Origin of the sequence: Streptomyces sp. NBC_00775 (assembly GCF_036347135.1) — a bacterium.
Lineage (GTDB): Bacteria > Actinomycetota > Actinomycetes > Streptomycetales > Streptomycetaceae > Streptomyces > Streptomyces lutosisoli.
The window spans coordinates 7,799,404-7,856,390 of sequence record NZ_CP108938.1 but is presented as its reverse complement, the minus strand read 5'-3'; the positions used below and the strand labels follow the sequence as shown (position 1 = coordinate 7,856,390).

Annotated in this window: 52 protein-coding genes (2 of these 52 only partly in view); 36 read left to right on the top strand and 16 right to left on the bottom strand. The window is 70.2% G+C overall.

Features of this window, described 5'->3' with window-relative positions; translation table 11 throughout:
* From aceE to OIC96_RS34895, 3 genes are all read left to right on the top strand, one after another.
* Positions 1-329: the final stretch of a pyruvate dehydrogenase (acetyl-transferring), homodimeric type gene (gene aceE / locus OIC96_RS34905; RefSeq protein ID WP_330304020.1), read on the top strand. It extends 2,377 nt beyond the left edge of the window; 329 of the gene's 2,706 nt are visible here — the last part of the coding sequence; its start codon lies beyond the left edge, outside the window; its stop codon occupies positions 327-329.
* 140 nt (positions 330-469) lie between these two features.
* Complete coding sequence (locus tag OIC96_RS34900) at positions 470-1,471, top strand: helix-turn-helix transcriptional regulator (protein ID WP_330304021.1); 1,002 nt, start codon at positions 470-472, stop codon at positions 1,469-1,471.
* Positions 1,472-1,639: 168 nt separating this feature from the next.
* Positions 1,640-2,158: a DUF4240 domain-containing protein gene (locus OIC96_RS34895; RefSeq protein WP_330310062.1), complete on the top strand. Its 519-nt coding sequence runs from the start codon at positions 1,640-1,642 to the stop codon at positions 2,156-2,158.
* 3 nt (positions 2,159-2,161) lie between these two features.
* Here the strand turns inward: OIC96_RS34895 and OIC96_RS34890 are convergent, their stop codons facing one another.
* Complete coding sequence (locus tag OIC96_RS34890; RefSeq protein ID WP_330304022.1) at positions 2,162-2,377, bottom strand: hypothetical protein; 216 nt, start codon at positions 2,375-2,377, stop codon at positions 2,162-2,164.
* A 261-nt stretch (positions 2,378-2,638) separates the two neighbouring features.
* Complete coding sequence (locus OIC96_RS34885; RefSeq protein ID WP_330310063.1) at positions 2,639-3,349, bottom strand: peptidoglycan recognition protein family protein; 711 nt, start codon at positions 3,347-3,349, stop codon at positions 2,639-2,641.
* Between the two features lie 367 nt (positions 3,350-3,716).
* On the opposite strand from OIC96_RS34885, the gene OIC96_RS34880 reads away from it, so the two are divergent.
* A complete protein-coding gene (locus OIC96_RS34880) occupies positions 3,717-4,901 on the top strand; it encodes a MarP family serine protease (RefSeq protein WP_330304023.1) in 1,185 nt (394 codons plus the stop codon).
* Between the two features lie 26 nt (positions 4,902-4,927).
* Here the strand turns inward: OIC96_RS34880 and OIC96_RS34875 are convergent, their stop codons facing one another.
* The gene (locus OIC96_RS34875; RefSeq protein ID WP_330304024.1) at positions 4,928-5,713 is read right to left on the bottom strand and encodes an SDR family NAD(P)-dependent oxidoreductase; all 786 of its coding nucleotides are present in this window, start codon (positions 5,711-5,713) and stop codon (positions 4,928-4,930) included.
* Between the two features lie 167 nt (positions 5,714-5,880).
* On the opposite strand from OIC96_RS34875, the gene OIC96_RS34870 reads away from it, so the two are divergent.
* Positions 5,881-6,546, top strand: a complete 666-nt coding sequence (locus tag OIC96_RS34870; RefSeq protein WP_330304025.1) for a TetR/AcrR family transcriptional regulator — start codon at positions 5,881-5,883, stop codon at positions 6,544-6,546.
* Between the two features lie 39 nt (positions 6,547-6,585).
* On the opposite strand, the gene OIC96_RS34865 is transcribed toward OIC96_RS34870, so the two are convergent.
* Positions 6,586-7,074 carry a GNAT family N-acetyltransferase gene (locus tag OIC96_RS34865; protein ID WP_330304026.1) on the bottom strand — a complete coding sequence of 163 codons (489 nt, stop codon included), beginning with the start codon at positions 7,072-7,074 and terminating at the stop codon, positions 6,586-6,588.
* A gap of 254 nt (positions 7,075-7,328) precedes the next feature.
* Between OIC96_RS34865 and OIC96_RS34860 the strand changes: the two genes are divergently transcribed.
* Both OIC96_RS34860 and OIC96_RS34855 read left to right on the top strand, forming a co-directional pair.
* Complete coding sequence (locus OIC96_RS34860) at positions 7,329-8,246, top strand: TIGR01777 family oxidoreductase (protein WP_330304027.1); 918 nt, start codon at positions 7,329-7,331, stop codon at positions 8,244-8,246.
* 458 nt (positions 8,247-8,704) lie between these two features.
* On the top strand, positions 8,705-10,093 hold the full coding sequence (locus OIC96_RS34855) for an NAD(P)/FAD-dependent oxidoreductase (RefSeq protein WP_330304028.1): 1,389 nt from the start codon (positions 8,705-8,707) through the stop codon (positions 10,091-10,093).
* Between the two features lie 25 nt (positions 10,094-10,118).
* Here the strand turns inward: OIC96_RS34855 and OIC96_RS34850 are convergent, their stop codons facing one another.
* Complete coding sequence (locus tag OIC96_RS34850; RefSeq protein WP_330304029.1) at positions 10,119-11,558, bottom strand: regulator; 1,440 nt, start codon at positions 11,556-11,558, stop codon at positions 10,119-10,121.
* 249 nt (positions 11,559-11,807) lie between these two features.
* Between OIC96_RS34850 and lipB the strand changes: the two genes are divergently transcribed.
* The 4 genes from lipB (at position 11,808) to OIC96_RS34830 (ending at position 15,105) form a co-directional block, all read left to right on the top strand.
* Entirely contained in the window at positions 11,808-12,605 is a 798-nt protein-coding gene (lipB, locus tag OIC96_RS34845; RefSeq protein WP_330304030.1) for a lipoyl(octanoyl) transferase LipB, read from the top strand.
* A gap of 237 nt (positions 12,606-12,842) precedes the next feature.
* Entirely contained in the window at positions 12,843-13,808 is a 966-nt protein-coding gene (lipA, locus tag OIC96_RS34840; protein WP_330304031.1) for a lipoyl synthase, read from the top strand.
* Between the two features lie 292 nt (positions 13,809-14,100).
* The gene (locus OIC96_RS34835) at positions 14,101-14,298 is read left to right on the top strand and encodes an SCO2195 family GlnR-regulated protein (RefSeq protein WP_330304032.1); all 198 of its coding nucleotides are present in this window, start codon (positions 14,101-14,103) and stop codon (positions 14,296-14,298) included.
* A gap of 102 nt (positions 14,299-14,400) precedes the next feature.
* Positions 14,401-15,105 carry a DUF4191 domain-containing protein gene (locus OIC96_RS34830; protein ID WP_327428154.1) on the top strand — a complete coding sequence of 235 codons (705 nt, stop codon included), beginning with the start codon at positions 14,401-14,403 and terminating at the stop codon, positions 15,103-15,105.
* Positions 15,106-15,197: 92 nt separating this feature from the next.
* Here the strand turns inward: OIC96_RS34830 and OIC96_RS34825 are convergent, their stop codons facing one another.
* Positions 15,198-15,665 carry an RDD family protein gene (locus OIC96_RS34825; protein WP_330304033.1) on the bottom strand — a complete coding sequence of 156 codons (468 nt, stop codon included), beginning with the start codon at positions 15,663-15,665 and terminating at the stop codon, positions 15,198-15,200.
* Positions 15,666-15,864: 199 nt separating this feature from the next.
* Here OIC96_RS34825 and glnA point away from each other — a divergent pair, with 199 nt between their 5' ends.
* The 4 genes from glnA (at position 15,865) to pspAB (ending at position 19,554) form a co-directional block, all read left to right on the top strand.
* A complete protein-coding gene (glnA, locus tag OIC96_RS34820; protein ID WP_330304034.1) occupies positions 15,865-17,274 on the top strand; it encodes a type I glutamate--ammonia ligase in 1,410 nt (469 codons plus the stop codon).
* A gap of 138 nt (positions 17,275-17,412) precedes the next feature.
* Positions 17,413-17,901: a hypothetical protein gene (locus OIC96_RS34815; RefSeq protein ID WP_330304035.1), complete on the top strand. Its 489-nt coding sequence runs from the start codon at positions 17,413-17,415 to the stop codon at positions 17,899-17,901.
* 107 nt (positions 17,902-18,008) lie between these two features.
* Positions 18,009-18,932 carry a zinc metalloprotease HtpX gene (htpX, locus tag OIC96_RS34810; RefSeq protein WP_330310064.1) on the top strand — a complete coding sequence of 308 codons (924 nt, stop codon included), beginning with the start codon at positions 18,009-18,011 and terminating at the stop codon, positions 18,930-18,932.
* Positions 18,933-18,954: 22 nt separating this feature from the next.
* Entirely contained in the window at positions 18,955-19,554 is a 600-nt protein-coding gene (gene pspAB, locus OIC96_RS34805) for a PspA-associated protein PspAB (RefSeq protein WP_330304036.1), read from the top strand.
* 49 nt (positions 19,555-19,603) lie between these two features.
* Here the strand turns inward: pspAB and OIC96_RS34800 are convergent, their stop codons facing one another.
* A complete protein-coding gene (locus tag OIC96_RS34800; RefSeq protein WP_330304037.1) occupies positions 19,604-19,921 on the bottom strand; it encodes a hypothetical protein in 318 nt (105 codons plus the stop codon).
* 331 nt (positions 19,922-20,252) lie between these two features.
* On the opposite strand from OIC96_RS34800, the gene OIC96_RS34795 reads away from it, so the two are divergent.
* A complete protein-coding gene (locus OIC96_RS34795) occupies positions 20,253-21,893 on the top strand; it encodes an alpha/beta fold hydrolase (RefSeq protein ID WP_330304038.1) in 1,641 nt (546 codons plus the stop codon).
* Between the two features lie 41 nt (positions 21,894-21,934).
* On the opposite strand, the gene OIC96_RS34790 is transcribed toward OIC96_RS34795, so the two are convergent.
* Positions 21,935-23,293, bottom strand: coding sequence for a DUF2252 domain-containing protein (locus OIC96_RS34790; RefSeq protein WP_330304039.1), 1,359 nt, complete (start codon positions 23,291-23,293; stop codon positions 21,935-21,937).
* A gap of 5 nt (positions 23,294-23,298) precedes the next feature.
* Positions 23,299-23,793: an FxLYD domain-containing protein gene (locus OIC96_RS34785; RefSeq protein WP_443058413.1), complete on the bottom strand. Its 495-nt coding sequence runs from the start codon at positions 23,791-23,793 to the stop codon at positions 23,299-23,301.
* A 181-nt stretch (positions 23,794-23,974) separates the two neighbouring features.
* Between OIC96_RS34785 and OIC96_RS34780 the strand changes: the two genes are divergently transcribed.
* Positions 23,975-25,171 carry a winged helix DNA-binding domain-containing protein gene (locus tag OIC96_RS34780; protein ID WP_330304041.1) on the top strand — a complete coding sequence of 399 codons (1,197 nt, stop codon included), beginning with the start codon at positions 23,975-23,977 and terminating at the stop codon, positions 25,169-25,171.
* Positions 25,172-25,361: 190 nt separating this feature from the next.
* Here the strand turns inward: OIC96_RS34780 and OIC96_RS34775 are convergent, their stop codons facing one another.
* A complete protein-coding gene (locus OIC96_RS34775) occupies positions 25,362-25,670 on the bottom strand; it encodes a hypothetical protein (RefSeq protein WP_330304042.1) in 309 nt (102 codons plus the stop codon).
* Positions 25,671-25,834: 164 nt separating this feature from the next.
* Here OIC96_RS34775 and OIC96_RS34770 point away from each other — a divergent pair, with 164 nt between their 5' ends.
* The 9 genes from OIC96_RS34770 (at position 25,835) to OIC96_RS34730 (ending at position 35,652) form a co-directional block, all read left to right on the top strand.
* Positions 25,835-26,194, top strand: a complete 360-nt coding sequence (locus tag OIC96_RS34770) for an arsenate reductase family protein (RefSeq protein ID WP_330304043.1) — start codon at positions 25,835-25,837, stop codon at positions 26,192-26,194.
* A gap of 162 nt (positions 26,195-26,356) precedes the next feature.
* Positions 26,357-27,025 (top strand): hypothetical protein, encoded by a 669-nt coding sequence (locus tag OIC96_RS34765; protein ID WP_330304044.1) that lies wholly within the window; start codon positions 26,357-26,359, stop codon positions 27,023-27,025.
* 474 nt (positions 27,026-27,499) lie between these two features.
* Positions 27,500-28,528 (top strand): glutamine synthetase, encoded by a 1,029-nt coding sequence (glnII, locus tag OIC96_RS34760; RefSeq protein WP_330304045.1) that lies wholly within the window; start codon positions 27,500-27,502, stop codon positions 28,526-28,528.
* Between the two features lie 202 nt (positions 28,529-28,730).
* Entirely contained in the window at positions 28,731-29,654 is a 924-nt protein-coding gene (locus tag OIC96_RS34755; protein WP_330304046.1) for a DUF6891 domain-containing protein, read from the top strand.
* Between the two features lie 330 nt (positions 29,655-29,984).
* Entirely contained in the window at positions 29,985-30,566 is a 582-nt protein-coding gene (locus tag OIC96_RS34750; RefSeq protein WP_330304047.1) for a winged helix-turn-helix domain-containing protein, read from the top strand.
* A 121-nt stretch (positions 30,567-30,687) separates the two neighbouring features.
* Positions 30,688-31,668, top strand: a complete 981-nt coding sequence (locus tag OIC96_RS34745) for an NAD-dependent epimerase/dehydratase family protein (RefSeq protein ID WP_330310065.1) — start codon at positions 30,688-30,690, stop codon at positions 31,666-31,668.
* Positions 31,669-31,971: 303 nt separating this feature from the next.
* Entirely contained in the window at positions 31,972-33,246 is a 1,275-nt protein-coding gene (locus tag OIC96_RS34740) for a sensor histidine kinase (protein ID WP_330304048.1), read from the top strand.
* On the top strand, positions 33,231-33,887 hold the full coding sequence (locus OIC96_RS34735) for a response regulator transcription factor (protein ID WP_330304049.1): 657 nt from the start codon (positions 33,231-33,233) through the stop codon (positions 33,885-33,887). Before OIC96_RS34740 ends, OIC96_RS34735 begins: the two co-directional genes overlap by 16 nt.
* A gap of 211 nt (positions 33,888-34,098) precedes the next feature.
* Positions 34,099-35,652, top strand: coding sequence for a DUF1996 domain-containing protein (locus OIC96_RS34730; RefSeq protein WP_330304050.1), 1,554 nt, complete (start codon positions 34,099-34,101; stop codon positions 35,650-35,652).
* 95 nt (positions 35,653-35,747) lie between these two features.
* Here the strand turns inward: OIC96_RS34730 and OIC96_RS34725 are convergent, their stop codons facing one another.
* Positions 35,748-36,212, bottom strand: a complete 465-nt coding sequence (locus tag OIC96_RS34725) for a hypothetical protein (RefSeq protein ID WP_330304051.1) — start codon at positions 36,210-36,212, stop codon at positions 35,748-35,750.
* 259 nt (positions 36,213-36,471) lie between these two features.
* Here OIC96_RS34725 and OIC96_RS34720 point away from each other — a divergent pair, with 259 nt between their 5' ends.
* Complete coding sequence (locus OIC96_RS34720; RefSeq protein ID WP_330304052.1) at positions 36,472-38,406, top strand: hypothetical protein; 1,935 nt, start codon at positions 36,472-36,474, stop codon at positions 38,404-38,406.
* Between the two features lie 68 nt (positions 38,407-38,474).
* Here OIC96_RS34720 and OIC96_RS34715 read toward each other — a convergent pair whose 3' ends face one another.
* On the bottom strand, positions 38,475-39,986 hold the full coding sequence (locus OIC96_RS34715; RefSeq protein ID WP_330304053.1) for an FG-GAP-like repeat-containing protein: 1,512 nt from the start codon (positions 39,984-39,986) through the stop codon (positions 38,475-38,477).
* Positions 39,987-40,172: 186 nt separating this feature from the next.
* Here OIC96_RS34715 and OIC96_RS34710 point away from each other — a divergent pair, with 186 nt between their 5' ends.
* The 3 genes from OIC96_RS34710 to OIC96_RS34700 are packed head-to-tail and all read left to right on the top strand — an operon-like array spanning position 40,173 to position 42,894.
* On the top strand, positions 40,173-41,087 hold the full coding sequence (locus tag OIC96_RS34710; RefSeq protein WP_330304054.1) for a metal-dependent hydrolase: 915 nt from the start codon (positions 40,173-40,175) through the stop codon (positions 41,085-41,087).
* Positions 41,087-42,136: a PDR/VanB family oxidoreductase gene (locus OIC96_RS34705; RefSeq protein ID WP_330304055.1), complete on the top strand. Its 1,050-nt coding sequence runs from the start codon at positions 41,087-41,089 to the stop codon at positions 42,134-42,136. The genes OIC96_RS34710 and OIC96_RS34705 overlap by 1 nt, the downstream gene beginning before the upstream one ends.
* Positions 42,137-42,192: 56 nt before the next feature.
* Positions 42,193-42,894, top strand: coding sequence for a TetR/AcrR family transcriptional regulator (locus OIC96_RS34700; protein ID WP_330304056.1), 702 nt, complete (start codon positions 42,193-42,195; stop codon positions 42,892-42,894).
* Between the two features lie 60 nt (positions 42,895-42,954).
* On the opposite strand, the gene OIC96_RS34695 is transcribed toward OIC96_RS34700, so the two are convergent.
* Both OIC96_RS34695 and pulA read right to left on the bottom strand, forming a co-directional pair.
* Entirely contained in the window at positions 42,955-43,314 is a 360-nt protein-coding gene (locus OIC96_RS34695) for a 5-carboxymethyl-2-hydroxymuconate Delta-isomerase (protein ID WP_330304057.1), read from the bottom strand.
* A gap of 106 nt (positions 43,315-43,420) precedes the next feature.
* Entirely contained in the window at positions 43,421-48,832 is a 5,412-nt protein-coding gene (pulA, locus tag OIC96_RS34690; RefSeq protein WP_330304058.1) for a pullulanase-type alpha-1,6-glucosidase, read from the bottom strand.
* Positions 48,833-49,057: 225 nt separating this feature from the next.
* Here pulA and OIC96_RS34685 point away from each other — a divergent pair, with 225 nt between their 5' ends.
* Positions 49,058-51,139: a carbohydrate-binding module family 20 domain-containing protein gene (locus tag OIC96_RS34685; protein WP_330304059.1), complete on the top strand. Its 2,082-nt coding sequence runs from the start codon at positions 49,058-49,060 to the stop codon at positions 51,137-51,139.
* A 16-nt stretch (positions 51,140-51,155) separates the two neighbouring features.
* Here the strand turns inward: OIC96_RS34685 and OIC96_RS34680 are convergent, their stop codons facing one another.
* A complete protein-coding gene (locus tag OIC96_RS34680) occupies positions 51,156-52,538 on the bottom strand; it encodes an alpha-amylase (RefSeq protein WP_330304060.1) in 1,383 nt (460 codons plus the stop codon).
* Between the two features lie 218 nt (positions 52,539-52,756).
* Between OIC96_RS34680 and OIC96_RS34675 the strand changes: the two genes are divergently transcribed.
* A complete protein-coding gene (locus OIC96_RS34675) occupies positions 52,757-53,509 on the top strand; it encodes an AfsR/SARP family transcriptional regulator (RefSeq protein ID WP_330304061.1) in 753 nt (250 codons plus the stop codon).
* Between the two features lie 61 nt (positions 53,510-53,570).
* Here OIC96_RS34675 and OIC96_RS34670 read toward each other — a convergent pair whose 3' ends face one another.
* Positions 53,571-53,777: a hypothetical protein gene (locus OIC96_RS34670; RefSeq protein ID WP_330304062.1), complete on the bottom strand. Its 207-nt coding sequence runs from the start codon at positions 53,775-53,777 to the stop codon at positions 53,571-53,573.
* A 166-nt stretch (positions 53,778-53,943) separates the two neighbouring features.
* Between OIC96_RS34670 and OIC96_RS34665 the strand changes: the two genes are divergently transcribed.
* The 4 genes from OIC96_RS34665 to OIC96_RS34650 all read left to right on the top strand — a co-directional run.
* Complete coding sequence (locus tag OIC96_RS34665) at positions 53,944-54,462, top strand: MauE/DoxX family redox-associated membrane protein (RefSeq protein WP_330304063.1); 519 nt, start codon at positions 53,944-53,946, stop codon at positions 54,460-54,462.
* 10 nt (positions 54,463-54,472) lie between these two features.
* Positions 54,473-55,009, top strand: coding sequence for a hypothetical protein (locus tag OIC96_RS34660; RefSeq protein WP_330304064.1), 537 nt, complete (start codon positions 54,473-54,475; stop codon positions 55,007-55,009).
* An 80-nt stretch (positions 55,010-55,089) separates the two neighbouring features.
* Positions 55,090-56,853: an ABC transporter ATP-binding protein gene (locus tag OIC96_RS34655; RefSeq protein WP_330304065.1), complete on the top strand. Its 1,764-nt coding sequence runs from the start codon at positions 55,090-55,092 to the stop codon at positions 56,851-56,853.
* A protein-coding gene (locus tag OIC96_RS34650) for a S26 family signal peptidase (RefSeq protein ID WP_330304066.1) crosses the window boundary here: on the top strand, positions 56,850-56,987 show its 5' end (the start). 321 nt of this gene lie beyond the right edge of the window; 138 of the gene's 459 nt are visible here — the first part of the coding sequence; the start codon lies at positions 56,850-56,852; its stop codon lies beyond the right edge, outside the window. The genes OIC96_RS34655 and OIC96_RS34650 overlap by 4 nt, the downstream gene beginning before the upstream one ends.

The following is a 56,987-nucleotide window of genomic DNA, read 5'->3' as shown; positions in this document are numbered from 1 at the left end:
GCGACGCGCTGGAGGCCGACGCGGCCCTGCTGCGCGGCGAGGAGCGGGTGCCGTTCGTCCGCCAGGCGCTGCAGGGCGCCGAGGGCCCGGTCCTCGCGGTCTCCGACTACATGCGCCAGGTCCCGGACCAGATCGCGCAGTGGGTCGAGCAGGACTACTCCTCGCTGGGCGCGGACGGCTTCGGCCTCTCCGACACCCGTGAGGCGGCCCGCCGCCACTTCGGCGTGGACGCCCAGTCGATCGTCGTCGCGGCGCTGGCGCAGCTCGCCCGCCGCGGTGAGGTCAAGGCGTCGGCGGTGAAGGAAGCGCGGGAGCGCTACGGCCTGTAGGACTTGAGGTCCGTTCGGTTCGTTCCGGTTCGGTTCGGATCGATCCGGTTCGTTCGGCGAAGGGGTACGGCAACTGCCGTGCCCCTTCGGCGTCTGCCACGGTTCTCCGCGCTGTCAGTGGTGCCCCGCATCATGAACGTATGCGTGCTGCCCGCCTGATCAAGATGGTGCTGCTGCTCCAGTCGAGGCCGTCGATGACCGCCGCCGAGCTGGCGCGGGAGCTGGAGGTGTCCGAGCGGACCATCACGCGGGACGCGCAGGCGCTGTCGGAGGCGGGGGTTCCGGTGTACGCGGACCGGGGGCGGGCCGGCGGATACCGGCTGGTCGGCGGATACCGGACGCGGCTGACGGGACTGGCCCGCGGCGAGGCGGAGGCGCTGTTCCTGAGCGGGGTGCCGGGGGCGCTGCGCGAGATGGGCCTGGAGGACACCGCCTCGGCGGCCCGCCTGAAGGTGTCCGCGGCCCTCCTCCCCTCCCTGCGGGACGCTTCCCGTACGGCGGCGCAGCGGTTCCATCTCGACGCGCCCGCCTGGTTCAGCGAACCCGAGACGCCCGAGCTGCTGCCCTCGGTCGCGGACGCGGTGTGGGACGACCGGCGGATCACGGCGCGCTACCGTCGCGGGGAGGCCGAGGTCGAGCGGGTGCTCGAACCGTACGGGCTCGTGCTGAAGGCGGGTGTCTGGTACCTGTGCGCGCGGGTGGCCGAGGTCGCCCAGCCGGGTTCCTCGCCCGGGCCCTTCCGGGGGTACCGGGTGTACCGGATCGACCGGTTCACGGCCGTCGCGCCGGGCGAGGAGCGCTTCGGCCGGGACGAGACGTTCGATCTGCCCGGGTTCTGGGAGGAGCGGGCCGAGGAGTTCGCACGCTCCATCCTGCGGGCGGAGGTCGTCGTACGGCTGTCTCCGGAGGGCGTGCGGAGACTGTCGTACGCCGTTGATCCCGCGTCGGCCAGACAGGCGCTGTCCGCCTGCGGCGCGCCGGACGGCATGGGCTGGGTGACCGTCACCCTGCCCGTCGAGTCCGAGGAGGTGGCCCATGCGCAGCTGACGGGGCTCGGACCGGAGGTGGAGGTGCTGTCCCCGGCGTGGCTGCGTGACCGTTTCGCGGGGGACGCGGCTCGGCTGGCGGCGCTCTACGAGTGAGGGCACCGTGGAAGTGCGCACGAGAGAAATACGCACGAGGGAACCACCGAAACGCACAAGAATGAAATGCGTACGAACGCGGTGGTTTTACCTTCGGCATGTGCACTCATAACAATCTGCGCCACTCCACGTGCGTCCCTCCCGTCCAGGCCCGATGCTTGACCCGTGATGGACGAGACGGAGTTCTGGGAGCTGGTGGACACGACCCGCGAGGCCGCCGAGGGCGACCCCGAGGAACAGGCCGACCTGCTCGTCGAGCGACTCGTCCAGTTGGACCCGGACATGGTCCTCGACTTCGCCCGGCACTTCGAGGCCCGCTACAACCGCGCGTATCGCTGGGATCTGTGGGGCGCTGCCTGGGTGCTGCTCGACGGCGCCAGCGACGACGCGTTCGACTTCTTCCGGTGCTGGCTGATCGGCCAGGGCCGGGAGGTCTTCGAGGGCGCGGTGCACGACCCCGACTCGCTCTCCGACCTCCTGGAGGACTTCGACGAGGAGATCGACGGCGACGGCGAGGAGCTGGGCTACTCGGCGGACGAGGCGTACGAACAGCTCACCGGCGTCGTCGCCCCCGACCTGGGCATCCCGCCCGCCGCCGCGGAGCCCGAGGGCACGCCGGTCGACTTCGAGAACGAGGGCGCGCTCGCGGAGCGCTATCCCAAGCTCTGGGAACGGTTCAGGGGCTGAGCCTCAGGCCGCCAGCGTCCTGCGGCGGCCCGTGTCCGACGGGATGTACGCCTGCGTCTGGTCGGCCTTCACCGCGTGGTGCATCGGCGCCGCGTTGGCCTGGTCGAGCGCGGACGCGGTGACCGCGGCCGGACCGAGCACGACCGTCGCGACCGCACAGACCACCGCCCAGGGTCCGCGCGCGGACTTGTTCGTGTTCTGGGTACGACTGCTACTCATGATCCCCACCCTCCAGTCAGTGCGTGTCCACGACACTATGACGCCTGCCTCGGGGTGATCGGTGAGCCGCTTAGGGGAACCCTGTGAGCCCGCCTCGGGTGCTGTCGTCTTTTGTCTTTTAGGGGCGCGGGGAACTGCGCGCCCAGCCCCCACCGGGCCTGCAGACGCATTCAGGGGCGCGAGGAACGGCGCAATCTTGAGGGGGGTCTGGGGGCGCAGCCCCCAGGAACGGGATGGGACGGGTAGGGGCGGCGGGGGCGATCAACGCCCCTGCAACCGGGCGGCCAGCTCACGGATCTCCGGAAGGCGGGCCGTCAACGCGGCACCGGGGCAGCTGGTCATGAACCCGTCGTTGTGCCCCGCCACGGTCGGCAGCATGGCAGCGGTCCCCGCATGGAACCGGCTGAGACTGTTGCTGGACACCAACCGCACCGCGGCCCGCGGATCAACCCCGGACAGCCCCAGCTTCCACGCGGCCAGCGCCGCGATCGCCTTGGTCATCGCCCGCGGCACCTCCGTACCCGCCGTGAACGTACCGATGGCCGCGACCCCGGCGGTCCGATGGTTGAACCCCTGGGCGTGCGCCCCGGTGACGGGCCGGTCCACCCCGCCCGCACGCCCCTCGTAAATGGTCCCGCAGCGGTCGACGAGGAAGTTGTAGCCGATGTCGTCCCAGTTCCGGGCGCCGGTCTGGCCGGCGTAGAGGTAGCGGATGATGCGGGGCGCGTCGGCGCAGGCGTACCCGTTCGGCGAGTCGGTGTGGTGGACGAAGATCGCGACGACCCGGTCGTCGTACCGGGGTGCCGGCTGGGGGTGCGCGCGTGCGGTCGCCGCGTCCAGCCAGCGCGACCGCGGCACGATGGCCGGCCGGGCAGCCGGATGCACGGCCACGGCGGGCCGGGCGGCGACCGGCGGCCGGGCGGGGTGGGCCCCCGTACGGTCCACCCCGGCCGCGCACATCACCAGCGCCATCACGGCGACGAACCCGGGCACGCACCCGAGCGCCACCAGGACCGCCCGCGGCAGCCGCACACGCCACGGGAACCACGCCGGCCGCGAACTCCACAGCCGCCGCACGGCACGAGGCACTCGCCCCGCACCGCCCGGTCGTGCCCCCCGCGTCTTCCGGAAGACACGCATGGACTCACCCTGGCCCCGATCCGCCACATCCGCGATGTGTGGTGTGCCACCTGGTGGAACCATCGTCCCGGTCCGGGACGTTTTTACAGTTCCACGCACGTGTGGAGCTCTCCGGTCGGCCGCCGGCCGGACACGCGCGCGTGCTTGATCACTGGGCCCGCCCCACGCGTACTAAGGGGCCCGAGAGAAAGGCGGCTCCGTGGACGTGCTCGACCTCCTGCTGATGCTGGTGATCCTGGTCTACGCGGCGTCCGGCTACCGCCGCGGCCTGGTCGCCGGCTGTGTCTCGCTGGCCGGTTTCGTGGGCGGCGCCGTCATCGGCGTATGGGTGCTGCCCTGGATGATGGACCTGGTCACGGCGGGGACGCCGGGGGCGACGGTGACGGCCGTACTGACGGTGCTCGTGCCCGCCGTGGTGGGCCACGAACTGATGGGGCGGCTGGCGCTGAAGCTGCGCCGCGAGCTGGACCGGGGTCCGCTGCGGGTGGCCGACGGAATCGGCGGGGCCGCGGCGAACACGCTGGCCGTGCTGCTGGTGGCCTGGGTGGCCGCGAGCGTCCTGGGCGCGTCCTCGTCGACCGTGGTGACGCAGTCGATCCGCAACTCGGCGCTGCTGGGCGCGGTCCAGAACGCGATGCCGGAGACCACGCCCACCTGGTTCTCGCGGGCGACCTCGGCGCTCACGGAGGCGGGCTTCCCTCAGGTCTTCAACCCGTTCGAGAACGAGCCGGCGACGAGCGTCGCGAAGCCCTCCGGGGACAGCGTCACGGCGTCCGCGACGAACGCCGCCAAGCTGAGCACCGTGAAGGTCGAGGGCGTCGCGGGCAACCAGGGGCGGGAGGGCAGCGGCTTCGTCTATACGTCCGAGCATGTGATGACCAACGCCCATGTGGTGGCGGGCATCGACCGGCCGACCGTACGGGTGGGCGGGGTCGGACGTCCGTACGAGGCGCGGGTGGTGCTCTTCGACTCGCAGAAGGATGTCGCGGTGCTGTACGTGCCGGGCCTGCGGGCACCCGTCCTCGGCTTCGACGACAGCGCCGCGCGTGGTGACTCGGCGGTGGTGGCGGGCTATCCGCAGGACGGCGGCCTCGACCTCCAGGCGGCCACCGTCGCGAACCGCATCAACGCGACGGGCCAGAACATCTACAACACGGACACCGTCACCCGCGAGATCTACTCGATCCGCTCCACCGTCCGTCCCGGCAACTCGGGCGGCCCGCTCCTCACCACCGACGGCAAGGTGTACGGCGTGGTCTTCGCCCGCTCGACCTCGGACAACGAGACGGGTTACGTCCTGACGGCGAACGAGGTCGCGGGCGACGCCCGGAAGGCCGCGAACGCCACCGCACCGGTCGACACGGGCGACCTCGTCACGGACTGACGGTCACCTCAGACGCCTCAGACACCTCAGAAGTGGGTGCCGCCGTCGATGCGGACCTCGGTGCCGGTGATGAACCGGCCGTCCTCGGAGGCGAGCATCGCGACCACGCCGGCCACGGTCTCCGGTCCGGCGAAGCCCTGGCCGAGCGCCGGGGAGAGCTTGGCGAACAGGCTCCAGTCGGTGTCCTCGGGCAGACCGGGGCCGACGCTCTGCCCGCTGGCACCTGAGCCGTCGGTCATGCCGGACGAGATGGAACCGGGCTGTACGGCGGTGAAGCGGATGCCCTGCTTGCCGTACTCGCTCGCGAGGGCGTGCGTCATGGACTGGATGCCGCCCTTGGAGGCCGCGTACGCCGCCATGTACGGGTGCGCGAACGTCGCCGAGGTGGAGCTGAAGTTCACGACGGCGGGGCTCTGACCGTCCAGCAGGTGCGGTATCGCCTCGCGGATCATGAGGAAGGTGCCGGTCAGGTTGACGGCGATGACCGTGTTGAAGTCGGCGAGCGTCGTCTCGTGGGTGTGACCTGAGCGCAGGATGCCGGCCGCGTTGACGAGCACGTCGAGACCGCCGAGGGCGCCTACGGCCCGGGCGATCCCGTCCCGTACGGACGCCTCGTCCGCGATGTTCACGACGACGGTGGTCAGCCGCCCGGCGCCGGCGCCCGCCTTGGCGACGGTGTCCGTGAGCCCAGCCTCGCTGACGTCGGCGGCGACGACCTGGCCGCCCTCCGCCAGTATCCGCAGCACGGTGGCCTGGCCGATGCCGGAGCCGCCGCCGGTGACGAGCGCGCGGCGTCCTTCGTAGCGATTCATGGCGTGTCTCCCTGTGGGTCGCTCGACGTCTCTCCGAGCGGGGGTCTCCTGACCGGTCTCTCGACGTCGACATACTCAATGCTGCATGCACGGTACGCCTACATGGCACGTTTTGCCATAACGTCGAAACGTGCCCCTCCCTCCTGGCCGGGCGTACGCTTTCTCCCGTGAACAGCCAGCCGTCCCCCGCACCCGAGCCCCCCGCCCTCTCCCTGACCGAGCGGCGCAAGGCGGCGACCCAGCTCGACATCGCGCGCGCGGCCTCGGAGCTGTTCACGGAGTACGGCCCGGACGGCACCACGGCGGAGGACATCGCCCGCCGCGCCGGGGTCGCGCTGCGCACCTTCTACCGCTACTTCCGCAACAAGCAGGACGCCGTGGGCCCCCTGCTCGCGGCCGGCGGCGACCGCTGGCGCGCCCTGCTCGCGGCTACGGAGCCGGGCACGGCGTTGCCCGAGGCGCTGGAGAAGGCGATCGAGGAGTCGCTGTCCGCCCCGGACGAGCACGCGGCGGAGGGCTTCCAGCAGACCCGGGCACTGCTGCGGGCGGCCGTGGACGATCCGGCGCTGCGGGCCGTCTGGTACCGCGTGAACCAGGAGTCGGAGGAACGGCTGATCCCGGTGGTGGCCCGGCTGGCCGGCCCCGACGCGGACCCCCTGGAGGCGCGCCTCGCCGCCGCGGCGGCCACCGCCGCGATCCGGGTCGCCCTGGAGACCTGGGCGGAGACGGACGCGACGGCCGGGGGCCCGGGCTCACCCGCCGAGCTGGCGGTCCGCTGCCTGCGTCAACTCATGGGCGGAATGCGCCCGTTGCTCGCCGAGGGCGAAGCCTGACCAGAGCACTCCGGCAAGGCGCGGGGCGGTGGGGGCCGGTCAGAGAGAACGCCCCATCAGTACGTCATCCACGTACTCGCCGTCGAGCAGGAACTCCTCGGGCATGATCCCCTCCACCACGAACCCCTCGGACTCGTACAGCTTGCGCGCCGGGGTGTTGTGCCCGAGGACACGCAGCGTGATGCGCCGGGCGCCCTGCCGACGGGCCTCCTCCAGCACACCCCGCAGCAGCGCACGCCCGACCCCGGCGCCGCGCGTCTCGTCGGCGACGACGAGTCCCTGGATCTGGCGCACATGGGAGTTGGAGGCGAGAGGCGTCGGAAATCCCAACCGGATGTAGCCGACCACCGCGCCGTCGATCTCGGCGACGAGATGGTCCCGGGGGCCGAACCGGTCGCCGTAGAAGGGGTCGTACGGCGGTTCGGGGCGCGGCATGACGGCGTGCAGCGGGGACCAGGTGTCGCGGTCGAGCCGACCGAGCGCGTCCTCGTCGTCGAGGGTGGCGGTACGTATGTACGGAGCTGGCATGTGGATCACTGTACGGCGGCGGTATGGGACCTCTCAGGGAATTTGCCCGGCGGATGTAGGAGGCCGGTACGGGTGCCGGTACGGGCGCCGGTCCCGGGGCCGGACTCCCAAACACTTCCCCGCTCCCCGCTCCCCGCTCCCCCGCTTCCCCGCTTCCCCGCTTCCCCGCTTCCCCACTTCCCTCGCGACTTTCCCCCACGGCCGTACGGGGACCCGTCCCGAAATATCCCCGGTCGTCCGGGCAGGATGGACCCATGACCGACTCGACTCTTCCCCCCGGTTCCCGCATCGCGATCGCCGGTGCGTCCGGCTTGATCGGCTCGGCGCTGACGCGCTCCCTGACCTCGGACGGGCACGAGGTGGTTCGCCTGGTGCGCCGTGCGCCCCGCGCGCAGAACGAGGTCCAGTGGGATCCGGACGCGCAGCGGATCGACGCGGCGGGGCTCGTCGGCTGTGCGGCGGTCGTCAATCTCGCGGGGGCGGGGGTCGCTTCGCGGCGCTGGACGGAGGCGTACAAGCGGAAGATCCGGGACAGCCGGGTGCTGGGAACGGCGACGCTCGCGGAGGCGGTGGCGTCATTGGAGGAGCCGCCGGGGGTCTTCGTCAGCGGGAGTGCGATCGGCTTCTACGGCGATACGGGCGGGCGGGCGGTGGACGAGTCGGCGCCGCCCGGGGACGGTTTTCTCCCGGCCCTGTGTGTGGAGTGGGAGGAAGCGGCGGGGGCGGCCCAGGAGGCGGGGATCCGCACGGTCTTCCCCCGGACCGGGCTGGTGGTGGCCGGCAAGGGTGGGGCCTGGGGGAAGCTGTTCCCGCTGTTCAAGGCGGGGCTCGGTGGGCGGATGGGGGACGGTCGCCAGTACTGGAGTTTCATCTCCCTTCACGACGAAGTGGCCGCGATCCGCCACCTCATGGAAACGGAGTCCCTGTCGGGCCCGGTGAACCTGACGGCTCCCGATCCCCTCACCAACCGCGAGATCACCGAGGCCATGGGGCGCGTCCTCCACCGCCCGACCCTCTTCACCACTCCGGCCCCCCTTCTCCGCCTCGCCCTCGGAGAAATGTCCAGCGACATCCTCGGCAGCCAACGCGTCCTCCCCACCCGCCTCCTCGAATCAGGCTTCACCTTCGCCTTCCCCTCAATCGAGTCAGCCCTCCGAGCGGCCTTGACCTGAGGGGGCTTCTTTCGCCCCCGCCGCCCCTACCCGTCCCATCCCGTTCCTGGGGGCTGCGCCCCCAGACCCCCCCTAAAAGATTGCGCAGTTCCCCGCGCCCCTTAAGAGACAGTCGTCTGCGGGTGGGTGGGGGTTGCTCGCGCAGTTCCCCGCGCCCCTAAAAGGGGCGCGGGGAACTGCGCAATCTTTTGCACCAGCCCCCACCCACCCGCACCCGACACACAACCCAACGGGGGCGAAGGGGCAGAGCCCCTGGGGATGGGACGGGTAGGGGCGGCGGGGGCGAGAAAAACCACGCCCCGGGATCCGCATATGCACCCCCATGCGCCCGTGCACGCCCACCACGCGACTTCCCCCCAGCCGTCGACACCCCACACCCTCAACCCGAACTCGGGTATCCCAGACGCCTGTTGGGGGCATGACGTCCCCACCGGCCGCGCAACCTCGAGGAGGGGCACGTGCTAGAGCCCGCACGCCAAGCCGCGACCATCACGGCGATAGCGGAAGACGTGGACGTCGTCATCGTGGGAGCCGGCATAGCCGGCCTCGCGGCCGCCCGACATCTGACCAGGGCGGGTCTGACGACCACCGTCCTGGAGGCCGCCCCAACCGTCGGCGGCCGCATGTCCACGGAGAAAGTCGACGGCTTCCGGCTGGACCGAGTGGGCCGGCTCCTGTCCACCTCGTATCCCGAACTGCGCCGCACCCCGGGCCTGGAGGCCCTGACCCTGCGCACGTTCTCCCCCGGCGTCCTGCTCCACAGCGACGGCCACCACCACCGCGCCGCCGCCCCCACCGCGCCCCGGAGCGCAAGGGGCGCACTCACCACCGCGCGCGCCCTCGCGAGCGCCCCTCGCCTCCCCCTGCCCCGCCCCCAGCGCGCAACCACACGCCCCGGCCCCCTCGGCGGCCCGCTCGACCAGTCCCGTCTCGCCGCCGCGCTCGCCCGCCTCGCCGCCACCGCACCGGACCGCGTCCTCGCCCGCCCGGACCTGACCGCCGCGGAGGCGTTGACCACCCGGGGGCTCCCGGCCCGTACCGTCGACGGATTTCTGCGCCCCCTTCTCGCGGCCCTCCTCTGCGACCCGGCGCTGCGGACGTCCAGCCGCTGCGCGGATCTCGCCCTGCACTCCTTCGCGACGGGCCGCCTGTGTCTGCCGGAGGGCGGCGCGGACACGCTCCCGGAGCTCCTCGCGGCCACCCTCCCGCCGGGCACGGTCCACACGGGCGTCCAGGTCACCGCGGTCTCCACGACCACCGTGACGACCAGGGACCACGGCGAACTCACCTGTCGCGCCATCCTGCTGGCGACCGGGGCCCGCGCCGCCGCCGAGCTGCTGCCGGGGCTGCACGTCCCCGACTTCCACCCGGTGACGGTCCTGCACCACACCACGGACGAGCCCCCGCTCACCGACCCGGCCCTGCTCCTGGACGCCGACCGGAGCGGCCCGGTGGCGCACACCGCGGTCATCAGCCAGGTCGACCCCACGCGGGCCCCCGCGGGCCGCGCCCTCGTCTCCTCGACCGTGCTGGGCACACCACCGGCCGCGGCCCATCTGGACGCGACGGTCCGCGCCCAACTGGCCCGCCTCTACGGGACGTCGACCAACCGCTGGGAACTCCTCGCGGTCCATCACGACCCCGAGGCGGTCCCTGCGATGCCCCCGCCGCACGATCTGCGCCGCCCTGTACGGCTCCTGGCGGGCCTGTACGTGTGCGGCGACCACCGGGACACCAGCACGGTCCAGGGGGCGCTCCACTCGGCCCGCCGGGCCGCCCACGCCCTGCTCGCGGACCTGGGCGCCCAACCGACCCCCTTAGCCGAACCCTTGGAGACCGCCGCCTGAGCCGCCCCGTTCCGGGGCCGCCCTCTCAGCCCAGCGCCGCCACCTTGTCCCGGTAGCCGCGTACGGGCGCCGCGTCCTTGTACGGTTCCAGCCGCTTCTCGAAGTCCCGTACGTACTCGATGGCCCGTACCGACCTCATCTCCACGGCCTGTCCGGCGGCTTCCGCCCCCAACTGGCAGGCCTGGTCGAGCTCGCCGAGCCCGAGCCGTGCCGAGGCGAGCACCACGCGGCAGAACAGCCGGCTGCGCGCATAGCCGGGCGCCCGCAGTTGCAGCGAGCGCTCGGCGTGCTGCGCCGCGGCCCGGAACTGCTGAAGGTCGCGGTGGCAGTGCCCGAACTCGTCGGCGAGCTGTGCCTCGTCGAAGAACCGTGCCCAGTACGGGACTTCGTCGCCGGCCCGGGACGCCTCCAGCGCGCGCTCGGCGCGGACGAGGGACGCCGTGCAGGCGCGTACCTCGCCCAGCACCCCGTGCCCGCGCGCCTCGACGGCGTGCAGCAGCGCCTGCACCACGGACGGCGCCGCCGATCCGACGCCCTGCTGGGCGACCCGCGCAAGCTGCACGGCCTCCCGCCCATGGCCGAGGTAGACGGCCTGGCGGCTCATCGTCACCAGCACGTAGGAGCCGTACGCCCGGTCCCCGGCCGCCTGGGAGAGCCGCAGCGCCTGGACGAAGTACCGCTGCGCGAGTCCGTGCGCGGCGATGTCGTACGAGGTCCAGCCGGCGAGCCGGGTGAGGTCGGCGGCGGCGGAGAACAGCCGCCGCCCGGTCTGCTCGCCGTACGCGCCGCGCAGCATCGGCTCGGCCTCGTGCTCCAGATAGCGGACCAGGGCCTGGCGGGCGTGGCCGCCGCCGTACGCGTTGTCGAGGGCGCGGAAGAGCTCGCCCACCGAGCGCAGTGCGGCGATGTCGCCGCCGGTGACCTTCTGGCCGGGACCGCGCTCGGTCTGGCTGCGCTGCCGGGGTACGGCGGGGCGTCCCTGGGCGGGGACGCGTGCGGGCCCCGGGTCGCCGCGGCCGACCTTGTCGTCGGCGCGCCCGATCAGCCAGTCCCGGCTGGGGACGACGAGTCCCGCGGGGGTGAAGGCGATCTTGCGCAGCTCGGCGTGGCTGCCGGAGTCCTTGCGCCACAGCCCGCTGACGATGTCGACGGCCTCCGAGGGGGTCGCCGCGAACTCCAGCCCCGCGTACACCGGGGCGCACGCGTCGAGCCCGAGGTCCTGGGCGGTGAGCCTGCGGCCGAGACGGCGGGTGAACACCTCGGCGATGAGTGCGGGCGTGGTCCCCCGGGGCTGCTGCCCGCGCAGCCACCGGGTCACCGATGTCTTGTCATATCTCAGATCGAGTCCGTGTTCGAGGCCGAGCTGGTCAACGCGACGGGCGAGACCTGCGTTGGAGAACCCCGCTTCTGCGATGAGCGCGGCGAGCTGTCGGTTGGGGGTGCGCTGCGCGGGTCGTTCCGTCATCTGCGGTGCGGTCTCCTGCCTTCCGGGTCTCTGCGACTTGCCCGGATTGCCTGTGAGCAGCCCTTATGGCCTCGTGAACGGCGCGAATGTAGCGGAGCGTAAGCACCTCATCGCATTCTTCGGCGTTCATTCATCCGATCGTGTGAGGATTGGCCGCCGGGCTGACGGGCATCGGCCGGACGTACAGTGGCGTGGGCGCGTTACGTGCCTTACGAGGGTTTCTGAAGGGCTTCTAGGGAGGCGCTTGCCGTGAGTGAGTTGCGGTTCGTCCGCATGGGATTCGGTGCCGAGGCCGTCGAGTACCAGGAGGCGTGGGACGAGCAGCGCCGGGTACACGCCGCCCGTTTCCTGGACGAGGTCCCCGACACCTGTCTGCTCCTGGAGCACCCGCCGGTCTACACGGCGGGCCGGCGCACGGCGGACAACGAACGGCCCCTCGACGGCACGCCCGTCATCGACGTGGACCGCGGCGGCAAGATCACCTGGCATGGTCCGGGCCAGCTGGTGGGCTATCCGATCCAGAAACTGCCCCGGCCGGTGGACGTCGTAGCACATGTACGCCGTCTGGAAGAGGCACTTATCCGTACGTGTGCGGAGTTCGGCGTGGAGACCAGCCGTGTCGAGGGCCGCAGCGGTGTCTGGGTGCTCGGTGATCCGGTCGAGCAGCGCCCCTCGCTCGGGGGGCTCTCCCTCGACTTCGACCCGCGCCTTCAGGACGAGGAGTTCGACCCTCGCCTCAACGGCCCGGAGTACGCCCCCTCCAACGCCGGCCAGCGGCGCGAGGACCGCAAGATCGCCGCGATCGGCATCCGCGTCGCCAAGGGCGTCACCATGCACGGCTTCGCCCTCAACGTGAACCCCGACAACGCCTGGTTCGACCGCATCATCCCCTGCGGTATCCGCGACGCGGGCGTCACCTCCCTCGCGAACGAGCTGACCCGCGACGTGACCATCGGCGACGTCCTCCCGATCGCCGAGAAACACCTCCGCGACGTCCTGGAGAACGCCCAGCTACTCCCGAGGGTCGTGGAACGGGCCTCGGCGTAGCGCCCCTTAAGGGGCGCGGGGAACTGCGCGAACGGCCCCCACCGGCCCGCAGCCGACACACAGCCGAACGGGGTCGAAGGGGCAGAGCCCCTGGGGATGGGACGGGTAGGGGCGGCGGGGGCGAAGAAACCCTTCGGGAATGCACCCCCGTTCCCGAAGGTTGCCCACCGCGGGGAGTGAGAACCGCACGGGCGTACGCTGGTGTACGCCGAAGAATCGAAGCTACAGGGAGCCGATGTGTCCGCAGTCGCACCCGACGGACGCAAGATGCTGCGCCTGGAGGTCCGGAACGCCCAGACCCCCATCGAGCGCAAGCCCGAGTGGATCAAGACCCGGGCGAAAATGGGTCCCGAGTACACGAAGATGCAGAGCCTCGTGAAGAGCGAGGGCCTGCACACGGTCTGCCAGGAGGCGGGCTGCCCCAACATCTACGAATGCTGGGAAGACCGCGAGGCGACCTTCCTGATCGGCGGTGACCAGTGCACGAGGCGCTGCGACTTCTGCCAGATCGACACGGGCAAGCCCGAGGCCCTCGACCGTGACGAGCCCCGCCGCGTGGGCGAGTCCGTCGTGACGATGGACCTGAACTACGCGACCATCACCGGCGTCGCCCGCGACGACCTGGAGGACGGCGGCGCCTGGCTGTACGCCGAGACGGTCCGCCAGATCCACGCGCAGACGGCGGCCCGCGAGGCCGGCCGCACCAAGGTCGAGCTGCTCGCCCCCGACTTCAACGCCGAACCCGACCAGCTCGCCGAGGTCTTCTCCTCGCGCCCCGAGGTCTTCGCGCACAACGTCGAGACGGTCCCGCGGATCTTCAAGCGCATCCGCCCCGGCTTCCGCTACGAGCGCTCGCTCAAGGTCATCACCGAGGCCCGAGACTACGGTCTGGTCACGAAGTCGAACCTGATCCTCGGCATGGGCGAGACCCGCGAGGAGGTCAGCGAGGCGCTCCAGCAGCTGCACGACGCGGGCTGCGAGCTCATCACGATCACGCAGTACCTGCGCCCCTCCGTGCGCCACCACCCCGTGGAGCGCTGGGTCAAGCCGCAGGAGTTCGTGGAGCTGAAGGAGGAGGCCGAGGAGATCGGCTTCTCCGGTGTCATGTCGGGCCCGCTGGTCCGATCCTCGTACCGCGCCGGCCGCCTGTACCAGATGGCCGTCGAGAAGCGAGGCGCGTACATCGCCTCGCAGGCGGTCTGACACGCCGCAGGACACGAGTCGAACACAGAAGCGGTGGCACTGAGTGCCACCGCTTCTGTGTGAATCCGCGCACAAGCAACTCCCCCTTCGCAACGGCCCCTTCGACGCCGTTCGGACCGTCCCCGCAGCTGGGGACACCATCAGGACCGCGTCAGCGTGCGAACCGGCCGCATCAAGGTTTCATTGGTGTTTGACCGGTCGGTCACGCCCTGGTAACACCAATCAGTGACCCTGGTCTTACGCCACGTACAGCCCCAACCAGAGCCGCCGATCCCGAGGGGGGACCTCCATCATGCAGGCCGCGCCCGTACGCGCCACCGCCATCCCGTCGTTCACCGATGCACTCCGTGCCGTCGAGTCGATCCTCATGAGCAGCGGCCAGCGCACCGCCCGCCGCAATGCCTGGACCTCCGTCCTGGAGGACCGCCGCCGTGCCAAGGACAGGGTCGAGGCGCAGCGCGTGCTGGAAGCCGTCGCGACGCGTTCGTAACGGCGATGCCCCCGGCGCTCCCCCGGTACCGCGGCCCGCTGCCCCGGCGCTCCCCCGGTACTGCCGTCGTCGGCGCCTCCCGGGCCACGTAGACTTCGTGGCATGGCGAGGAAGGAAACCGCAGCGGACGCCGCTGCTGAACCCGGGCGACTCAAGCAGATCGCCCTGACGTACAAGATGACCCGCAAGGCCGACTCCAAGATCGGTCTTGTACTCGCGGCTGTCGGAATTCTCACCCTCGGTGTCTTCCTCGCGATCGGCTTCTTGATCGGCCACCCGGTCTATCTCGGCATTCTCGGCCTTCTGCTCGCCTTCCTCGCGACGGCGATCGTCTTCGGGCGCAGGGCCGAGCGAGCCGCCTTCGGTCAGATGGAGGGACAGCCGGGCGCAGCCGCGGCCGTTCTCGACAACATCGGCCGAGGCTGGACCACGACCCCGGCGGTGGCGATGAACCGCAGCCAGGACGTGGTGCACCGCGCGGTCGGCAAGGCCGGCATCGTGCTGGTCGCCGAGGGCAACCCGAACCGGGTGAAGAGCCTGCTGGCCGCCGAGAAGAAGAAGATGGCGCGGATCGTCTCGGACGTTCCGGTGAACGACATTCTCGTGGGCACCGGCGAGGGCCAGGTGGAGCTCAAGAAGCTCCGCACGACCATGCTGAAGCTGCCGCGCGTGCTCACCGGCCCGCAGGTCACCACGACCAACGACCGGCTGCGCGCGATGGGCGACCTGATGAGCAACATGCCGCTTCCCAAGGGTCCGATGCCGAAGGGCATGCGGATGCCGCGCGGCGGATCGAAGGGCCGCTGACACCCCTCCTACGAGTCGTACGACGAAGGGGGCGCCCGGAGATCTCCGGGCGCCCCCTTCGTCGTACGACTTCCGTATCCGCCGGACAGGTCCTAGATCCGTACTTCGACGGTGCGGGCGACGCGGTCGTGCAGGCCGCGGCCGTCGCGGTCCCAGATGAGGGGCGGCAGGGCGAGGAACAGCAGGACCGTGCGCAGCAGGGCGCGCAGCGGGTTGACGCGGCCGGTGTCCAGCGCGACCACCCGCAGGCCGAAGAGCCGCTTGCCGGGGGTGAAGCCGACCGTGGCGAGGGTGAAGCCGATCAGCACGAAGAGGATGAGCGGCGCCCAGGTGCCGGCCGCCTTGTTATAGCTGTGCGTGATCAGGCCGTATGCGACCAGGAGGCACAGGCCCCAGTCGACGGCGATAGCGCCGAGACGGCGGCCCGGGCGGGCGATGGAGCCGGGCCCGTTCTCCGGCAGACCGAGCTGTTCGCCGCGGTATCCGAAGTCGACACCGGCTTCCTCCGCGGCCGCGCGGGGTCCGGAGAGCCACGATCCGATTGCTTGCCTGTTGTCCACCCGTCAACGGTACTGCGCCCGTTTTGGCATGCGGACACGAGGGGCCCGGGCGCCCCGGGTCGGTTAACTTGGGCGAAACAAATGGGTCACGCTTGAGAAATCACCCGTCCCTAAGGTCGGCCTCAGCGTGTGCCACCGCACTGGCCGCACGAACGAACTACCACCCCGGTCCACTGTGGGCGGGAGTAGGAGGAGCTGGATGTTCCAGAACGCCGACGAGGCCAAGAAGTACATCGCGGACGAGGACGTCAAGTTCGTCGACGTCCGCTTCTGCGACCTGCCGGGTGTGATGCAGCACTTCACGATCCCGGCGGAGGCCTTCGACCCGACCGAGGAACTGGCCTTCGACGGCTCCTCCATCCGCGGCTTCCAGGCCATCCACGAGTCGGACATGGCGCTCCGCGCCGACCTGTCCACCGCGCGCGTCGACCCCTTCCGCCGCGACAAGACGGTCAACATCAACTTCTTCATCCACGACCCGATCACGGGCGAGCAGTACTCCCGTGACCCGCGCAACGTGGCGAAGAAGGCCGAGGCGTACCTCGCGTCGACCGGTATCGCCGACACCGCGTACTTCGGCCCCGAGGCCGAGTTCTACGTCTTCGACAGCGTGCGCTTCGACACCAAGTCGAACGAGGCCTTCTACCACATCGACTCCGAGGCCGGCGCCTGGAACACCGGTGCGATCGAGGACAACCGCGGTTACAAGGTCCGCTACAAGGGCGGCTACTTCCCGACCCCGCCGGTCGACCACTTCGCCGACCTGCGTGCCGAGATCTCCCTGGAGCTGGCCAAGTCCGGCCTCCAGGTCGAGCGCCAGCACCACGAGGTGGGCACCGCCGGCCAGGCCGAGATCAACTACAAGTTCAACACGCTGCTCGCCGCGGCCGACGACCTCCAGCTCTTCAAGTACATCGTGAAGAACGTCGCCTGGCGCAACGGCAAGACCGCGACCTTCATGCCGAAGCCGATCTTCGGTGACAACGGCTCGGGCATGCACGTCCACCAGTCGCTGTGGGCCAACGGCGACCCGCTGTTCTACGACGAGGCGGGCTACGCGGGCCTCTCGGACACCGCCCGCTTCTACATCGGCGGCATCCTCAAGCACGCCCCCTCGCTGCTCGCCTTCACCAACCCGACGGTGAACTCGTACCACCGTCTGGTCCCCGGCTTCGAGGCCCCGGTCAACCTGGTGTACTCGCAGCGCAACCGCTCCGCGGCCATGCGTATCCCGATCACCGGGTCGAACCCGAAGGCCAAGCGCGTCGAGTTCCGCGCGCCCGACTCCTCCGGCAACCCGTACCTCGCCTTCTCGGCCCTCCTTCTCGCGGGCCTCGACGGCATCAAGAACAAGATCGAGCCGGCCGAGCCGATCGACAAGGACCTGTACGAGCTGGCCCCCGAGGAGCACGCGGGCGTCGCGCAGGTCCCGACCTCCCTCCCGGCCGTCCTCGACCGCCTTGAGGCCGACCACGAGTTCCTGCTCGCGGGCGACGTCTTCACGTCCGACCTGATCGAGACGTGGATCGACTACAAGCGCACCAACGAGATCGCGCCGCTCCAGCTGCGTCCGCACCCGCACGAGTTCGAGCTGTACTACGACGTGTAAGCCCGTCGCACCAGCCGTACGACAACGGCCGTGTCCTTCCTTCGGGAGGGGCGCGGCCGTTGTGTTGTCCGGGTCACGCGTGACGCCCGCGACGATCGGGAAGGACTATGGCCTCGGGGGCGTCATGGGGGGCAGCCGGTGAATTCGGACACGGTCACGGCCATAGCGGCGACAGCCATAGCGCTGGGCTCACTCTGGACCAGTTACGCGCAGACCAGAGCCACCCGGGTGCACAATCGCCAGTCCGTCAGACCCCTGCTGCAGCTACGCCACACCAAGAAGTACGAGGACCACAAGGCGGGCCTCCGGGTCGTCAACGCGGGCCTCGGGCCGGCCATAGTGACGAACACGGTGGTGCGGCTGGACGGAGAAGTGATCGGGCAGTGGGACATCCAGACCATTGACCGCATCTCCGCATCACTGCCGGAGCGGCCGAAGACGTACACCTTGCGCCCCGGTGCCGTCGTCCTCGCGGGGCAGTCCACCTTCCTGTTCTACCTGCAGCACTTCAGCGAGGGCGAGCACGACTGGTTCTGGGACCTCGTGGCCCGGCGACTGGTGGTCGAGGTCACCTACGAGTCCCTGTACGGCGGCGAGAACTTCAGGGCGGTGCCGCCCCAGTCCTGAGGCCGCTCGTTCTTTGCCGTCCATGGAGGCTTTCGGACCCTGTTCATGGGGAGCCCCAGGCGCACAATGGAAAGCGGGACGAGTGCCTGAGTGCGGGGTGATGCATGATGCAGAGCCGGTTCCGGAGCGATCGGCGGCTGACCGTGCGGATGACGGTCACGCTGTTTCTGCTCGGATTGCTGTACGTGGCCTTCGTCGCCGCGTTGATCGTGCTGCTGAAGTCCTGGGTGCTGGTCGTGGTGATCGCGGCCGGGCTGCTCGGCGCGCAGTACTGGTTCTCGGACCGGATCGCGCTGTACGCGATGCACGGGCGGATCGTGGAGCGGGAGGAGTATCCCCAGCTACACGGGGTGGTCGACCGGTTGTGTGCCGTGGCGGACATGCCGAAGCCGCTGGTCGCCGTGTCCGACATCGAGATGCCGAACGCGTTCGCCACCGGGCGGAACGCCGATCATGCGGTGCTCTGTGTGACCACCGGGTTGCTGCGGCGACTGGAGGCCGACGAGCTTGAGGGTGTGCTGGCACACGAGCTGTCGCATGTGGCGCACAAGGATGTCGCCGTGATCACCGTGGCGTCGTTCCTCGGCGTGCTCGCTGGGCTGATCGTGCGGTTCGCGTTCTACTCGCAGCTCTTCGGCGGACGGGGGCGCAAGGACCAGAACACGGTGGCGATCTTCATGACCGTGATGGCGGTCTCCGCGGCCGTGTACGCGATCAGCTTCCTGCTCATCCGGGCGCTGTCCCGGTATCGCGAGCTGGCCGCCGACCGCGCGGCGGCGCTGCTCACCGGGCGGCCCTCGGCGCTGGCGTCGGCGCTGACCAAGGTCACCGGGGACATCGGGCGGATTCCGACCAAGGACCTGCGGACGGCGCAGGCGTTCAACGCCTTCTACTTCACGCCCGCTCTCGGTTCCGAGCCCGGCTTCGCCAAGATCTTCTCCACCCACCCGAGCCTTGAACAGCGACTCGAACAACTGGCCCGTATCTCCGCCGAGTTGGGCGAGCCCGCGGCTCCCGGAACGGCCGGCTGAATCTCCCGGAAAGGCCATCTGCATGGGGTTCCTGGATATCCTGCTCGGCCGCACCAAAGCCGTCGCGCCCGACCTCGATCAGCTCTTCGGGCTGCCGTCGGCGGCCCTGACCCTGCAGGCGGCCGCCGGGTTCACCCCGACCGGGACGGGTGCCGTGTGCTTCGCGAGCGTCGAGGGCGCGGCCTTCGCCGACGCGCACCAGGAGGTGCAGGCGCTGCTCGACGCGGACGCCGGGCGGAGCCGGGAGCCCGGAGGAGGGCCGCCGGTGGAGCGGGTCCGGGACGAGTACGGGTACTCGTGGCTGGTCTCCCGCCGGGAGCCCGATGATCTGCCCGCGCTGGTGAGTGATCTGCACGCGGTCAACAGCGCGCTGGAAGGCAGTGGCTTCGGGCCGCAACTGCTCTGCTCCGTGGTGGGTTTCCAGGATTCCGGGCAGCGGCGGCTCGGGCTCGTCTATCTCTACAAGCGCGGGACCTTCTATCCCTTCGCGCCGCTGGCCGGTGCGGACCAGCGGCGCGACAACGCGCTGGAGCTGCAGATCAAGGCGGCGCTCGCCGATGATCTGCGGGTGGAGCACGACCTGAGCCGCTGGTTCCCGATCTGGGGCGCCCCAGGCCTGTGACGGCCGTGAGCCGAGTCAGTCCGGGCCTGCTGGTTCTGGCGCGGTCCTGCTACTTCTGGCGCTCCTGGCGGCGCGCCTCCAACGGGCGCTCCCGACGGTAGCGACGCTCCCACTTGGCCTGACGGTCACGGCGTTCGCGGTACGCGCGGTAGCTGGCGTCCGTGCGGCCCGGGGTGCCGGACGAGCCCCCTGAGGGGGAGCCCGAGGTGCCCGAGGTACCCGAGGGGGACGCCGTGGACGCGCTTCCCCCGGTGCGGCCGTAACGGACGTACAGGAAGAGCAGGGCGACCGCCGCGAGCCAGAGGACGTGGTTCGAGAAGCCCATGACGACCAGGATCAGGGTCGCCGAGATGATCAAGGTGCCCATGACGGGACTCCTTGTGTGCGTGGATGGCTGGTCTTGATGTGTGGGTGGATGAGTCGACGGGGCGCTGGGGGTGGGCGGCCGTCCGTCGGTGCGTAGAGAGTAGCCCTGAGTCCGCCGGGTGATGCCTGTCCTGCGGAAAGCGGTGTTCAGCAGCTCCGGAACGCATGTCCAGAGTAGGGACGGGGCCCGAACCCGCGCATCCGATTTTCCCCGGACTGCACACTTTCGTGTATCGCCATAAAGTAAAGCAAAGTTGACATACGGCGTGAAGGGATTCCCCCTGGACCTGAGCGCCATGAGTCGCCGTCAGTCGCCATGAGTAAATGAGGGGATGCTCTTCTCCTTCCTTCACGACCACGACGGTGAACGACTGAGCTGCGTCAGCGGCGGAGTTGACGGACGCGACGGCGGTGGCGACACGGCCACCGCCGTCCTGCTGCACGGCGCCGGAAACGGGAGCAAGGAGCGACTGCTCCCGCTCCTTGAGGAGTTCGTCGCGCGCGGCTGCCGGGGCCTTGCCCTCGACTTCTCCGGGCACGGCGAAAGCACTGGCGCGCTACGGGAGTTGAGCCTTCAGAAGCGCTTCGAGCAGGCCGTTTCCGTCATCGACGCGACGGTCCCGGCGAACGGTCCGCTGATCCTCGTCGGGTTCAGCATGAGCGGCCAGACGGTGGCCGATCTCGCGGAGCACTACGGGCGGCGCGTGGCGGCCCTCGGGCTGTGCGCGCCCGCGGTGTACGGCGCGGAGGCGTGGCCGGTTCCGTTCGGGGACGGCGACGGCCGCTTCAGCGAGATCATCCGTACGCCGGACAACTGGCGGGCGGCTCCGGCGCTCGGCGTGCTGCGGGCGTACGAGGGGCGGGCGGTGCTCGCCGTGCCCGGCACGGACAGCGTGATCCCGCCCGCCGTGACCGAGGCCGTGACGGACGCACTCGCCGCCCACGCCCAGTTCACCCGGCTCGAACTACCGGACGCGGAGCACATGTTGGGCCTCTGGTTCCGCGACCACGCCGAGGACCGGCAGCGGTTCGTGGACCTCGTCCTCACCGGGCTCGGCGACCGGGGATGGACGGCGACCCGGGCCTGGGTGGCCAAGCAGCTTCCGGAGGGCAGGAGCGTACGGAACTCCACGCCCCTGCACGGCGGCTGGAGTTCCCAGATGCGCCGACTCACCCTCGACGACGGCACCGGCCTGGTCCAGCGGACCTTCGTCAAGCCCTTCTTCCGGCGGCACGCACCGGGGCTGCTGACCCGCGAGGCGTCCGTCCTCACGCTGCTGGCCGCGCACGACGACGTGCCCGCGCCCGAGCTGTACGCGGTCGACGCCACCGCCGAACACTGCGACCACCCCACCTTGTTGATGTCCTCGCTGGCGGGCGCGGTCCGTCTCGACGAGGAGGACCTGGAGCGGCGCCTCGACCTGCTGGCGCGGCAACTCGTCCGTATTCACGGGGTGGTTGCGGACGAGCAGCCGCGCCCGTATCAGCCGTGGACGTCACCCGAACGCGTCCGTACGCCCGCCGGTGCCCTGTGGGACCGGGCCGTGGACGTGATCCGGCGCGAACCGCCCGCGCACGAAGGGTGTTTCCTGCACCGGGACTTCCACCCCGGGAACGTGCTGTTCACGGGCGCGGGCGACACCCTGCGGATCAGCGGGGTCGTCGACTGGGTCGAGACCTCCTGGGGCCCCGCCGACCTCGACGTCGCCCACTGTTCCACGGCCCTCGCGCTGCTGTACGGGGAGGCGTACGGGCTGGGCTTCCGTGAGCGGTACGAGGCGCACGGAGGACATCGACTGGCCGACGGCGAGAGCCACTTGTACTGGCGGCTGCTGGACGCGCTGGCCTACTCCCCCGACGCCGAGAAGGTCGCCGTGCCGTGGCGTGAGCTGGGGCGTACGGATCTGACGCCGGAGGTGCTGGGCGGGCGGCTGGGCGCGTATGTGGCGGGGCTGCTGGAGCTGTACGGCTGAAGACGGCGGCTGCACCGGTCGGGCGCCGGGAGGGGCGGCGCTCAGACTCCTGGAGCCGCCGATATCACACCGGCCGCCACGGCCGCGCCCAACGCCGCGTGGTCGGCGGCGTTCTGGTCCGCGTAACGCAGCGCGAAGTCCGCGACGGCGCGTTCGAAGGTGTCGGCGCCGCCGAGGTATCCGGCGATCGCGACGCGGTCGCCGGAGCGGGCGTGGGCGCGGGCCAGGGCGTTGCCGCACAGGCGGGCGTAGGTCCGCAGGTCGCGGGGGTTCATGCCCGCGACGTCCGCGGAGCCCTTCATGTCGCGGAGCTGACGCCAGTAGAACGCCCGTCCCTGCGGTCCGGTCATCCAGCCGAGGAAGATGTCGCTCGCGGCCTGGAGCAGCCGCTGACCCGCGACGACCCGATGCCCCGGATGGACGTACGGACCGCTGGGCAGATGCTCTTCGAGTACGGACTTCCCCGCCTCCTTGATCTGCAGGAACAGTGGGTCGTCCGCGTCCCGGCCGGCCAGCAGCACGATGAAGCAGCGGGTGCCGACGCTGCCGACGCCGACGACCTTGCGGGCGGCGTCGACGAAGCGGTAGCGGTCGAGGAGGAGGCGGCGCTCCTCGGAGAGGGTGGAGCGGTAGTCGCTGAAGATCTTGCGGAGCGAGGCCATGTCCGTGACTCCGGCCGGCTCCAGCAGGGGCGGGTCATGGATGATGCGGCGGCGTCCGTCGACGGTCTCGGTGAGTCTTTCGAGCGCGTGCAGGCTGGTGCGGCGGCGGGCGCGGGTGAGGTTCGACTCGACGCGCGCCCGGCGGCGGGCGGAACGGACCAGCGGGAGCAGCTGCTCGGCGTCGATGCGCTCGTTCCAGACGGCCAGTTCGCCCCGCCCGGCGAGCCGCCGTACTGCCTCCCGGTACGCACCGGCCGCCGCCCGCGCCGCGTCGTGGGCCTGCGCTTCCTTGTGCCCGTTCTCGCGGGCGGCCACCGCGACGCTGGCCGCGAGCCGTTTGACGTCCCACTCGAAGGGGCCGGGAAACGTCTCGTCGAAGTCGTTGAGGTCGAAGAGCAGGGTGCGTTCCGGGGAGGCGTGCAGGCCGAAGTTCAGCAGGTGCGCGTCGCCGCACAGTTGGACCGTGAGTCCGGTGTGCGGCTGGGCGGCGAGGTCGGCGGCCATGACGGCGGCGGCGCCGCGCAGGAACGCGAAGGGTGACGTCGTCATCCGCCCGTACCGGATCGGCAGCAGTTCCGGCAGCCGGTCCCTGCCCTGGCGTTCCAGTACGGCGACGGGGTCGGGGCGGTCGGCGGCGGGGATCCAGCCGGCGTGCGAGGAGCGGGAGGCGTTCTTGCGGGCCGCCCTGCCCTGGGCGGCACGGTCCGCGGGAGTGGCCGCGGCGCCGTTCTGGCCCACGGCCATCAGTTCCGCACGGCCCTGGCGACATCGGCGGTGATGTCGCCGGAGAGGGTACGGGTGCTGCGGGCGGTGGCGTCCTTGGAGGCGCCGGCCGCGACGTCGTTCACCGTGACGACGACCGTGTCGAGGAGGTTGCCGGCCGGGTCGCGGAAGTTGATCTGGACGGCGTACGACTTCTCCGAGGAGGCGGAATTGGTGACGGTCACCTTGACCGTGGAACGCCCGTCGGAGTCGGCCGTCACCTGGCTGTCGAGCTTCACGTCTCCTTTGGCGTTCACGCCGTTCTGGAGCTCGTCGAGCTTCTGGCCGGCCTCGGCGGTCGCGGAGGCCAGCGCGTCGCCGGCCGCGGACGCGGCGGACGCGGCCTGGGAGACGACGTCGGAGGGGGTGGTGTCGTCCGAGCAGCCGGTCAGGGGCGCTGCCAGGGCCGTCGTCGCGATCGCCATCAGGACCAACCGGACGAGTGAGCCCCGTCGGCGTATTCCGTGCCTCTGCATCGCGTCTCCCGACGTGCTCCTCGTTCGCCTCCGGAATCCGCTCCTCGCGGTTTCCCCAGTCAAGGCCGTGGACAGGGCGTACGCATGCCGGGTACGGCAAACGGGTGAAGCGCGCCCTGCGGCGTGCGGGTGTTCGAGAGGATGAGGGGGAACGGGGTACTACGGGCGAGCTGGAGGCGGCGTGGCCGAGAAGCTGCGGCACATCGGGGTGGCGGAGCGGCGGGCCCGGCTCGCGCTGCGGCAGCGGCTCGCGGTCGCCTCGCGGGCGGCGAGCCCCGAGGAGGTCGCGGGGTCGCTGGTCGCGCTGCACGGGACCGATCCGGCGACGGTGTATCTGGCGGTGGGCGCGCGGCTGGCGGACGCCGGGAAGACGGTGGCGGAGGTCGACCGGGCGCTGTACGAGGACCGGGCGCTGGTCCGGATGCACGGCATGCGGCACACCGTGTTCGTGTTCCCCACCGAGCTGGCCGCCGTGGTGCACGCCTCGACCGGGCTCGCCATCGCCGCGAAGGCCCGGGCCGGGCTGATCAAGGACATGGCCACCGGCAGCGACGGGCGGCTGACGGAGGAGTGGCTCGCTGAGGTCGAGGCGTCCGCGCTCGCCGCGCTGGCCCGGCGCGGGCAGGCCACGGTGAACGAACTCACCCGGGACGAACCGAGGTTGAAGGAGCAGTTCACCTACGGAGCGGGCAAGAGCTACGAGAGTCCGCAGACCGTGTCGTCCCGTCTGATGCGGGTCCTCGGCGTCGAGGGCCAGGTCGTCCGCGGCCGCCCGCTGGGTTCGTGGACGTCGTCGCAGTTCCGCTGGGCGGTCGCCCCGCCGCATCCCGAGCTGCCGCCCGCCGAGGCCCAGCCCGAGCTGCTGCGCCGCTGGCTGACGGCGTGCGGGCCCGCCACCGAGGGTGACTTGAAGTGGTGGACGGGGTGGAAGGTCACCGATGTGCGGCGGGCGCTCGCCGCGATCGGGGCGGTGGCCGTGTCGCTCGACGACGGGGTCACCGGATACGTGGCCGCCGGCGACGACGGTCCGGTCGCCGGCCCCTCCTCCCCGTGGGCCGCGCTGCTGCCAGGGCTCGATCCGACGGCCATGGGGTGGCAGGAGCGGGACTGGTATCTCGCGCCGGGGTTGCGGTCCGCGCTCTTCGACAGGAGCGGGAATGTGGGGCCGACGGTGTGGTGGGACGGGCGGGTGGTCGGGGGGTGGGCGCAGCGGGCCTCCGGTGAGGTGGTGTGGCGGCTTCTTCAGCCGGAGGGGGTCGGGCGGGAGGCTCTTGACGCCGTCTCGACGGAGGCTGCGCGGTTGCAGGCGTGGGTGGGGCAGACCCGGGTCACTCCGCGCTTCCGGACACCACTGGAACGCGAGCTGTCGTCGGGGTGAGCTTTCCTCGCCCCCGCCGCCCCTACCCGTCCCATCCCGTTCCTGGGGGCTGCGCCCCCAGACCCCCGCTAAAAGATTGCGCAGTTCCCCGCGCCCCTTAAAGGGGTGGTTCGTCGGGTGCGGGGCGGTGGGGGTTGCTCGCGCAGTTCCCCGCGCCCCTTTCAGGGGCGCGGGGAACTGCGGAATCATTTCAGCGGGCGTACCTCATCAGGGCGCGGACCATGTGGCACGTGGTGTCCGACGGCGGGTGGACGCCGATGAGTTGCGCGGTGCTGCGTATCTTCTCGTTGCGGGCCTGGTTCGGCATGTAGACACCGGAGTCGAGCAAGGCGATCGCGAGGCGCATCGCCTTGAGGCGGCGGTTGTGCGTGACGTACCAGTCGCGAGGACGCCCCGGCGGCAGCGGGCGCTTCTCCACGGGCTCGTACGGCAGCTCCAGCAGAACCGCCCTCTTGGACGTGGACTGGGTGGGCAGCGGCTTCAGTGCGGCAGCGGGCACAGGCATCCTCCTGTCGCGGTCAGGGAACCGTCCGGACCCCCCGGCGGCACCCTCGAACACTGCTTCTATTCTACCGCCGACCACTGACAAAAGCCGCTGGCCACAAGGCCTTTGGGGGTGCCGTGACACCAGCGGAACAAGGGGTCTCGCGTAACGTGTGCGGCATGGAGATCTGGATCAATCCGGCCTGTTCGAAGTGCCGTGGCGCCATCAGCCTGCTCGACGCGGAGGGCGCCGACTACACCGTCCGCCGCTACCTGGAGGACGTACCGACCGAGGACGAGATCCGCGACGTACTCGATCGGCTCGGGCTCGAACCGTGGGACATCACGCGGACCCAGGAGGCCGTCGCCAAGGAGCTGGGGGTGAAGGAGTGGGGCCGGGACGCCGGTTCGCGGGAGCGGTGGATCAAGGCGCTGTCCGAGCATCCCAAGCTCATCCAGCGGCCGATCATCACCGCGGACGACGGGACGGCGGTCGTGGCGCGCACCGATGAGGCGGTACGGGACGCTTTGTCCCGCTGATTCCCGTACCCCTTCCCCTGCCGATCCCCACGCTGATCCACGGGCCGTCGCCAACTCACGTGTGACCTACGTTACTTCAGTGACTCCTGTAACCGTTGAGTAACCTCGTTCGGTATCTCGTACCTAGCGGCGTAACGCTCCCCCCGCACCCAGGAGGCGCACATGTCGCGTAGGAGAACTCTCAGCACCAAGAAGAAGATCGCACTGCTGGTCAGCGCCGCGGCCGTGGCCGGAGGCGGGGCCTTCGCCATGGCCGCCACCTCGAACGCGGCGTCGGTACAGAACGCGCAGAGCTCGACGGTCTGCCAGGGCCTGGCCACCGCGCTCGGCAACAACCAGAAGTTCATCGACGGCCAACGGGCCAACCCGGACGCCCAGTCGGCGGCCCGGATCAGCAACCGCGAGGCCGTCATCGCGCAGATCAAGGTTCAGCAGAAGGCGTCGGGCTGCGCGGTCGGGGAGTCGGCTCAGGACTCCCAGGCCGCCACGCAGCCGGCGCAGTCGGATCCCGCACAGAGCGCTCCGGCGCAGTCCGCGCCCGCGCAGACCGCCCCGGCGAACAACGGCGGCGGCGCGGCCACCGGTCAGCAGGTCTGCACCGGTTCGACCGTCACGCTCTCCGGTGAGGGCGGCGCCCCGGCGGCGTCCAGCAACCAGTTCCCGGCCGGGACGAAGCTCAAGGTCACGAACCTGGACAACAACAAGTCCACGACCGTGCAGGTCACTTCGGTCTCCGGCAGCTGCGTCCTGCTGAACAACGCGGCGTTCGAACAGGTCCGGGAGCCCGGCAAGTTCCTGATCCGCAGGGCCCGTATCGAGAAGGTGGGGTGACGGTCGGCCGCTTCAGTCATTGATCAAGTGACCGAGCGACCAACTGACCGCTTGACCGCTTGACCGCTTGACCGCTTCATCGCTTGACCGCTTCATCGGGGTCCTGCTGCTTCCGGCCAGAAGCAGCAGGACCCTCTGCACGTCCGGTGCCCGCACGGCCCGGCGTCCGGTTCGCGAAAGGGGAGGGTTCGCCCAGATCGCGCTCACCCCCATCGCATACGAGACGAACAGGAGTCTTCATGCCCGGGGGCGGAAGGAGCGATGGGGCCCCCGATCGCGGTTGCGAACACCGCGGTCGGGCGGCGGCGAGTGATAACGCGCACACACAGCCCAGGTAACACGGGGTTCACATTCGGGCAATGATCGGGAAATCGCCTGTTGACAGGCTGCCGGGCATCCCCAGCGGCGCCCCAGTGCCGCAGCGCCGCAGCACCCGCAAGTGCGCCTAAAGACCCACCCCGAAGGATGTGGCCCGTGACCTTCAAGGCTGAGTACATCTGGATCGACGGCACCGAGCCGACGGCCAAGCTCCGTTCCAAGACGAAGATACTGGCCGACGACGCCAAGGGCGCCGAGCTGCCGATCTGGGGCTTCGACGGTTCCTCCACGAACCAGGCCGAGGGTCACGCCTCGGACCGCGTACTCAAGCCGGTCGCCACGTACCCGGACCCGATCCGCGGCGGCGACGACGTCCTCGTCATGTGCGAGGTCCTGAACATCGACATGACGCCGCACGAGTCCAACACGCGTGCCGCGCTCGCCGAGATCGAGGAGAAGTTCGGCGCCCAGGAGCCGATCTTCGGCATCGAGCAGGAGTACACCTTCTTCAAGGGCTCGCGCCCGCTCGGCTTCCCCGAGGGCGGCTTCCCGGCCGCGCAGGGCGGCTACTACTGCGGTGTCGGCTCGGACGAGATCTTCGGCCGTGACGTCGTCGAGGCGCACCTGGAGAACTGCCTCAAGGCGGGTCTGGGCATCTCCGGCATCAACGCCGAGGTCATGCCCGGCCAGTGGGAGTTCCAGGTCGGCCCGCTGGCGCCGCTGGAGGTCTCCGACCAGCTGTGGGTCGCCCGCTGGCTGCTCTACCGCACCGCCGAGGACTTCGGTGTCTCCGCGACGCTGGACCCGAAGCCGGTGAAGGGTGACTGGAACGGCGCGGGCGCGCACACCAACTTCTCCACGAAGGCGATGCGCGAGGGCTACGACGCGATCATCACCGCGTGCGAGTCGCTGGGCGAGGGCTCCAAGCCGATGGACCACGTCAAGAACTACGGCGCGGGCATCGACGACCGCCTGACCGGCCTGCACGAGACCGCCCCGTGGAACGAGTACTCGTACGGCGTCTCCAACCGCGGCGCCTCGGTCCGTATCCCGTGGCAGGTCGAGAAGGACGGCAAGGGCTACATCGAGGACCGCCGTCCGAACGCCAACGTCGACCCGTACGTGGTGACGCGTCTGCTCGTCGACACCTGCTGCTCCGCCCTGGAGAAGGCCGGCCAGGTCTGATCCGCGCCTGATCCGTACGTGATGCGCACGTGATACGCGTCTGACACGTACGCGATCCGTACCGCAGCTCCCGGAAGGGGCGCCCGCCGTCTTGGCGGGCGCCCCTTCTGCGTATCGTGCGCTGCCATGGGGACGGAGACCGACGGAGTCGGCGAGGTCGACGGCTGATCCCGTTGTCAGTGGTGCGTGCCATGGTTCGGGCATGGAGATCGACGAGTTCCTCGCCATCAAGGTCGAGACGGAGAACTGGCAGAAGCACGCTCGGATTTCCGCTGAGCAGCTGCGCGGGCTGGTGCACCGGATCGGTGGTGACGACGACCGCTACCTGGTCGTGCAGCGGATACCGGACATCCCTGATGTCTTCGTCCAGGTGTGGCACGAGCAGGGCCGGGACTATCAACTGGAGTACCGGGAGGGTCGCGAGCACTTCTTCGGGACGGTGCTCACCGACCCCGGCCGGGTCGCGGACACCATGGTGGGCTGGGTGCGGCGGGACGACGGCTGGGACGCGGGGATCGACTGGGAGCCGGTCGAGGCCGACTCCCCCGAGGAGGTGCCCGAGCTGCCGGCCGACATCCGCGAAGAGGTCGAGGAGCGCGTACGGGGGCTGCTGCGCTGCGGGTACGACGACCGGGCCCGGCTCACGGAGGACGCCGAGGACTTCCTGGTCGACGGCGACCACCGGCCCGTGTCCAAGCCGCAGGCCCGGCAGATCGTGGACCGGCTGTGGCTGGAGCGGCTGGCCGAGCAGGCGACCTGGGAGGGGGTCACCGAGCCCGAGCGCCTCACCGAGGCCTTCGAGGCGCTCGACGCGGCCGGCATCACCGCGCGCGAGAACTTCACCTGCTGCCGCAGCTGCGGCACGGCCGAAATAGCGGGCGAACGCCGTGAAGACGCACGCGGGTTCGTCTACTTCCACTCGCAGTGCACGGAGAGCGCGGCCGCCGGGCACGGGCTGACGCTGCTGTACGGCGGGTTCGACGGCTCGGCCGAGACCACGGCGGCGGTCGGACGCGAGGTCGTCGCGGCGCTCACCGCGGCCGGGTTGTCCACGGAGTGGGACGGTTCGGCGGACAGCGCGATCACGATGACGCCTCTGACATGGCACAAACGCCTGGTCGGATAAGGAGACGCAACGTCAAGTTCACGTCAAGGAGGCGTCCGACCCTTGAGAGGACTCTCCTGCCCGGCTCCGGGTTCTGCTTCAATGGGGCCATGGCCAGCTTCCAGAAGTACACCGCGACGGGTCGCCATGACCTCGAGCCCTTCTGGCCTTCCCGTCAGCACCATGACTTCGACCGGGTGTGTTGCCGCGCGATGAACGCGCCGGCCCTCTAAAGCCGTACACCCCGGCCTTCGGCCAGCGCGCACGACGTACGTCCTCGACGACCCCGACCACGAACTCGCGGCCGTCGACCTTCCCGACGAACTCCTCGCGCGAAAGAGCTGACCTCTCATGGCGACCACTCGTTCCTTCTCCTCCGTCGCAACCGCTCCTTCCCCGGCCCCGTCCGCCTCCCCGGCACGGCACCGATTGCGTGCCGTCGACCGGGACGAGGTGGTCGACGTCGCCGACTTCCTGCCGCCCGGCGCCACCTGGCTGCCCGCTCCCCCGCACACCCTGCCCGTACTGCCGGGGCAGCCCCCGATGATCGGCTACCTGGTCCTCGTCCCGGCCGACCAGCAGCCCGCGCTGCCGGTCGCCGTCCCGGACCGGCCCGAGCCGTCGGCCGCCGCCGGTGACGACCCGCTCGTGCGTATCGACACCGTGCAGCGCACCGCCGAGGTCGACGGGAAGCCGCTCGACCTCACCTACCTGGAGTTCGAGCTGCTGGCGCACCTCGTCGCGCACCCGCACCGGGTGCACACCCGCGATCAGCTGGTCACCACGGTGTGGGGCTACGGACATGTGGGCGACGGACGGACCGTCGACGTCCACATCGCGCGGGTACGGCGCAAGCTCGGGGCGCAGCACCGGCAGGCGATCCAGACCGTGCGGCGGGTGGGGTACAAGTACACGCCGCCGACGGGCCGTTGACCCATTGACCGACCGCCGCCGCTGACAGTGGTCTCGCTCCGGCGGATCTTCTGTCAGCAGATTCCCGTTCCGTCCGGCGGGAGGTCCGTGCAGAGTCATCCTCATGACACGGAGACTTCTGATGCTCGGCGGTACCGAGTTCGCGGGGCGGGCCGTCGTGGAGGCGGCGCTCGGCCGGGGCTGGGACGTGACCGTCTTCCACCGAGGACGGCACGAACCGCCCGCCGGTGTCCGGTCGTTGCACGGCGACCGCACCACGCCCGACGGGCTCGCGGCGCTTGCCGAAGGTGAGTGGGATGTCGTCGTCGACACCTGGTCGGCGGCGCCGCGGGCCGTCCGGGAGGCGGCACGGCTGCTGGCCGGCCGGGTTTCCCGCTACGTGTATGTGTCGAGCACTTCCGTGTACGCGTGGCCGCGGGCCGCCGGGTACACCGAGGACACGCCCCTCGTGGAGGGGGCCGCCGCGGGTGCGGAGCAGACCGACTACGCGCGGGACAAGCGGGGCGGGGAGCTGGCCGTGCTCGACTCCTTCGGCACGGAGGGCTCGTTGCTCGTGCGATCCGGGTTGATCCTCGGGCCGTACGAGAACATCGGGCGACTGCCGTGGTGGCTGAACCGGATCGCGCGCGGTGGTCCCGTGCTCGCGCCCGGGCCCCGTGATCTGCCGCTCCAGTACATCGATGTCCGTGATCTCGCCGAGTGGGTGCTCGGGGCGGTGGAGGCGGGGCAGAGCGGGGCGTACAACCTCGTCGGGCCGCCGGGGCATACGACGATGGGGGGTCTCCTCGACGCGTGCGTTCAGGTCACTGGGGCCCGGGTGGATCTCCGGTGGACCGATGCCGCCGTCATCCTCGGCGCCGGTATCGAACCGTGGGTGCAGTTGCCGGTGTGGGTGCCGGCCGGGAGTGACCTCCATGACGGGATCCACACGGCGGATGTCTCCCTTGCCCTGGGTGCCGGGCTCCGGTGCCGGCCTGTCCTGGAGACCGTGGCGGACACCTGGAGCTGGCTCCAAGGTGTCAACGGGGTGGCACCCCAGCGGCCCGACCGACCGGACGTGGGTCTGGACCCCACGGTGGAGGCAACGCTGCTCGGCCTGTGACCGTGGGCCTTCTTCGCCCCCGCCGCCCCTACCCGTCCCATCCTTCTGGGGCTCCGCCCCAGACCCCGTAGGCGGGTTCTTCGGCTGCGGGTGGGTGGGGGCTGGTCCAAAAGATTGCGCAGTTCCCCGCGCCCCTGAAAGGGGCGCGGGGAACTGCGCAATCTTTTAGGGGGGTCTGGGGGCGCAGCCCCCAGGGATGGGACGCTCCGCCCCACGAGCCGTCAGGGGGTGCTGCTGGCACCACCCCCGCCCGGGGTGTCTGGCCCAGTGACCCCGCCCGGCGGGTCCGCGAGACTGAGGGGCATGGAGACGACGCAGGGCAGCGAGATGCGGGCGCGGGCGCGGGAGGTCGTCGTGGCGGGGGCGCGCGGGCTCACCCTCGCCGTCACGGGGCTGGCCGGCTCGATCACCCTGTTCGTGCTGGCCGTCGTGTCGATCGTCCTCGTACCGCTCGGCATCGGAATCGTCACAACCCCTCGGGTGTTGACCGGCGTACGCGCCTTCGCGAACGCCCGCCGAATAGTCGCCGCCGAGTGGTGCGGGGTGAGGATTCCGGCCGCGTACCGTCCCGTGCCCGAGGGCGCCACCCCATGGTCACGGTGTTTCCTGATGCTCGGGGACCCGGCGACATGGCGGGACCTGGGCTGGCTGCTGGTCGACATGACCGCCGGATTCGTCACCGCGGTGCTGCCCGCCGCGCTGGTGTTCTACCCCGTGGAAGGGTTCGCGCTCGCGCTCGGACTGTGGCGGGTGTTCACGGACGGGAGCCATGTGGGGTGGTGGTACGGGTTCGTGCCCGTCTCGGGACAGGGCAGCGCCCTCCTCGCGGGCGCGCTCGCCGCCGTACTCCTCGTTGCCGCCTTCTCCCTCGCCCCGCTCCTCCTCCGCTTCCACTTCCAGCTCACCCGGTCGGTCCTCGCCCCCGGTGAGGGCGAACTCGCCGAGCGGGTGCGGGTGCTGACCGAGACCCGGCGTGATGCCGTGGACACGTCGGCGGCCGAACTGCGGCGCATCGAGCGGGACTTGCACGACGGAGCGCAGGCGCGGCTGGTCGCGATGGGGATGGATCTGGGGACCGTGGAGGGGTTGATCGAGAAGGATCCGGCCAAGGCCAGGGAACTTCTCGCCCAGGCGCGGAAGTCCTCCGCCGACGCCCTCACCGAGCTGCGGGATCTCGTGCGGGGCATCCATCCCCCAGTACTCGCGGAGCGCGGACTCGGCGACGCCGTACGGGCGTTGGCGCTGCGGCTGCCCCTCGTGACCGAGGTGGAGGTCGACCTGGACGGCCGTGCCGACGCGCCCGTCGAGTCCGCCGCGTACTTCGCGGTCAGCGAGGTGCTGACCAACGCGGTCAAGCACTCCGGCGCGGACCGCGTCTGGGTCGATCTGCACCACGCGGACGGCTTGCTGCGCGTGGCCGTGACCGACAACGGGCGCGGCGGCGCGCGGATCGGCGCGGGTTCGGGCCTGCCCGGAGTCGAGCGGCGACTCGGTACATTCGACGGCGTCCTGGCCGTCAGCAGCCCCGCGGGCGGTCCCACCATGGTCACCATGGAGATCCCTTGCGCGTTGTCCTAGCCGAAGACCTGTTCCTGCTCCGCGACGGGCTCGTACGGATGCTGGAGGCCTACGACTTCGAGATCGCCGCGGCCGTCGAGAGCGGGCCCGAACTCAGCCGCGCTCTGGCCGAGTTGGAGCCGGACGTCGCCGTGGTCGACGTACGGCTGCCGCCCTCGCACACCGATGAGGGGCTGCAGTGCGCGCTTCAGGCCCGCCGCGACAGGCCGGGGCTGCCGGTGCTCGTGCTGTCGCAGCACGTGGAGCAGTTGTACGCGCGGGAGTTGCTCGCCGACGGCACGGGCGGGGTCGGCTATCTGCTCAAGGACCGGGTGTTCGACGCGGAGCAGTTCATTGATGCCGTGCGGCGGGTCGCGGCGGGCGGGACGGCCATGGATCCGCAGGTGATTCAGCAGCTGCTGTCCCGGCGATCCGTCGGCGACCAGCCGCTCGGGCGGCTCACCCCGCGTGAGCTGGAGGTGCTCGAACTGATGGCGCAGGGACGGTCGAACGCCGCGATCGCGGGTCAACTCGTGGTCACGGAACGGGCGATCGCGAAGCACACCTCCAACATCTTCGCCAAGCTGGGCCTGGAGGTCTCCGACGACGACAACCGACGCGTCCTCGCGGTGCTCGCCTATTTGGATCAGGGCCACCGCTGAATTTCAGTCAAAAGCGCCCGCCAAACCTGAAATCTGAGATCAACTGCCTTGGAAACGGGGGCTTCTGCGCCCATTGTGCCGGAAATGACCTCACGAACTTCTAAGATTCTCCAAGGTTTCTGAACACCACACCCGCCCCCTGCGTATGGAATGGAGCCGCTTCACTCCTGTCGGGCGCCTCGCTGCCCCGCAAGGAAGTCAGAGGAGTTCCATGGGACGCAACATACGAAAACGCCGTTCGCCGCTGGCCGTTCGCGCCGTGGCCGCGTCGGCAGCTCTCGCGATCGGCGGGGGTGGACTGATCTGGGCGAATTTCTACGCCTCGGCACACGAGGAGAACTCGTCCCCCAACACCACGAAGGCCGCCGCCGCTCAGGTGGCCACGATCAGCTGCCCCGATGTCGGGCAGCAGCTGACCAGTGTGCCGAGCGCCGCGAAGTCGGGCGTCGACACGGAGCTGGCGACCCTCGACAAGCAGATCACCGAGGCGTACGCCCGGCTGGCCTCGACACGACAGGCCCAGGCGAACGACGCCGGCTTCGTCCAGAACGCCATCCTGGGCCCGCTCAAGGACAAGCGGACCGCGGTCATCGGCCGGATCAAGATCGACTTCAAGCGGGTCGGCGCCACGGCTCCGGGCTCGCTGGACGGTCTTGCCGCCTGTACCGGAACGACCGCCGACCAGGCCCAGACCAATGCCGGAGGTCAGAACAACAACGGCCAGAACAATAATGGTCAGAACAACAATGGGCAGGGCCAGAACAACAATGGCGGCGCCACGGCCAGCGCGGCCCCGAGCGCCTCGGCCTCGGCCTCCGCACCCGCCGCGGGCACTGGCGGTCAGGCCGGAAACGGCCCTGTAGCGGCCGACTTCGTGGACATCACGAAGGTCCAGCCGAATGTGGCCCAGAAAGCACGGACTCAGGCCGGCGGCTCGGCCGGCACGTTCTCGAGTTCCTGCGGTGTGAACGCCAACAAGAAGTTCAACACCGACAACGTGATCGTGGCGCCCGGTGTCACCAACGGCGCGCACCACCTGCACGACTACGTGGGCAACCAGTCGAACGACGCCTTCGCCAACAACGACACGTTCGCGGCGGCCCAGACCAGCTGCGCGAACCAGGGCGACAAGTCGTCGTACTACTGGCCGGTCGTGCGTATCCAGAACGGTACGCAGGACTTCGACCAGAACAACGACGGCGGTGGCAAGGAAGGCAACGTCGGCGCGATCAAGACGGTCAAGCAGGCGCAGATCAAGTTCGTCGGTAACCCGAAGAGCAAGGTCGTCGCGATGCCGAAGTTCCTGCGGATCATCACCGGTGACGCGAAGACCACGACCAACGGCCTCGCGAACGCCAACGCCCACTGGAGCTGCACCGGCTTCGAGAACAAGGTGCAGCTGACGACGCAGTACCCGATCTGCCCCCAGGGCAGCAGCGTGGTGCGCACGTTCAAGTTCCAGAGCTGCTGGGACGGCGTGAACATCGACAGCGCCAACCACCGTACGCATGTGGCCTTCGCCGACGCCCAGGGCAACTGCGCCAATGGCTTCAAGGCGATCCCGCAGCTGACGATGCGCCTGGTCTACAACTTCGCGGCGCCGACCATCCAGAATGGGCAGGTCAAGAACGCCTACGCGGTGGACGGATTCCCGGAACAGCTGCACAAGCCCGCAACCGACCACGACGACTTCATCAACGTCTTCGACGTGAACACGATGAACAAGGTGGTCAGCTGCATCAACAACGGCCAGCGCTGCAGGTAGCACTGACCCACTGAGAAAGCCGGTGGTGGGATTTCCCGCCACCGGCTTTCTTCGCTCCTGAAAGGCCCTCTGAAAGACCCCCAAGTCCTGCGCGGTCAGCCGCTCTGGTGACCGGAGTGCGCGGTCTCGGTACCCCCACCACCGCTACTCCCCGAGTGGTGCGAGGCCCCCTCCTCCACGGTCCCGCCGAGCTGGCCGCGCAGCGTCGTGACCACCTTCTGGTCTCCCACCGCGACCCACTTGGCGCCGACGAGGTACGAACCGCCGTAGTCCTTGGCGCCGTTGAGCCACTCGCGCTGGCCGCGGTCGGTGGCGAAGGTCGCCAGGATGAACTTGCCGTCACTGATCTTGCAGACGCCCTGGCGGATCTCGTCGGCGTCCGTCTGGATGTCCGGCGTGCACTTCACCTCGGCCGCCAGGTCCTCCAGGCTGCCGGTCGCCGTGGCGGGGACCGTGTCCTCGGTCGTGGCCGCCTTGTCGCCCGATCCGCCGCCGCAGCCGGTGAGCATCAGCAGGGCCACGGCCGCCCCGGCCAGAAGCTTCTCGCGTGTCAACCTCATACGTTCCTCCGGTACCTGTCGGCGCTCACGCCGATGAGAGCCCCGGCGAGGGCTCTGCCTTCGATACGGCTCCCGGGCGCCCCGCGCTCAATCGATCCCTGTTCCACATCGACGCGCTCGCCGCCGAGCTGCCCGCCGACAGCTACAGCGGTCGATGGCGAACCTCACTCGACCAGCGCTGGGCCCGGAGGCGGATACGCCCCCTCCGGGCCCCCGGTCCCCAACGTGACCATCCAAAGATTCGCTCGTTTTGCTGAACGTGCAGTCACAGGATGTCGCCCCGCGCCCCGCACCCGCCTCCTCCGGACCGGTCGTCGATGTCGAGCAGGCGGAGGCCGCGCTCGTCGAGCACTATCCGCGACTCGTCCGGCTCGCCTATCTGGTGCTGCCGCCGAGCCTCGGCCGCAACCGGCGGGTGCTGACCGCGCACGCGCTCACCCAGCGCGCACTGCCCCGGGGCCGTACGTCGGGTGACGCGTCGGTCATCCCGGCCCAGCAGACCGGCGGCGGCCGGGACGGCGACCCGGGCTACGCCTTCGTACGCCTCCAAGTGGTGCGTACGGCCCTGGAGGCGGGCCTGCCGCTGCGACGCAAGGCGTGGCCCAAGCGGTCCCAGCTGCCGCCGCTGCTGCCCCAGGTGTGGGGGCTCAGGCTCTTCCCGCGCTCGGGCGGCGCCGACGAACTCGCCCTGGACCAGCGGCTGTCGGCGCTCTCCGGTCCCGCCCGTGCCGCGTATGTGCTGCGCGGTCTGGAGAAGCTCTCCGACACGAACGTACGGAAGGTGCTGACGGCGGCGGGGGCCGAGGACGCGGCCGCGGCGCTCGCGGAGGCCGGTGGCGTCGAGGCCCAGGACGCCCTGCTCGACTCCCCCGAGTTCGACCCGTGTTCGCTGCACGCCCGGCCCACCGACCTCATGCGGCGCAGGCAGCACATGAAGGCAGCGCTCGCCGCCACCGCGGCCGTGGCCGTGTGCGGTGCGCTGCTCGGTCTGCCCGGCGACGGATGGGGCCCCGACGGCGCCGCGGCACCCTCGTACGCGCAGAACCCGGCGGCCGAAGCCGCCCTGGATCCGGGCAAGTTGACCAGGGTGGCGGCGACGGCCTGGGAGTCGTCCGCACGCACCGACTTCTCCGTGTGGCCCGCGCGCGGCAGCCTCGTCCACGACACCGCACTGCTGCGGCGCGCGCTCGCCGTATGGGCGCGGCCCGGCGAGTCCGTGCAGGTCTCGGCGACGCCCGGCACCCCGTCGGGCGCCCCGGCCGGACCGCCGCAGCTGCTGTACGCGGGCGAGGTCGACCAGGCGCGCGTGGTGCTCCTCTACGACGGTCTGCGCATCGCCCGGTACGCGGAGGCGAAGGACGGCACGAGCGGGGCGGCCCTCGACTTCGCGCGCGTCGACGGGGCGGGCGGCGCCGAGGCGGAGGCGGTGGTCGTGGGCCGGGCCGACAGCAACGTGCGGTATCTGACGGCCCCCTGGGTGACGAAGGCCGCCGAGCGGGACCTGATGAAGCCGTCGTCCGGCGCGATGGACCTCACCCTCTCGGCCGACGGCGTCACCTCCCCGCTGGCCAGCCCGGCCACGCAGGCCGGCAGCTGCACGTCGTGGAACGTGCTCCAGCTGAAGGACGACTCGGGCACCCGCCTGATGACCGACCTCGGCGAGCTGGCCCCGGCGCACCTCACCGCGGGCCGCCCCTCGGCGCCCCACGAGGCGTCCGGCGCGCAGGCCCTGCGGACCTGGTCGCCGTTCGCCTGCTCCCTCGCCGCCGTGCGCTCCCAGGGTGTGCGGTCGGTGAACGCCTGGCAGTTCGCCCAGCAGCCGCTGCCCGACGCGAGCGGCAACGCGGCCTGGGTGTGCACCCGCGCCGACACCTGGCGGGGCGGCGGCACCCGCGTGCTCGCCCAGTTCCGCACCCCGGGCGGCACGTACGGGGCGGTCGCGGCGAAGGCCGAGAACTCCCCGGCGTGCGGCTCCCGCGACCCGCATGTGCTGGCCGGGGTGCTGTGGAAGTCGGCGGCGGGGTCCTGGTACCTGCTGGCGGCGGGCAGCCAGGACACCGAGTCGATCCGGGCGACAGGCGGAGTGAGCGGTGCCTCGCAGAGCAACCTGCTGACCGCACGGGCCGAGCAGGGCGCACAGGCGGGCCTGAAGGGGACGCTGAGCGACGGCAGGCAGATCAGCGGACTGCGCTAGGTCCTGTCGTCACATTCCCGTCGTCCGCCCGGAGGGCGGGCCTCGCGGCCTTCAGGCCCAGCTGTTCGTCAGCGGTTGAAGGACGCGCCCACCTCGAACGTGCTGGTGTCCGCGAAGCCGAGGCTGGTCGGCGGGAAGGCCTTGGAGCCCGTGGCCGTGGTGCCCGTGGCGCTGCCGGGGAGCACCCACAGACCGCCGGTGTAGCCGTCCGCGCCTCCGGGGTGGACGGTGAACACGCCGATCAGCGCGTCGGCGCGACCGTCGCCGTTGACGTCGGTGGCCTTGGCGCTCGTGCCGAAGCCGCCGTACCGGATGGCCTCGCCCGGCACCCCGGGCGTGTTCTGGGTGAACGCGGTGGCACCGCTTCCGGTCAGGCCGCCGGGGCCGCCGCGCAGGACGGTCACCTTGCCGGGGTCGGCCAGGTTGCTGTGGTTCTCGTCGGGGCTGGTCGCGATCACGTCCGGGTAGCCGTCCGCGTCGACGTCCCCGACGGTGACCTGCTTGCCGAAGTGGTCGGATCCGACGTCGGAGTTGGTGTCGGGCACGCCGGGTGTGTCCTGGCTGAAGTGGACCGGCTTACGGTTCGGGTCCTGGCCATTGGTCCCGCCGTAGACGACGAGGAACTCGCCCTTGTGGTCCAGGGCGAAGGGCTGCGGGACGACCACGTCGTCGTGGCCGTCGCGGTCCAGGTCGCCGACGGCCAGGCGCTCGCTCTGCCGGTGGTTGAGCGGGTTGCCGGCGGAGTCCTTGAGGTACCCGGCGTCCGTGAAGCCGGCGGCGCCGCCGCGCAGCACATGGATCTTGTTCGTCGGGTCCAGCGTCCCGGTGTCCCACGACACCAGCAGGTCGGTGACGCCGTCGCCGGTCACATCGCCAGTCGCCAGCATGGTGTCGGCGTAGGAGGGCTCGCCGGTGTCCACGCCCAGCGGCTTGCGGGACGCGGGCGTGCCGGTGCGGTCGATCGGGCCGAGGAGCACCGATCCGGCCTCGCCGCCGCGGCCGTTGCCGACGGCCAGGTCGCGCTTGCCGTCGCCGTTGAAGTCGCCGGACGCGAGGTCGTTGCCGGCCAGCAGGCCCTGGACCGCGGGGGTGCCGAGCTTGACGGTCGTGGCGCCGTGGAAGGTCAGGCCGTTCGGGCCGCCCCAGATCAGCTTGACCTGGCCGGCGTCCTTCCAGGAGGTGCCGCCGGCGGTGTAGTCCTCGCCGGGGGCCGAGACCGCCAGGTCGGCGTAGCCGTCGCCGTCGAAGTCGCCGGTCGTGGTGGCCGTGCCGAACCAGTCGGTGGACTCGGCGGTGCCGGGCACCCCGGCGGTGCTCTCGGTGATCAGCTTGCGGTGCGTGCTGCTGAGGCCGCTCGCCGAGCCGTAGAGCACCGTCACGGCGCCGCTCTTGTTGAGTGTGGACGTGGAGTACAGGCGCAGGTCGAGGACCACGTCGCCGTAGCCGTCGCCGTTGAAGTCGTCCACGAGCCGCTTGGCCGGGGCCGCCGTGGCGGCGTGGCCGGCGGTCGCCGCGAGGCCGCCTATGGCCAGGGCCGCCGTTGCGGCGCAGGCGAGGACACGTCTGAGGGGCAGGTGCACGGCAGAGTCTCCTGTTGCAGTTCGTGCGGGTTGGCGCGTAAGTGACCCGTGTGCCATGGCTTTGGTTGTACGGAATCCATGAGTCCGTCTCTGTACGAGATCCATGAGTCCGGCTCCGTACGAGACCCATGAGTCCGTTGCTGCACGAGGGTTCCCCACGGACTTACCCGTCAGTACATTGACGGCATGTCTAACAAGCAGACCCGGCTGCCCCGGCCCGTCGAAACCGAGCGGATACCGCTCAAGGCGCGGAAGGTGTCGTTCTCCTGGGAGGACACACCGCTGCACTGGGTGCCGGGCGATCCGTTCGCCACGCACACCATCAACGTGCTGCATCTGCTGCTGCCGGCCGGTGAGCGCTGGTTCGTGCATGTGTACAAGCAGGTGCTGCCCCACATCCGGGACGACCGGCTGCGCGAGGACGTCATCGGGTTCATCGGGCAGGAGGCGATGCACTCGCAGGCGCACGACGAGGTGCTGCCGCATCTCAAGGAGCTGGGGCTCGACCCGACGCCGTACACCGCCCAGGTCGACTGGCTCTTCGAGAAGCTGCTCGGCGACCGCACGCTGCCGCCGGGCAAGGCCCGCAAGTGGTGGCTGATGGAGCGGGTCGCGATCATCGCGGCGATCGAGCACTACACCGCCTTCCTCGGCAACTGGGTGCTGAACGCGCAGGAGTTGGACCGGCGTGGCGCCGATCCGACCATGCTGGACCTGCTGCGCTGGCACGGCGCGGAGGAGGTCGAGCACCGGTCCGTGGCGTTCGAGCTGTTCATGCATGTCGACGGGAGCTACCGGCGGCGCGCGCGGACCTGGGCGACCGCGTTCACCGCGCTCGTCTTCCTGTGGCAGCGCGGGGCACGGTTCTTCATGGAGAACGATCCGACCCTCGCGGCGGGCAGGGCGAGCTTCAAGGACTTCTATGTGAGCGGGAAGCGGGGCGTGCTGCCGTCGACGCCGGACATGCTCAAGTCCATCCCCCGCTATCTCAGCCGCGGCTATCACCCCTCCCAGGAGGGCTCCACCGAGCAGGCCGTCGCCTATCTCGCCTCCTCCCCGGCCGCGACGGCGGCTTCCGCCGCGGAGAAGGGGGCCGTGTGATGCCCCGGCTGCGGACCGTCGTCGCCGTCGCCGGTGCGGCCCTGCTCGTCAAGCGTGCGATGCGCCGCCGCATCGAGGCCTCGCCGCTGTGGCCGCTGCCCGCCCTGGAGGAGCCGGTCTCCGGCCGGCCGCGCTCCCGGGCGCTGCGGCTGCGGGTCGCCCGGCATGAGCGGGTCGCCGACGGCGTCGTACAACTGCGCCTGGAGGGAATCGAGTTGCCGCGCTGGGAGCCCGGCGCCCACCTCGATCTCGTGCTGCCGTCGGGGCTCGTACGGCAGTACTCGCTCTGCGGGGACCCGGAGGACACCTCGTCGTACACCGTCGCGACACGGCTGGTCGAGGACGGGCGGGGCGGGTCGCGCGAGGTGCACGAGCGGCTCCGGGAGGGCATGGAGGTCGAGGTGCGCGGACCGCGCAACCGGTTCGCCCTCGCGCCGGCACCCGCGTACGTCTTCGTCGTGGGCGGCATCGGGATCACCCCGGTCCTGCCGATGCTGCGGGCGGTCCAGGACCGCGCCGACTGGCGGCTGCTGTACGGCGGACGGACGCGCGCCTCGATGCCGTTCCTGGAGGAGATCGAGAAGCTGCGGGGCGGCCATGTCACCGTCGTCGCCGAGGACGAGGACGGGCGGCCGGACCTCGACGCACTGCTGGCGGACCTGCCCGAGGGCACGGCGGTCTACTGCTGCGGTCCGGGGGGGCTGATGGAGGCGGTCGAGGCCCGCATGCCGGACGGGGCGACGCTCCACCTGGAGCGGTTCGCCGCGCACACGTCGAGCGAGGGCAACGGCTCCTTCGAGGTCGAACTGCGCCGCAGCGGACGTACGGTGACCGTCGCCGCCGACTCCACCGTCCTCGCCGCCGTGCGCGCGGAACTGCCCGACACCCTGTACTCCTGCGAGCAGGGGTTCTGCGGAACCTGCCAACAGCGGGTCCTGGAAGGGGAGATCGAGCACCGGGACGAACTGCTGACGGATACGGAGCGTGGCGACTCGATGCTGATCTGTGTATCGCGGACGCGCGGTGAGAGAATCGTGTTGGACATGTGAACGACCGCAGGCGGACCGGCCCGTTCCGGGCCGGATCCAATCGGTAAGGTGTTCGCATGACAACCGGGGTACGCCGCAGGATGGGTGTCGAGGAGCGACGGCAGCAGTTGATCGGCGTAGCCCTCGAACTGTTCAGCCGACGCTCGCCCGACGAGGTCTCCATCGACGAGATAGCCGCGGCCGCGGGCATCTCGCGGCCGTTGGTCTATCACTACTTTCCCGGCAAACTCAGCCTGTACGAGGCGGCGTTGCAGCGCGCGTCGGACGATCTCGCGGGGCGGTTCGTCGTGCCCGAGGAGGGCTCGCTGGGGTCACGGCTCCTGCACGTCATGCGCCGGTTCTTCGACTTCGTGGACGACCACGGTCCCGGCTTCTCGGCGTTGATGCGCGGCGGCCCCGCGGTCGGCTCGTCCAAGACGAACGCGCTCGTCGACGCGGTACGGCAGGCCGCGTATGTCCAGATGCTGTCGCATATGAAGATCGAGAATCCGCCCGCCCGGCTCGAACTGGTGATCCGCTCGTGGATCTCGCTCGTCGAGTCGACGGCGCTGATCTGGCTGGAGGGCCGGCGGATTCCGCGTGGCGAGCTGGAGGCGCAACTCGTGCACGACTTCGCGGCGCTGGCCGCTGTCAGCGCCGCGTACGACGAGGAGATGCGCGAGCTGCTGCGCGGGGCGCTCCAGGGCGAGCCGGGCGACGGGCCGTTCAGCGACCTCGCCGTCCGGCTGATCGCACTGGCGACGCCACCGGAGGCGTAAACCCTCGGGGGGGTACTCCTCCACTCCCCTGGTCCCCTAGTTCTCTACTTCTCTGCTTCTCTACTCCTCGTACTTCCGGTACGACGGGTCGAGGTCGCGCACCTCGGCGGACGCGTGCACCGTCGCGACCCCGTCGGTGGGTTCGATGTACTTGCGCAGCAGCTCCAGTACGGCTTCGGTGAGCCTGGCCTTCGTCTCGTCGGACCGGCCGGCGAGCAGGGCGAGCGTGACATGCACGATCGCGTGGCCCTCCCCGTCCGCTCCCACCACGTTGTCCTCGGTCAGCCGGAACCGCGTCTTGCACGCCTCGATGCGCGCCGCCGCCGTCTCGACGACCACCGGGTGCAGCGCGAGCGCGAAGCCGCGCCGGTCGAAGGTGACGTCGAGCGACTCCGAGTAGTCGACCGTGATCTGCGGCATGGGCACTCCCGTTCTAGGTGTCTGCGATCACCCTAAACCGCGGCACCAGCGACGCGGGGGACGGACCGGGTCGCCCCGGCCCGCCCCCCGCCGAACCACTGCGCCGTCACGAGGTCCGGGAGAACACCGCCACCGTGCGGCCCGGAACGGCGAACGTGCCCGAGCCCGCCTCGTAGGAGGAGGTCTTGACGACGGAGTCCGCGCCCGACGCCTGCACCGGATGCAGCGCGTACGCCGTCCCGGCCAGGGCGCCGACCGTCTGCTCCTGCTTGTCGGGCGTCGCGTTGAAGACGACGACGAGATCGCCGAGCTCCATCGTGATCACCCCGGGCGTCTCGTCCTTCCCGGACAGCGGGAAGGAGAGCTTCGACTGCACCTGGTCGGCCGTCGAGAGCGAGAAGACGTTCTCGGTCGTACGGATCCTCTGCAGGTCCTGGTACGCGGTCGAGGCGCCCTCGATCTGGTCGCAGCCCACCTTGACGGACGTCAACAGCGGTGTGGCGTAGGGCCACTTGGAGGCGTTGTCGGCCGCCATCGGCAGTCCGCGCCCGAAGCCGTTGCCGTCCTGGCAGTTCCAGTGGATGGCGTTGAACCAGTCGCCGCTGTCGTACGAGTTGCGGTCGAGGGACTTGGAGCGCAGCAGGTCCGAGCCGGCCTGGGAGAGGGACGGGCCCTGCGAGAGGGTCGCCGTCGCCATGGCCAGGACCTGCATACGGGCCCGGTCGCCCGCGCTGGTCGCCGCGGGCAGCTTGTAGGTGAGCGCGTCGTACAGCGACTCGTTGTCGTGTGCGTCGGCGTACGCGAGGGCGTCACCCGGCGCGTCCGCGTATCCGGCGCTCTGGCCGTTGTAGTCGACCTCGGAGCCCTTGACCTCCTTGCCGTCACTGTCGGTGAAGTGGTACTTCGCGAGGTTGCCGGTCAGGCCGACCTTGATGAGGTCCTGGTAGTGCAGCAGACGGGCCTTCTGCTCGGCCGAAGTGCCGTTCGCGGTCGAGGAGTTGGGGTCGGTGTAGAGACCCGACGCGAAGCCCTGGATGCCGGGGTCGGAGTCGAAGGGGCTGCCTCCGCGTACGGCGTCACGGGCGCGGTCGGAGAAGGTCGCGATGCCCGTCCCCGCCATGTTCTTCTGCGTGGCCTGCACGAAGCGGGCGTCGTCGGCGACCTCTCCGAAGTTCCAGCCCTCGCCGTACAGGATGATCTTCTTGCCGTCGACGCCGTCCTTCTCCAGGGTGAGCGCGTCGAGGGCCTTGCGTACGGCCAGGATGTTGGCCTTGGGGTGGTGGCCCATGAGGTCGAAGCGGAAGCCGTCGACCTTGTACTCCTTGGCCCAGGTGACGATCGAGTCCACCACCAGCTTGCCCATCATGGCGTTCTCGGTCGCCGTGTTCGCACAGCAGGTGGAGGTGGCCACCGAGCCGTCGGCGAGAAGCCGCTGGTAGTAGCCGGGGACGATCTTGTCCAGCACGCTCGTGTCGGCCTGCCCGCTGGCGGCGGTGTGGTTGTAGACCACGTCCATGACGACCCTGAGGCCGTCCTCGTTCAGCGACTTGACCATCTTGCGGAACTCGACCGTGCGCCCGGTGCCGTCCGGGTCGGTCGCGTACGAGCCTTCCGGCACCGTGTAGTGGTACGGGTCGTAGCCCCAGTTGTACGCGTCCTTCGCGGCGATCTTCGCCACGCACTCCTGCTGCTTCTCGGAGTCGGCCGCGTAGGAGGCGAGGTCGCAGTCGGTGGTCGCCTGGTCGGCCTTCTTCTCGGGGATCGTCGCGATGTCGAACGCGGGCAGCAGATGCACATACGAGGTACCGGACTTGGCCAGCGCCTTCAGGTGCTTCGAGCCGTCGCTGTCCTTGTCGGTGAAGGCGAGGTACGTACCCCGGTCGGCCGCCTTGGCCGTCTTGTCCTCCACCGAGAAGTCCCGGATGTGCAGCTCCTGGATCTGGGCGTCCTTCAGCGCCACGGCCTTCGGCTTCTTCAGGGACGACCAGCCGCTCGGGGCAAGGGACTTGGCGTCCAGGTCGACGACCAGACTGCGCTCCGAGTCGGCGGTCAGGGCCACCGAGTACGGGTCGGTGACCTTGTTGGTGACGACCTTCTGGACGGTCGGCGCCCACACCTTCACCACGTACCGGTACGGCTTGCCCGTCCAGGACTTGTCGCCGGTGACGGACCAGACGCCGGTGGTGCCGTTCCGCTTCATGGCGACCGTGGAGCCGTCCAGGTCCAGGGAGACGCTCTGCGCGGTCGGCGCCCACACGGCCAGCGTGGGACGGCCGTTGCGGAAGGTCGGCCCCAGGTCCGCCTTCGTCGCGTCGTACAGATCGTCGAGTACGCCGGCGATCTGGACGCCCGTCGCCGCCAGCACCGCACCGTTGGCGGCCCGTTGCGAGGCGGCGATCTGACCGTTCAGAGCCTCCTTCACCCGGTCCCGGTCACGCGGGTCGACGGACCAGGCCGTGTAATCCTTCAGGTGCGGGAACTTGGCCTTCTGGGCATCGGTGAGTGCGGTCTTGGTGAGCCGGAGCCAGCGCTCGTCGTCGCTGGTCAGCGTCCCGTCCTTCACCGCGATCGAGCCGTCGCGCGAGTACAGCAGCTGGGTGGAGACCGCCGCGTCGGAGCCGTTCCAGGCGACCGTGTCCTTGTCGATCCAGACCGCCTTGGAGGTGGTCAGATCGAGCGCGGCCGCGCTGCCGGCGGGCTGCGGGAGCAGGTACTTCTCCTGGCCGTTCACCAGCCACACCTCGTAGCCGTTGGCCGAGAGGTCCAGCGACTGGTCGGTGGAGAGGTCCTTGTCGTCGCCCTTGTGGATGATGTAACTGAGGCTGGTGGCACCCTCGGCGAGCGGCACCTCGAAGACAGCGCCATAGGCGTCAGTCTTCACCGGCTCCAGGGGCTTCGACCAGTCCGTGGGCGTCGCGGCGCCCGTCCACACGTGCAGCCCCCAGCCGGTGTAGTCGCCGTCGGCACGGTGATAGTGGATGACCGCCTTGGTCTTGTCCTGCGCCGGGTAGTCGGCCGTCGGCTTCTCGGTGAGGACGGCCTCCTTGCCCTGCTCGACCCAGACCTCGCCCGTCTTGGTGACGTCGATCGTGCGGTCGGCGGAGACGTCCTTGTTGCCGTCCTTGTCGATGACGAGGAAGCCCACACTGGAGGCGCCCGCCTTCAACTTCACGTAGGCGAAGGCCCCGTAGGCGTCACGGCCGATGAAGTCGTGGCCAGCGGGCCAGGTCGTCGACTCACCGTCGGCGAGGTCGCCCCAGGCGTACAGCCGCCAGTCGGTGTAGTCGCCGTCGGTGCGCTTGTAGTGCACGATCGCGTAGTCGCGCGAGGAGGCCGTCGGGATCTCCGCGGCGGGCGGAGTGCCGGTGGCCGAGGTGGCTGTCGCGCTCGACGTGCGCCCGGCCGAGTCGATCACAACAGCCTTGTAGCGCAGGGCGGTTCCGGCCGGCACGTCCGCGCTGATCGCCTGGGTGACCTTGTACGGGGCGTGGTCGGCGGAGCCGAGCGTCTGCCACTTTCCGTTGCCGACCTGGGCGGCGAAGACGACGCGGTTGAGCTGACCGCCGTCGACGTCGGCGCTCAGTTCGACGGTGCCGGTGGCGCCCTCGGCCGGAGCCTTGAGGGTCAGCGACGGCTTCGCGGCGGGTGAACCGAGCCTGCCCGCGGCCTTGAGGACGATCGACGAACCGGCCGGGACAGTGACAGTGACCTTCTTGTCGGCGTCACTCTTGACGGTGGACGAGGTCCCGTAGATGCCCCGGAACGTCATGTACGCCGAACCGGTCGCGAACGTCGCCGTCTTCGCCTCGTCGGCGTTGTTGACCGCGACCACGTACTCGACGCCGGTCTTCGCGTCCGTACGGGAGAACGCGTACACGCCCGCGCCGTCCGCCGCGTACCGCTCCGTCTGGACTCCGTCCGCGAGGGCCGGGTTGTCCTTGCGGAGCTTGGAGAGAGCACTGATCTGCTCGTAGAGCGGTGCACTCGTGTCGTAGGCGTCGCTCGCGTGCGTGCGGTCGGTGCCGATCTCGTCGTCGTCGAGGTAGTCGGCGACCTTCGAGGCGAACATCGTCTGGCGGGCGTCCTTGTCACCGCCCGAACCGGTGAAGCCCTGCTCGTCGCCGTAGTAGACGACGGGGTTGCCACGGCTGAGGAACATCAGCTCGTTGGCGAGCTGGTCCTTCTTCAGCAGCTGGGCGTCGGTCGCCTTCGGGTTGTCCTGGTTCAGGAAGTACCCGATACGGCCCATGTCGTGGTTGCCGAGGAAGGTGACCTGCTCGTAGGCGTTGGCCTTGTCCGTCGTGTACTTGTAGTCGTCGGCGAAGACCGAGGCGAGCTTCTGCGCGCTGCCGCCCTGGGAGGCGTACGAACGGGCCGCGTCCTGGAAGGGGAAGTCCAGCGTGGCGTCGAGACGGCCCTGGGTGACGTACGGCGAGGTGATCGACGTGTCGGCGGAGTAGACCTCGCCGAACATGAAGAAGTTCTTCCGGCCGTGCTGAGCGGCGTACGCGTCCAGGGCGGTGGCCCACTGCGTCCAGAACTCCATGTTCACGTGCTTCACGGTGTCGATCCGGAAGCCGTCGATGTCGAAGTCCCTGACCCACTTCTCGTAGATCTTCTCCATGCCGGAGACGACCTCGGGCCGCTCGGTCCACAGGTCGTCGAGCCCGGAGAAGTCGCCGTAGGTGGTGGACTCGCCGGCGTAGGTGGAGTCACCGCGGTTGTGGTACATCGTCGTGTCGTTGAGCCACGACGGGACCTTGGCGTTCTTCTTCGCGGCCGTCACGGTCGGCGTGCGCGGGAACGAGTCGGCGTCCACGGACGGGAACGCGGTGGTGCCGGCCGCGTAGTCCGCGTCGTCGAAGGGCACGCCGTCCTTGGTCAGATACGGGAAGGCGCCCTTGGAGAGGTAGTCGTAGGACTTCTCCTCGTAGTCGACGACATCGGCCGTGTGGTTGGTGATGACGTCGAAGAAGACCTTCATGCCCTTGGCATGGGCCTTGGAGATCAGCGTCTCCAGGTCCTTGTTGGTGCCGAAGTGCGGGTCGACCTGGGTGAAGTCGGTGATCCAGTAACCGTGGTAGCCGGCCGAGGCGTCCTTGCCGGTGCCCTGCACGGGCTGGTTCTTGAAGATCGGCGCCATCCAGATGGAGGTGGTGCCGAGGCCCTTGATGTAGTCGAGCTTCTTGGTCAGACCCTTGAGGTCGCCGCCCTGGTAGAAGCCCTTGTCGGTGGGGTCATAGCCGGTCGACAGGCGTGAGCCGGTGAGGCCGCCCTCGTCGTTGGACGTGTCGCCGTTGGCGAAACGGTCCGGCATCACGAAGTAGAACTGCTCGCGGGTGGCGTCATTGCGCATGGCCGTCTTGGCCAGGGTCGCGTCGGACGGGGGCGCGGGCGGGGTCGCGGCGCGGGCTGCGACGGGCTGGATGAACGCTGCAGCGAGGGCGGCTACGGCCACCGCGGCGATCCGTCTGCGCTGGGTGCGGCGCGCCCAGGGCGCCGGCCATCTCGGTATCACAGGCCTGAACTCCTTGCGATTACGGCTCGATTGGGGCCGACCACAACGCTGCCGTGCGGCAACGGTGCCGGGCGCCGGGCGCGACCGTATCGCTAACGCAAGCTTTACAGCAAGAGGCTTGCAATTCACAGCAAGAACTTTCAACGCCGACCTTGACGTGCCTCTCTCAACACCCCCAGTCTCACGAGTTGTTGAATCCCCAACCCCCTCTCTTGGGAGCCGCACATGACCAGACGCCGACCCCCCGGTGTCTTCCGGCGCGCCGCGACCGCCACTGCCGCAGGCGCCCTCGCGCTCGCCGGCGCCATCGCTCTCCCCGCCACCCCCGCACAGGCCGACACCACCGCCTCCGGTGACGTGATCGCCAACCTGTGGGAGTGGAACTGGGACTCCATCGCCTCCGAGTGCACCAACGTGCTCGGCCCGGCCGGCTACGGCGCGGTGCAGGTCGCCCCGCCCGCCGAGTCCCTCAAGCAGTCCAGCTACTACTGGTGGGACGTCTACCAGCCGTACTCGTACAACCTGAACAGCCGCTTCGGGACGGCGGCCAAGTTCGCGAGCATGGTCAGCGCGTGCCACACGGCCGGCGTGAAGGTCTACACCGACGCGGTCATCAACCACACCGCCGCCCAGACCGGCACCGGCTACAACGGCACGACGATCACCAACAAGTACGACACCCCGGACTGGGACCCGGGCGACTACCACCAGTCGGACGACTGCTCCGACTCCGACCTGATCATCGACGACTACTCGAACCTCTCCGAGGTCCAGAACTGCGAACTGCTCGGCCTGCCGGACCTGGAGACCGAGGAGGACAACGTCCGCTCCGGCATCGCGTCCTTCCTCAACAAGCAGATCGCGCTCGGCGTCGACGGCTTCCGTGTCGACGCGGCCAAGCACATCCCCGAGACCGACATGGCGGCCATCGAGGCCAAGCTCAACGACACGACGTCCGGCACGGACCCGTACGTCTTCCAGGAGATCTACCCCGGCTCCACCCCCGCGGCCTCCGACTACTACGCCTCCGGTGACGTCCTCGACTTCACCTACGCGAGCAAGATGAAGTCGGCCTTCCAGGGCAACGTCTCCGACCTGGAGTCCCTGTCCTCCTCCGGCATCCTGCCCGCCGCCAACTCGGTGTCCTTCGTGACCAACCACGACACCGAGCGCAACGGCCTGCACATGAGCTACAAGGACGGCGACAGCTACAAGCTCGCCAACCTCTTCCAGCTCGCCTACAAGTGGTCGACCCCGACCATCTACGCCGGCTGGGAGTTCAGCACCAGCGACCAGGCCCCACCGAACTCCAGCGGCTTCGTCACCGACACCGAGTGCACCAGCGGCGCCTGGTACTGCCTCGACCGCGACACCGGCGTCGTCGGCATGGTCGCCTGGCACAACGCGACTGGCAGCGCGGCCGTCTCCAACTGGTCCACGAAGTCCTCCAGCGTGATCGGCTTCGGCCGCAGCGGCGCGGGCTACTTCGCCGTCAACAACGGTTCCAGCGCGGCCACTTACACCTTCGCCACCGGCATGGCCGACGGCACGTACTCCAACGTGATCGACGGCGGCGCCAGCACGGTCACCGTCTCCGGCGGCAGCGCGAGCATCACGGTCCAGGCGAAGGGCGCGGTCGCGTTCTACAACGCGTCGTACACCTGCACGGTGGGCTGCGACGACACGGGCGACGGCGGCGACAGCGGCGGCACCTCCACCGTGTCGGCGACCTTCAACGAGTACGCGTCGACCACGACCGGCACGAACGTGTACGTCGTCGGCTCCATCGACGCGCTCGGCAGCTGGGACACCTCGAAGGCGATCGCGCTGTCCTCGACCGGGTACCCGATCTGGTCCGGGGAGGTGAGTGTGCCGATCAACACGTCCTTCACATACAAGTACATCAAGAAGGACTCGTCCGGAAACGTCACCTGGGAGTCGAACGCCAACAGAGCGGCGACCACCGCGAGTTCGGCGGTCTCGCTCAACAACTCCTGGAACGTGGCCGACGCCGGCGCCACCGACGTCACCTTCAACGAGTACGCGACCACCGACTGGGGCACCAACGTCTACGTCGTCGGATCCGTCGCGTCGCTCGGCTCATGGAGCACGAGCGACGCGATCCCGCTGTCATCGGCGTCGTACCCGACCTGGAGCAAGCTCGTCATCGTCCCCAAGAGCACGACTTTCACGTACAAGTACATCAAGAAGGACAGCTCCGGGAACGTGACGTGGGAGTCGGGCACCAACCGCTCGTACACGACCGGTACGTCGAGCGGCTACACGGCGAGCGACACCTGGAAGTGAGCCCGGCGAGCCCGGCTCAGCAACTCGACTTCCCGGCGTAGATCGCCAGCGCCGTGTTGGAGCCCAAGGTGGCGGTGAACTGCCCAGCGGAGTTCACCGTCACCGTGGTGCTGTTCTGGACGTTGCAGTACGTGCCCGCGGGCAGCGACGTCTGGTACGTCTCGGTCAGCGAGGACGACTCGTGGTTGATGGCCACATAACCCTTGCTCCCCCGGCCGAACGCGATCGCGTCGTTGCCGTCGTCCCACCAGTTGGTGAGGGACTGGCCGCTCGTCGCGTTACGGAAGGCGACCATGGACTTGATCTCCGGCCAGGCGTGCTGACACTTCCAGCCGTCCTGCCAGCAAGCGTTGACCGTACCGCCGTTGGGCGGACCGGCGTCCGTGTCGGACCACTCGTAGCCGGAGTTGATGTCCGGGGCTCCGTAGGGGTAGGCCAGCATGAAGACGTTGGCGAGGGTGTAGTTCGCCCCGTCCTTGTAGTTGAGCGTCGAGCCGTTGCGCTCGGTGTCGTGGTTGTCGACGAAGACGCCGGCCACCGAGCTGCTCATGTAGCCCCAGCCCTCGCCGTAGTTCTTCAGGTAGGCGAGGTTCTCGTTGTTGAAGACGCGCTTGAGGTCGTAGGCGTAACGGAACTCCTGGACGTCGCCGTTGCCCGTGTACTCCGTGGGCTGGACGGCCTCACCCGCGCCGTAGATGACCTCTTGCTTCCAGTACACGGAGGAGTTGCTCAGACGGGACTTGATGTTCGCCAGGTCCGTCGCCGGTATGTGCTTGGCCGCGTCGATACGGAAGCCGTCGACGCCGTAGCCGAGCAGGGTGTTCAGGTAGCCGGCGATCGTGGCGCGGACGTACTCCTCGCCCGTGTCCAGGTCGGCCAGCCCGACCAGCTCGCAGTTCTGCACGTTGGCGCGGTTCGTGTAGTCGCTGACCGTGGACGTGCAGTCGTCCATGTCGTACGAGGAGTACAGCCCCGGGTAGTTGTACTTCGTGTACGTCGAGCCGCCGGTGCCGGTGCCGCTGCCCGCCGACATGTGGTTGATCACCGAGTCCACGACGACCTTCACGCCCGCCGTGTGACACGTGGTGACCATGTTCTGGAAGGCCGTGGCGTCGCCGAGCCTGCCCGCGATCTTGTAGCTGACGGGCTGGTACGACGTCCACCACTGCGAGCCCTGTATGTGCTCGGCGGGCGGCGAGACCTGGACGTAGCCGTAGCCGGCCGGGCCGAGGGTGTTGGTGCATTCCTTGGCGACCGAGGCGAAGTTCCACTCGAAGAGGACGGCGGTGACGTCCTTGGTGCCGGGCGGGGACGCCTCGGCGACCCCGGTGGGAACGGTCAGCGAGACCGCCATGCCCGCCGCGAGGGCGACCGTGGCGGCCAAAGTCTTCCTGGCCATGTGTACTCCTGCACTTCGTTGTGCGGGTGGGGGGATCACGGATGCGCCGGGCGGTCGTACGGCCTGAAACCTTTGCACGCTCAACGAGCCCGGTGTTGCGGGAACGTATACCGCGTCATCAGATTTCAGCAAGATGCCGTAAGAACTTCCAACGCGTATCTTGACGCGGCCTGTTCGCCCGTCACACGCTCCACATCATCACCCTGAGGGGGACTCTGTTGACGACGGGATTCCATCTGCTCGGACGGGTACGGCTGCACGACGGCGCGACCGGCATCAGGGGGGTCAAGCCGAGGGCACTGCTGGTGACACTGCTGCTGCAGCCCGGCCGCACCGTTTCGCTCGACTCGCTGCAAGAGGCCCTGTGGGACGGCGAACCGCCGCGGTCGGCGGTGGCCAACATCCGTACGCACGTCAGCGCGTTGCGTGCCGCACTGGCCGACGCCGGTCAACTGGCCGGCCACGACGGGGGCTACACCCTGAACACGCCCGACGGCTCCTGCGACCACCTGCGTTTCCTCGACGCCTCGGCGGCGGGCCGGACCGCGCTGCTCACCGGCGACCCGGACCGGGCTACCCGGCTGCTCGGCTCGGCGCTCACCCTGTGGGACGGTGACCGCGCGGCGGTCGGCATACCGCGGCACGGTCCGCTGGCCGGCGCGCTGGGGCATCTCGACGAGGAGCGGATGCGGGTCGTGGAGGACCTGGCCGAGGCGCATCTGCGACTGAGCGAACCGCGCGCCGCGTTACGCGACCTGACCGGGCTGCTGACCACGGAGCCGCTGCGCGGCCGGAGCTGGGCGCTGCGGATGCGGGCGCATCACCGGCTCGGCGAGCTGGGCGAGGTGTCTCAGGCGTACCGGACCGCGTCGGCGGTGTACCGGACGGAGCTGGGCATTGCACCGGATCGTGGACTACGGCTGCTGTACGAGGAGTTGACCGGGGGCCCCGCCCCGAGCCCGACGGCGTGACGCCCCGCCCCCGGACAGGGGGCGGGGCGTCGTACCGCACTCGGGCGGATCTTTCGGACCGTCAGGAGCTGCAGCACTTCCCGGTGTTGGTCCAGCTCGTGCAGGAGCCGGTGCTGTCCCAGCACTGGCGGGTGTACTTGGCCTGATAGGCCGGATAGGTGGTGCAGGCGTTCGCGCACTTGGTGTCGGTCCACCAGGTGGCGTCCGCCTCGACCCTGGGCGCGAGCCTGTTCACCACGGCGTCCGCGAGCCGCTGAAGCTGCCGCACGGCGTTCTCCTTTCCCCATCGGCCGCCCGTCGCGGCCGAATTGCCGAGGACATTACGGGGGGCTCGTACAGAGCTCGTTTCGATGCGCGTGTATGTCCTCTGTACATCCGGCGCCTAGGCTTCCCGGTCGTTCGTCGGAAAACCGTTCACTGAAAGGGGGAGCGCGATGGTGTATACGGCGGTGGTGTGCCGTGTGTTCGTCGGGGTCGTTTTCGCCGCGTCGGCGTTCGGGAAACTGCGTGGGCGGAAGGCTTTCGGGGAGTTCGCGGCGGGTCTTGACGCGATGCGGGTGGTGCCCGGCGGGTGGGTGCGGCCGGTGGCCGCGGCGGTGGCCGGCACGGAGGCGGCGGTGGCGGTGCTGCTCGCGGTGCCCGCCTCGACCGCGGCCGGGCTGGGGCTCGCCGTGCTGCTGCTCGCGGTGTTCACCGGGGCGATCGCCCTGGTCCTGCGGCGGGGTACGCAGGCGTCCTGCCCGTGTTTCGGTGCCGCGGCGACTCCTTTCGGGGTGCGCCATCTCGCCCGCAACGGGGGGCTCGTCGCCGTGGCGGTGACGGGTCTCGCCATGACGGGGACGGGCTCCGTGGCGGCGGGCGGTGTGCTGCTGGCCGTGCTGACCGGCGCGGTCGCGGCGAGCCTGGTGGTCCGTCTCGACGATGTCATCGACCTTTTCGCGCTGCAGAGTTAGGAGAGCTTCCATGTCGGTTCTCGCCGCCGCCGTGATATTCGCGATCGCCCTGGGTCTGCTGAATCTGACGCTGTCGTACGGGGTGATCCGCAGACTCCGGTCGGAAAAGCGGAGTACGCCCGCCGTGCCCTTTCCGGTGACGGATGCGGACAGTGTCGGGAAGGCCCTGGAGGAATTCCATATACGGACGGAAGACGGCCGGGAGATTTCCGACCGCACGCTGCCGGAGGGCACGGTGGCCGCGTTCTTCGCGCCGGGCTGCGGCCCCTGCGCGGAGCTGCTGCCGCACTTCGTCGAGACCCTCGCCCGCAGCCGCCGGCCGGCCGAGGAGGTCCTCGCGGTCGTCGTCCCCGGCAATGAGGGCTCCGAGGAGTACGCGGACCTGCTGTCCGCGGTGGCCACGGTGGTGACCGGGGACCAGGCCCGCACAGTCGAGGCGGCCTTCGGCGTGAACGCGTATCCGGTGGTGTGCCGGGTGGGCGCGACCGGTGAACTGACCGCACTGGCTCGGGACTTGCAGGAGCTGGCGCCGCCGGTGACGGTATGAGGCGGCGGCGGACGGCGGGGCTCGGCAGTCGGGCGGGCAGGCCCGAGGCAGCAGACCCCGGCCGCCGGGCAAGCAAGCGCGTGGCCGCCGTGCGGGCCGTGCTCGGGCTGGCCCTGCGTGCCGCGCCCGTCCCGCTGCTGGGAATCATGCTGGCCGCGCTGGTCACCGCGGCGCTGCCCGTCGCGGCCGCCTGGCTGACCCGTGACGTGCTGGACCGGCTGGCCGGCGCGCACCGGGCGGCCCCGGCCGTGGCGGTTCCGGCGGCGCTGCTGGCCGCCGTCGGGGTGGGCGCCGCGGTACTGCCCCACGTCGACCGGCTGCTGTGCGGTGAACTCGGGCGCCGGGTCGGCCTGTTGGCGCAGGACCGGCTCTATGCCCGGGTCAACGCCTTCGCCGGGCTGGCCCGTTTCGAGAACCCGACCGAGCTGGACCGGCTGCGGCTGGCGGAGCAGTGCGGGCAGGACACTCCGGTGCAGGTGGTGGGCGCGGCGGTGGCGCTGGCACAGTCGGCGGTCACCGTCGCCGGGTTCGTGGCGTCGCTGTGGCTGCTCGGCCCGTGGCTCGCGGTGGCCGTGCTGCTCGGCGCGCTGCCCGCGCTGGCCGCCGAGCTGCGGCTCGCCCGCGCCTGGTCCGAGGCCACGCTGCACACCACGCCGCTGGAGCGCCGGGAGTCCTTCTACGCACATCTGCTGGGCAGTGTGCAGGCGGCCAAGGAGATCCGGCTGTTCGGCACCGGCGGTCATCTGCGCGAGCGGATGCGGCGGGACCGTACGGCCATCAACGCCACCCGCCGCCGTATGGAACTGCGTACCGCCGCCGCACAGGGGCTGCCGGCGGCCGTGTCGGCGGGCATCGCGGCCGGCAGCCTGGTGTGGGGCGTGCACGCGGCCGCGCGCGGGACGCTGACCGTCGGCGACCTGGCCGTGCTGACCTCGGCGATCGCCGCGGTGCAGGGCGGCCTGACCGGCATCGCGGCCTCGGCGGCCGTGGCCCACCAGCATCTGCTGCTCTTCGCCCACTACCTCGACGTGACCACGGCACCCCCGGACCTGCCGGTGCTCAGCCCGGCCCGCCCGGCCGGAGCGCTGAGCCGCGGCATCGAACTGCGCGACGTCTGGTTCCGCTACTCCGAGCAGCACGACTGGGTGCTGCGCGGGGTGAGCCTGACCATCCCGTACGGCGGCACGCTCGCCGTGGTCGGCGACAACGGCGCGGGCAAGAGCACGCTGGTCAAGCTGCTGTGCCGGTTCTACGACCCGACGAGCGGCAGCGTCCTGTGGGACGGCACCGACATCCGGCAGTTCGACCCGGCGGAACTCCGTCGCCGTATCGGAGCGGTGTTCCAGGACTTCGTGCGGTACGACATGACGGCCGCCGAGAACATCGCGCTCGGGCAGCTCGACAACGCCGGCCGGGTCGCCGAGGCCGCCCGGGCCGCGGGTGTCCACGCCACGCTGGCCGCGCTCCCCCGCGGCTACGACACGCTGCTGACCCGTGCCTTCGGCGAGGAGGACGGCGTCGAGCTGTCCGGCGGGCAGTGGCAGCGGGTCGCCCTGGCACGCGCCTTCCTGCGCGACGACCCCGATCTGCTGATCCTCGACGAGCCGACGTCGGGCCTCGACCCGGAGGCGGAGCACGAGGTCCACGAGGCGATCCGGCGCCACCGCCGGGGCCGTACCAGCCTGCTGATCTCGCACCGGCTCGGCAGCGCGCGCGAGGCCGACCTGATCGTGGTCCTGCAAGGCGGCGTGATCGCCGAGCGGGGCGGGCACGCGGAGCTGCTCGCGGCGGACGGCCGGTACGCGGGGCTCTTCCGCCGCCAGGCCGCGGGGTACGTACGGTGATCGTCGCCCTCTGCGCGCTCGCCGCGGCCGGCGCCGTGCTGTACGTCCGCCGCCGCACGCTGGTGATCACGGTGAAGGGCGTCAGCATGCGGCCCACACTGACCGCCGGGGACGTCCTGATCGGCCGGCGGGTG

Excerpts from the sequence above, each read along its gene's own strand:
- OIC96_RS34900 (WP_330304021.1), top strand. The coding sequence starts at position 470 with ATGCGTGCTGCCCGCCTGATCAAGATGGTGCTGCTGCTCCAGTCGAGG.
- OIC96_RS34895 (WP_330310062.1), top strand. The coding sequence starts at position 1,640 with ATGGACGAGACGGAGTTCTGGGAGCTGGTGGACACGACCCGCGAGGCC.
- OIC96_RS34890 (WP_330304022.1), bottom strand. The coding sequence starts at position 2,377 with ATGAGTAGCAGTCGTACCCAGAACACGAACAAGTCCGCGCGCGGACCC.
- OIC96_RS34885 (WP_330310063.1), bottom strand. The coding sequence starts at position 3,349 with ATGGCGCTGGTGATGTGCGCGGCCGGGGTGGACCGTACGGGGGCCCAC.
- OIC96_RS34875 (WP_330304024.1), bottom strand. The coding sequence starts at position 5,713 with ATGAATCGCTACGAAGGACGCCGCGCGCTCGTCACCGGCGGCGGCTCC.
- OIC96_RS34865 (WP_330304026.1), bottom strand. The coding sequence starts at position 7,074 with ATGCCAGCTCCGTACATACGTACCGCCACCCTCGACGACGAGGACGCG.
- OIC96_RS34860 (WP_330304027.1), top strand. The coding sequence starts at position 7,329 with ATGACCGACTCGACTCTTCCCCCCGGTTCCCGCATCGCGATCGCCGGT.
- OIC96_RS34850 (WP_330304029.1), bottom strand. The coding sequence starts at position 11,558 with ATGACGGAACGACCCGCGCAGCGCACCCCCAACCGACAGCTCGCCGCG.
- OIC96_RS34835 (WP_330304032.1), top strand. The coding sequence starts at position 14,101 with ATGCAGGCCGCGCCCGTACGCGCCACCGCCATCCCGTCGTTCACCGAT.
- OIC96_RS34830 (WP_327428154.1), top strand. The coding sequence starts at position 14,401 with ATGGCGAGGAAGGAAACCGCAGCGGACGCCGCTGCTGAACCCGGGCGA.
- glnA (WP_330304034.1), top strand. The coding sequence starts at position 15,865 with ATGTTCCAGAACGCCGACGAGGCCAAGAAGTACATCGCGGACGAGGAC.
- htpX (WP_330310064.1), top strand. The coding sequence starts at position 18,009 with ATGCAGAGCCGGTTCCGGAGCGATCGGCGGCTGACCGTGCGGATGACG.
- pspAB (WP_330304036.1), top strand. The coding sequence starts at position 18,955 with ATGGGGTTCCTGGATATCCTGCTCGGCCGCACCAAAGCCGTCGCGCCC.
- OIC96_RS34800 (WP_330304037.1), bottom strand. The coding sequence starts at position 19,921 with ATGGGCACCTTGATCATCTCGGCGACCCTGATCCTGGTCGTCATGGGC.
- OIC96_RS34795 (WP_330304038.1), top strand. The coding sequence starts at position 20,253 with ATGCTCTTCTCCTTCCTTCACGACCACGACGGTGAACGACTGAGCTGC.
- OIC96_RS34785 (WP_443058413.1), bottom strand. The coding sequence starts at position 23,793 with ATGCAGAGGCACGGAATACGCCGACGGGGCTCACTCGTCCGGTTGGTC.
- OIC96_RS34770 (WP_330304043.1), top strand. The coding sequence starts at position 25,835 with ATGGAGATCTGGATCAATCCGGCCTGTTCGAAGTGCCGTGGCGCCATC.
- OIC96_RS34765 (WP_330304044.1), top strand. The coding sequence starts at position 26,357 with ATGTCGCGTAGGAGAACTCTCAGCACCAAGAAGAAGATCGCACTGCTG.
- OIC96_RS34755 (WP_330304046.1), top strand. The coding sequence starts at position 28,731 with ATGGAGATCGACGAGTTCCTCGCCATCAAGGTCGAGACGGAGAACTGG.
- OIC96_RS34750 (WP_330304047.1), top strand. The coding sequence starts at position 29,985 with ATGGCGACCACTCGTTCCTTCTCCTCCGTCGCAACCGCTCCTTCCCCG.
- OIC96_RS34745 (WP_330310065.1), top strand. The coding sequence starts at position 30,688 with ATGCTCGGCGGTACCGAGTTCGCGGGGCGGGCCGTCGTGGAGGCGGCG.
- OIC96_RS34740 (WP_330304048.1), top strand. The coding sequence starts at position 31,972 with ATGGAGACGACGCAGGGCAGCGAGATGCGGGCGCGGGCGCGGGAGGTC.
- OIC96_RS34730 (WP_330304050.1), top strand. The coding sequence starts at position 34,099 with ATGGGACGCAACATACGAAAACGCCGTTCGCCGCTGGCCGTTCGCGCC.
- OIC96_RS34725 (WP_330304051.1), bottom strand. The coding sequence starts at position 36,212 with ATGAGGTTGACACGCGAGAAGCTTCTGGCCGGGGCGGCCGTGGCCCTG.
- OIC96_RS34710 (WP_330304054.1), top strand. The coding sequence starts at position 40,173 with ATGTCTAACAAGCAGACCCGGCTGCCCCGGCCCGTCGAAACCGAGCGG.
- OIC96_RS34705 (WP_330304055.1), top strand. The coding sequence starts at position 41,087 with ATGCCCCGGCTGCGGACCGTCGTCGCCGTCGCCGGTGCGGCCCTGCTC.
- OIC96_RS34700 (WP_330304056.1), top strand. The coding sequence starts at position 42,193 with ATGACAACCGGGGTACGCCGCAGGATGGGTGTCGAGGAGCGACGGCAG.
- OIC96_RS34695 (WP_330304057.1), bottom strand. The coding sequence starts at position 43,314 with ATGCCGCAGATCACGGTCGACTACTCGGAGTCGCTCGACGTCACCTTC.
- OIC96_RS34685 (WP_330304059.1), top strand. The coding sequence starts at position 49,058 with ATGACCAGACGCCGACCCCCCGGTGTCTTCCGGCGCGCCGCGACCGCC.
- OIC96_RS34680 (WP_330304060.1), bottom strand. The coding sequence starts at position 52,538 with ATGGCCAGGAAGACTTTGGCCGCCACGGTCGCCCTCGCGGCGGGCATG.
- OIC96_RS34665 (WP_330304063.1), top strand. The coding sequence starts at position 53,944 with ATGGTGTATACGGCGGTGGTGTGCCGTGTGTTCGTCGGGGTCGTTTTC.
- OIC96_RS34660 (WP_330304064.1), top strand. The coding sequence starts at position 54,473 with ATGTCGGTTCTCGCCGCCGCCGTGATATTCGCGATCGCCCTGGGTCTG.